The sequence below is a fragment of the Psychroserpens sp. genome, assembly GCF_047633235.1.
GTDB lineage: Bacteria > Bacteroidota > Bacteroidia > Flavobacteriales > Flavobacteriaceae > Psychroserpens.
The window spans coordinates 1-57,671 of sequence record NZ_JBLIET010000004.1 but is presented as its reverse complement, the minus strand read 5'-3'; the positions used below and the strand labels follow the sequence as shown (position 1 = coordinate 57,671).

44 protein-coding genes and 1 pseudogene (1 of these 45 running past the window's edge) are annotated in these 57,671 nt (G+C 34.5%); 29 read left to right on the top strand and 16 right to left on the bottom strand.

Translation table 11 applies throughout. The annotated features are described in order from the left end of the window. From ACJAZK_RS02125 to ACJAZK_RS02050, 16 genes are all read left to right on the top strand, one after another. On the top strand, positions 1-1,502 hold the 3' portion of the coding sequence (locus ACJAZK_RS02125; protein ID WP_415222377.1) for an MFS transporter. 139 nt of this gene lie to the left of the window's left edge; only the last 1,502 of its 1,641 coding nucleotides appear in the window; the start codon falls outside the window, past its left edge; its stop codon occupies positions 1,500-1,502. 18 nt (positions 1,503-1,520) lie between these two features. Further along, positions 1,521-2,405: a glycosyl hydrolase family 17 protein gene (locus ACJAZK_RS02120; protein ID WP_415222376.1), complete on the top strand. Its 885-nt coding sequence runs from the start codon at positions 1,521-1,523 to the stop codon at positions 2,403-2,405. Positions 2,406-2,795: 390 nt separating this feature from the next. Further along, entirely contained in the window at positions 2,796-5,108 is a 2,313-nt protein-coding gene (locus ACJAZK_RS02115) for a T9SS type A sorting domain-containing protein (RefSeq protein WP_415222375.1), read from the top strand. 137 nt (positions 5,109-5,245) lie between these two features. Beyond that, complete coding sequence (locus ACJAZK_RS02110; RefSeq protein WP_415222374.1) at positions 5,246-8,539, top strand: CRTAC1 family protein; 3,294 nt, start codon at positions 5,246-5,248, stop codon at positions 8,537-8,539. A 443-nt stretch (positions 8,540-8,982) separates the two neighbouring features. After that, positions 8,983-10,215, top strand: coding sequence for a T9SS type A sorting domain-containing protein (locus ACJAZK_RS02105; RefSeq protein WP_415222373.1), 1,233 nt, complete (start codon positions 8,983-8,985; stop codon positions 10,213-10,215). A gap of 92 nt (positions 10,216-10,307) precedes the next feature. Next, positions 10,308-11,588, top strand: a complete 1,281-nt coding sequence (locus ACJAZK_RS02100; protein WP_415222372.1) for a T9SS type A sorting domain-containing protein — start codon at positions 10,308-10,310, stop codon at positions 11,586-11,588. 194 nt (positions 11,589-11,782) lie between these two features. Further along, positions 11,783-13,828, top strand: coding sequence for a thioredoxin domain-containing protein (locus ACJAZK_RS02095; protein WP_415222371.1), 2,046 nt, complete (start codon positions 11,783-11,785; stop codon positions 13,826-13,828). A 78-nt stretch (positions 13,829-13,906) separates the two neighbouring features. Then, on the top strand, positions 13,907-14,914 hold the full coding sequence (locus tag ACJAZK_RS02090; RefSeq protein ID WP_415222370.1) for a LacI family DNA-binding transcriptional regulator: 1,008 nt from the start codon (positions 13,907-13,909) through the stop codon (positions 14,912-14,914). Between the two features lie 125 nt (positions 14,915-15,039). Then, positions 15,040-16,086 carry a ligase-associated DNA damage response exonuclease gene (locus tag ACJAZK_RS02085; protein ID WP_415222369.1) on the top strand — a complete coding sequence of 349 codons (1,047 nt, stop codon included), beginning with the start codon at positions 15,040-15,042 and terminating at the stop codon, positions 16,084-16,086. After that, positions 16,083-17,678: an ATP-dependent DNA ligase gene (locus ACJAZK_RS02080; protein ID WP_415222368.1), complete on the top strand. Its 1,596-nt coding sequence runs from the start codon at positions 16,083-16,085 to the stop codon at positions 17,676-17,678. Before ACJAZK_RS02085 ends, ACJAZK_RS02080 begins: the two co-directional genes overlap by 4 nt. Continuing rightward, positions 17,675-20,137, top strand: coding sequence for a ligase-associated DNA damage response DEXH box helicase (locus ACJAZK_RS02075; protein ID WP_415222367.1), 2,463 nt, complete (start codon positions 17,675-17,677; stop codon positions 20,135-20,137). The genes ACJAZK_RS02080 and ACJAZK_RS02075 overlap by 4 nt, the downstream gene beginning before the upstream one ends. Next, positions 20,134-20,781, top strand: a complete 648-nt coding sequence (gene pdeM / locus ACJAZK_RS02070) for a ligase-associated DNA damage response endonuclease PdeM (RefSeq protein WP_415222366.1) — start codon at positions 20,134-20,136, stop codon at positions 20,779-20,781. The genes ACJAZK_RS02075 and pdeM overlap by 4 nt, the downstream gene beginning before the upstream one ends. Positions 20,782-20,852: 71 nt before the next feature. Then, positions 20,853-21,650, top strand: coding sequence for a sulfite exporter TauE/SafE family protein (locus ACJAZK_RS02065; RefSeq protein ID WP_415222431.1), 798 nt, complete (start codon positions 20,853-20,855; stop codon positions 21,648-21,650). After that, positions 21,650-22,234 carry a methyltransferase domain-containing protein gene (locus ACJAZK_RS02060; RefSeq protein WP_415222365.1) on the top strand — a complete coding sequence of 195 codons (585 nt, stop codon included), beginning with the start codon at positions 21,650-21,652 and terminating at the stop codon, positions 22,232-22,234. The genes ACJAZK_RS02065 and ACJAZK_RS02060 overlap by 1 nt, the downstream gene beginning before the upstream one ends. Positions 22,235-22,318: 84 nt before the next feature. Further along, complete coding sequence (locus ACJAZK_RS02055; RefSeq protein ID WP_415222364.1) at positions 22,319-22,477, top strand: hypothetical protein; 159 nt, start codon at positions 22,319-22,321, stop codon at positions 22,475-22,477. Positions 22,478-22,618: 141 nt separating this feature from the next. Then, on the top strand, positions 22,619-22,954 hold the full coding sequence (locus ACJAZK_RS02050) for a DUF4870 domain-containing protein (protein WP_415222363.1): 336 nt from the start codon (positions 22,619-22,621) through the stop codon (positions 22,952-22,954). Positions 22,955-23,167: 213 nt separating this feature from the next. Here ACJAZK_RS02050 and dnaN read toward each other — a convergent pair whose 3' ends face one another. After that, the gene (dnaN, locus tag ACJAZK_RS02045) at positions 23,168-24,286 is read right to left on the bottom strand and encodes a DNA polymerase III subunit beta (protein ID WP_415222362.1); all 1,119 of its coding nucleotides are present in this window, start codon (positions 24,284-24,286) and stop codon (positions 23,168-23,170) included. 206 nt (positions 24,287-24,492) lie between these two features. On the opposite strand from dnaN, the gene ACJAZK_RS02040 reads away from it, so the two are divergent. Further along, positions 24,493-27,417 (top strand): S8 family serine peptidase, encoded by a 2,925-nt coding sequence (locus ACJAZK_RS02040; RefSeq protein WP_415222361.1) that lies wholly within the window; start codon positions 24,493-24,495, stop codon positions 27,415-27,417. A 55-nt stretch (positions 27,418-27,472) separates the two neighbouring features. Here ACJAZK_RS02040 and gldG read toward each other — a convergent pair whose 3' ends face one another. From gldG to ACJAZK_RS02015, 5 genes are all read right to left on the bottom strand, one after another. Further along, positions 27,473-29,146 (bottom strand): gliding motility-associated ABC transporter substrate-binding protein GldG, encoded by a 1,674-nt coding sequence (gene gldG / locus ACJAZK_RS02035; RefSeq protein ID WP_415222360.1) that lies wholly within the window; start codon positions 29,144-29,146, stop codon positions 27,473-27,475. After that, entirely contained in the window at positions 29,133-29,630 is a 498-nt protein-coding gene (locus ACJAZK_RS02030) for a hypothetical protein (protein WP_415222359.1), read from the bottom strand. Before ACJAZK_RS02030 ends, gldG begins: the two co-directional genes overlap by 14 nt. Continuing rightward, positions 29,627-30,355: a gliding motility-associated ABC transporter permease subunit GldF gene (gldF, locus tag ACJAZK_RS02025; RefSeq protein WP_415222358.1), complete on the bottom strand. Its 729-nt coding sequence runs from the start codon at positions 30,353-30,355 to the stop codon at positions 29,627-29,629. The genes ACJAZK_RS02030 and gldF overlap by 4 nt, the downstream gene beginning before the upstream one ends. Positions 30,356-30,413: 58 nt before the next feature. Beyond that, entirely contained in the window at positions 30,414-30,710 is a 297-nt protein-coding gene (locus ACJAZK_RS02020) for a putative quinol monooxygenase (protein ID WP_415222357.1), read from the bottom strand. Between the two features lie 77 nt (positions 30,711-30,787). After that, positions 30,788-31,624: an SAM hydrolase/SAM-dependent halogenase family protein gene (locus tag ACJAZK_RS02015; protein ID WP_415222356.1), complete on the bottom strand. Its 837-nt coding sequence runs from the start codon at positions 31,622-31,624 to the stop codon at positions 30,788-30,790. Between the two features lie 210 nt (positions 31,625-31,834). On the opposite strand from ACJAZK_RS02015, the gene ACJAZK_RS02010 reads away from it, so the two are divergent. Together ACJAZK_RS02010 and ACJAZK_RS02005 are read left to right on the top strand one after the other, a co-directional pair. Further along, positions 31,835-32,788, top strand: a complete 954-nt coding sequence (locus tag ACJAZK_RS02010) for a PhoH family protein (RefSeq protein WP_415222355.1) — start codon at positions 31,835-31,837, stop codon at positions 32,786-32,788. A gap of 129 nt (positions 32,789-32,917) precedes the next feature. Beyond that, the gene (locus ACJAZK_RS02005) at positions 32,918-33,868 is read left to right on the top strand and encodes a phosphoribosylaminoimidazolesuccinocarboxamide synthase (protein ID WP_415222354.1); all 951 of its coding nucleotides are present in this window, start codon (positions 32,918-32,920) and stop codon (positions 33,866-33,868) included. A 234-nt stretch (positions 33,869-34,102) separates the two neighbouring features. Here ACJAZK_RS02005 and ACJAZK_RS02000 read toward each other — a convergent pair whose 3' ends face one another. The 3 genes from ACJAZK_RS02000 to ACJAZK_RS01990 are packed head-to-tail and all read right to left on the bottom strand — an operon-like array spanning position 34,103 to position 36,367. Further along, a complete protein-coding gene (locus tag ACJAZK_RS02000) occupies positions 34,103-34,486 on the bottom strand; it encodes a DUF3037 domain-containing protein (RefSeq protein WP_415222353.1) in 384 nt (127 codons plus the stop codon). Continuing rightward, entirely contained in the window at positions 34,476-35,255 is a 780-nt protein-coding gene (locus ACJAZK_RS01995; protein WP_415222352.1) for a HipA family kinase, read from the bottom strand. The genes ACJAZK_RS02000 and ACJAZK_RS01995 overlap by 11 nt, the downstream gene beginning before the upstream one ends. Positions 35,256-35,278: 23 nt before the next feature. Continuing rightward, the gene (locus tag ACJAZK_RS01990) at positions 35,279-36,367 is read right to left on the bottom strand and encodes a heparan-alpha-glucosaminide N-acetyltransferase domain-containing protein (RefSeq protein ID WP_415222351.1); all 1,089 of its coding nucleotides are present in this window, start codon (positions 36,365-36,367) and stop codon (positions 35,279-35,281) included. 87 nt (positions 36,368-36,454) lie between these two features. Here ACJAZK_RS01990 and ACJAZK_RS01985 point away from each other — a divergent pair, with 87 nt between their 5' ends. Then, complete coding sequence (locus ACJAZK_RS01985) at positions 36,455-37,843, top strand: alanine/glycine:cation symporter family protein (protein ID WP_415222350.1); 1,389 nt, start codon at positions 36,455-36,457, stop codon at positions 37,841-37,843. Positions 37,844-37,901: 58 nt separating this feature from the next. Here the strand turns inward: ACJAZK_RS01985 and ACJAZK_RS01980 are convergent, their stop codons facing one another. Together ACJAZK_RS01980 and ACJAZK_RS01975 are read right to left on the bottom strand one after the other, a co-directional pair. Beyond that, on the bottom strand, positions 37,902-40,070 hold the full coding sequence (locus ACJAZK_RS01980) for a hypothetical protein (RefSeq protein ID WP_415222349.1): 2,169 nt from the start codon (positions 40,068-40,070) through the stop codon (positions 37,902-37,904). A 4-nt stretch (positions 40,071-40,074) separates the two neighbouring features. Then, positions 40,075-41,997: a transglutaminase-like domain-containing protein gene (locus ACJAZK_RS01975; RefSeq protein WP_415222348.1), complete on the bottom strand. Its 1,923-nt coding sequence runs from the start codon at positions 41,995-41,997 to the stop codon at positions 40,075-40,077. A 390-nt stretch (positions 41,998-42,387) separates the two neighbouring features. On the opposite strand from ACJAZK_RS01975, the gene ACJAZK_RS01970 reads away from it, so the two are divergent. The 4 genes from ACJAZK_RS01970 to ACJAZK_RS01955 all read left to right on the top strand — a co-directional run bounded on the left by ACJAZK_RS01970 (position 42,388) and on the right by ACJAZK_RS01955 (position 47,208). Continuing rightward, complete coding sequence (locus ACJAZK_RS01970) at positions 42,388-42,663, top strand: DUF4212 domain-containing protein (protein ID WP_415222347.1); 276 nt, start codon at positions 42,388-42,390, stop codon at positions 42,661-42,663. Between the two features lie 19 nt (positions 42,664-42,682). After that, positions 42,683-44,383, top strand: a complete 1,701-nt coding sequence (locus tag ACJAZK_RS01965) for a sodium:solute symporter family protein (RefSeq protein WP_415222430.1) — start codon at positions 42,683-42,685, stop codon at positions 44,381-44,383. 2 nt (positions 44,384-44,385) lie between these two features. Then, positions 44,386-46,293 (top strand): acetate--CoA ligase, encoded by a 1,908-nt coding sequence (gene acs / locus ACJAZK_RS01960; protein WP_415222346.1) that lies wholly within the window; start codon positions 44,386-44,388, stop codon positions 46,291-46,293. Between the two features lie 90 nt (positions 46,294-46,383). After that, positions 46,384-47,208, top strand: coding sequence for an alpha/beta hydrolase (locus ACJAZK_RS01955; RefSeq protein ID WP_415222345.1), 825 nt, complete (start codon positions 46,384-46,386; stop codon positions 47,206-47,208). Here ACJAZK_RS01955 and ACJAZK_RS01950 read toward each other — a convergent pair. Continuing rightward, positions 47,205-48,410: a multidrug effflux MFS transporter gene (locus tag ACJAZK_RS01950; protein ID WP_415222344.1), complete on the bottom strand. Its 1,206-nt coding sequence runs from the start codon at positions 48,408-48,410 to the stop codon at positions 47,205-47,207. The genes ACJAZK_RS01955 and ACJAZK_RS01950 overlap by 4 nt on opposite strands. 120 nt (positions 48,411-48,530) lie before the next feature. On the opposite strand from ACJAZK_RS01950, the gene ACJAZK_RS01945 reads away from it, so the two are divergent. From ACJAZK_RS01945 to ACJAZK_RS01925, 5 genes are all read left to right on the top strand, one after another. Next, positions 48,531-50,300 carry an ABC transporter ATP-binding protein gene (locus ACJAZK_RS01945; protein WP_415222343.1) on the top strand — a complete coding sequence of 590 codons (1,770 nt, stop codon included), beginning with the start codon at positions 48,531-48,533 and terminating at the stop codon, positions 50,298-50,300. A 30-nt stretch (positions 50,301-50,330) separates the two neighbouring features. Continuing rightward, positions 50,331-50,777: a DinB family protein gene (locus tag ACJAZK_RS01940; protein WP_415222342.1), complete on the top strand. Its 447-nt coding sequence runs from the start codon at positions 50,331-50,333 to the stop codon at positions 50,775-50,777. Positions 50,778-50,780: 3 nt separating this feature from the next. Then, entirely contained in the window at positions 50,781-51,311 is a 531-nt protein-coding gene (locus ACJAZK_RS01935; protein ID WP_415222341.1) for a GNAT family N-acetyltransferase, read from the top strand. 78 nt (positions 51,312-51,389) lie between these two features. Further along, the gene (locus tag ACJAZK_RS01930) at positions 51,390-52,478 is read left to right on the top strand and encodes an amidohydrolase family protein (RefSeq protein ID WP_415222340.1); all 1,089 of its coding nucleotides are present in this window, start codon (positions 51,390-51,392) and stop codon (positions 52,476-52,478) included. Between the two features lie 340 nt (positions 52,479-52,818). Then, positions 52,819-53,451 (top strand): MarC family NAAT transporter, encoded by a 633-nt coding sequence (locus ACJAZK_RS01925; protein WP_028873521.1) that lies wholly within the window; start codon positions 52,819-52,821, stop codon positions 53,449-53,451. A 38-nt stretch (positions 53,452-53,489) separates the two neighbouring features. Here ACJAZK_RS01925 and ACJAZK_RS01920 read toward each other — a convergent pair whose 3' ends face one another. The 4 genes and pseudogenes from ACJAZK_RS01920 to ACJAZK_RS01905 form a co-directional block, all read right to left on the bottom strand. Then, complete coding sequence (locus ACJAZK_RS01920; RefSeq protein WP_415222339.1) at positions 53,490-55,031, bottom strand: acyl-CoA carboxylase subunit beta; 1,542 nt, start codon at positions 55,029-55,031, stop codon at positions 53,490-53,492. A 240-nt stretch (positions 55,032-55,271) separates the two neighbouring features. Beyond that, entirely contained in the window at positions 55,272-56,717 is a 1,446-nt protein-coding gene (locus ACJAZK_RS01915) for an acetyl/propionyl/methylcrotonyl-CoA carboxylase subunit alpha (protein WP_415222338.1), read from the bottom strand. 94 nt (positions 56,718-56,811) lie between these two features. Beyond that, positions 56,812-57,300: an acetyl-CoA carboxylase biotin carboxyl carrier protein subunit gene (locus tag ACJAZK_RS01910; protein ID WP_415222337.1), complete on the bottom strand. Its 489-nt coding sequence runs from the start codon at positions 57,298-57,300 to the stop codon at positions 56,812-56,814. 185 nt (positions 57,301-57,485) lie between these two features. Further along, positions 57,486-57,671, bottom strand: a pseudogene (locus ACJAZK_RS01905) (hypothetical protein); the annotation flags it as partial.

Here is a 57,671-nt window from a genome sequence, read left to right as displayed (position 1 = left end):
TGGATCCCTGGTTAGCTGGTTTGTTAGGAGGATTACCCAGGATATTTGATGCTTTAACAGACCCTATAATGGGTTTTATTTCTGATAATACGAAATCAAAATGGGGAAGACGCCGACCATATATTTTTATAGGAGCTATTTTAAGTGGTATCTTATTTGCGCTTTTATTTCAATTAAGTGAAAATAATTCGGTGATGTTCAATTTTTGGTATTTCCTATTGATGTCCTTGTTATTCCTCGTAGGAAACACCATGTATGCTACACCATTGGTAGGTTTAGGATATGAAATGACATCAGATTATAACGAGCGTACACGTTTAATGGCATTTGCTAATATTATTGGACAAATTGCGTGGATGTTAGTCCCTTGGTTTTGGGTCGTTATCGCAGATCCCACAGTATTCTCTTTAAGTGAAGAAACCTTAAGAACCATTGGAGAAATGGGGCTTACAGGAGATGAATTGCAAAAATTAACAGATGAAAAAGTGCAAGCAACAGGAGTTCGCCAATTATCTGTAATGGTCGGATTAGCATGCGCTATACTTGGAGTTTTACCCGCCTTGTTCTGTAAGGGAATGGATGCTGGTAAAATGGAAAACAGAAAACAAATAAGTGTGAACACGTTGTCATCGAGTTTTAAAGAATTATTTCAAGGTATTAAGGAAGTTTCTAAAAACAAACCTTTCATGAAGTTGTGTGGAGCTACATTTCTTGTATTTAATGGCTTCCAAATGGTGGCTTCCTTCAGTTTTTTCATAATAGTATTTTATATTTATAATGGTGATTATGGTCAATCCGGTACTTGGCCAGCTTGGTTTGCCTCACTTACTGCAGTTGTTACTGCTTTTATGGTTATTCCAATCATTTCGCGTATTGCTAATAAATGGGGAAAGCGAAAAGCATTTATTATTTCAACAATCATTTCTATTTTCGGTTATATTTTTAAATGGTGGGGTTTTGATAATTCGTTAAATGCGCAATTTAATGAGACAAGTTTTGGTCAAGGATTAAATAGCGCTGTAGCCTCAATATTTGAGACTATTAATCCCTTTTTAGACAGCATTGGTATGTCGTGGTTTAGTATAGATACTAGTCAAGGTGGACCTTGGTTAATGTTTGTTCCTATACCGCTTATGGCTTTTGGTCTAGGAGGATTATTTACTTTAATGATGTCAATGACAGCAGACGTTTGTGATCTAGACGAATTAGATAATGGTATGCCTCGTAAAGAGGGCACTTTTGGTGCAATATACTGGTGGATGGTGAAATTAGGACAGGCCATTGCTTTAGTCCTTGGAGGAGCAATATTAACCTTAGTTGGTTTTGACGAAGGAGCAGTCTCCCAAACGGCTGAAACGATGTTTAAATTAAGGATAGCAGATATTGTGATTCCGGCATTTACCGCAGCTATTGCTATTTGGATTATGTGGAAATATGATTTAGATGAGAAAAAAGCTAAAGAAATTAAAGAAGAATTAGTTAAACGTCGAGGCGAATTATAATAATCAAAATAAAATATTATGTCAGTTAGAGCAGGAAAAATAATGGCATTAGCAGGAGTAGATCTCGCTAATAAATCGGATAAAGAATTACAAAAATTATTTAAACTAACCCTAGATCATGGTATGCATGGTTTGTGCTTTAGTCCATATGAAGAAGGACAATCTGCAGGAGATGAAATTTCCGAAGAACAAATCCGTAGACGTATGGAAATCATTAAACCCTATACAAAGTGGATACGAACGTTTTCATGTACAGATGGTAATGAAATTATTCCACGTATAGCTCATGAATACGGTATTAAAACATTAGTTGGTGCTTGGTTAGGTGATGATGATAAAATTAACAAGCGTGAAATTTCGGGTTTAATCAAATTAGCAAAAGAAGGTTTTGTAGATATAGCAGCAGTTGGTAATGAAGTTATGTACCGTGGTGATTTAACAGAAGATGAATTATTAGACTTCATGAATCAGGTAAAAGAAGCAATACCAGACGTGCCTATGGGTTACGTTGATGCCTATTATGAATTTACTGATAGACCAAGAATTACAGAGGCTTGTGATGTTATACTAGCTAATTGTTATCCGTTTTGGGAAGGTTGCCCATTAGAATATTCATTGTTATATATGAAAGAAATGTTTGGTCAGGCTACAGCAGCTGCAAATGGTAAGAAAGTGATTATAACAGAAACTGGTTGGCCAAATTTGGGGACTAATTTTGAAGGATCATTTCCAAGTTATGACAATGCCATGAAGTATTTTATTAATGCTCAAAAATGGTCAAATGAAGACGATATTGATATGTTTTATTTCTCTTCTTTTGATGAATCATGGAAAGTAGGAGATGAAGGTGATGTTGGAGCATATTGGGGACTCTGGGATAAAGAAGAAAAACTGAAATTTTAGATACTAAACTTTAATTTATATCATAATTGTTTAGTGTTGTCACTTTTTAAATTAAAATAGTTTGAGTTGTTGTGTTCTGCGGGGGTAGAAATAAGTTGTAGGGGGTCTGCTTTTATAACATAACCACTACATAGACACTACGATTAGACTACTTTAGGAAATATTTATTTTTAATCATTTTTTAAATACTACTGAATCCTTATTAATTACTGGAATAATTGAGAATAGGTATGTTGATTAAATAAAAGACTGAATTGTATAGTTTTTATATAGTGTCGTTTAGTATTATCTTAATGAATAGGTCTTAAATTTAATGATATGTCAATTACTAGATGTGATTTCTGTTAAAATCATTTTTTTTAAATTAAAAACTCATTAACTATAAAATCTATGAATAAAATTACCTTTTCATTATTTCTGTTTTTCTCGGCTGTTGGGTTTTCTCAAGCGCCCACTGCAGATGCACCAGCGCCACCAGCTAGAAATGCAGTAGATGTAATTTCAATTTTTAGTGGTGCATATAATAATATTCCAGGGGCTAATTACAATCCGAATTGGCAACAAAGTGGGTTTGGTAGCGCAAGCTCAGCATACGAACCAACAGGTTCTGGAGGTTCAGGGAATGTTGTATTAGCCTATCCTAACTTTAATTATCAAGGCGTCGAATTTAACGGAACGTATGACATATCTGCAATGGAATTTTTACATTTAGATATTTGGACTGTTGACGGTGTAGCCGCAAATATAGCTGTAATAAGTTCAGGTGCAGAGATGTCTAATGCAATTGCAAATGGAGATGGAGCATGGCAAAGTATAGATATTCCTATTGCAGGTATTACTGGAAATCCTTTGAGTGTTATTCAGTTTAAGTTCGCTGGAGGAAATGGATCTTCACAAGCTATTTATGTAGATAATTTATATTTTTGGAAAACTGCAGCTGCTCCAGGAACAGATGCAACGATCAGTAATTTACAGGTTGATGGAGTTGTCGTTGCTGGTTTTACGCCTAATTCTGAATCATATGCAATTGAATTGCTTGGAGGAACAACGGTCGTACCTCAAATAACTCTAGCGACAACCACAGATGCTTTAGCATCAAGAATAATAACTCAAGCATCAGGTATACCGGGAGAGGCAACTGTTTTAGTAACCGCTCAAAATGGTACAACGACTAAGACTTACACCGTATCTTTTTATATTGGAGCACCAAATACAGATGCGCCAACACCGCCAGCTAGAAACGCGGTAGATGTGATTTCAATTTTTAGTGGTGCATATAATAATATATCAGGTGCTAATTACAATCCAAATTGGCAACAAAGTGGCTTTGGTAGTGCAAGCTCAGTATACGAACCAACGGGGTCTGGAGGTTCAGGGGATGTTGTATTAGCCTATCCTAATTTTAATTATCAAGGTGTAGAATTTAATGGGACATATGATATATCTGCAATGGAATTTTTACATTTAGATATTTGGACTGTTGATGGCGTAGCGCCTAATATAGCAGTGATAAGTTCAGGTGCAGAAATCCCTAATGCAATTGTGAATGGAGATGGTGCGTGGCAAAGTATAGACATTCCTATGTCGGGTATAACTGGAAATCCTTTGAGTGTTATTCAGTTTAAGTTCGCTGGAGGAAATGGGTCTTCACAAGCTATTTATGTAGATAATTTATATTTTTGGAAAACGGCGGCTGCCCCAGGAACAGATGCAACTATTAGTGCTTTACAGGTTGACGGAGTTTCCGTTGCTGGTTTTACACCTAATTCTGAATCATATTCAGTTGAATTACTTGGAGGAACAACGGTTGTGCCTCAAATAACCTTAGCGACAACTGCAGATGGTTTAGCTTCAAGAGCAATAACTCAAGCAGCTGGTATACCCGGAGATGCGACAGTTTTGGTAACAGCACAAAATGGTACAACAACAAAGACCTATACCGTATCTTTTTATATTGGAGCACCAAATACAGATGCACCAACACCACCAGCTAGAAATGCGGTAGACGTGCTTTCAATTTTTAGTGGTGCATATAATAATATATCAGGCGCTAATTACAATCCAAATTGGCAACAAAGTGGCTTTGATAGTGCAAGCTCAGTATACGAACCAACGGGGTCTGGAGGTTCAGGGGATGTTGTATTAGCCTATCCTAATTTTAATTATCAAGGCATAGAATTTAATGGGACGTATGATATATCTGAAATGGAATTTTTACATTTAGATATTTGGACTGTTGATGGTGTAGCGCCAAATATAGCTGTAATAAGTTCAGGTGCAGAAACCCCTAATACAATTGCAAATGCGGATGGTGCATGGCAAAGTATAGACATTCCTATTGCAGGTATTACTGCAAATCTTTTGAATGTTATTCAGTTTAAGTTTGAAGGAGGTAACGGGACCTCGCAAGCTATTTATATAGATAATTTATATTTCTATAAAGGATTGGCCTTAGGAACAGACGACTTTGAAGTGACAGAGTTTAATGTTTATCCCAACCCAACTGATAATATTTGGAATATTAGAAGCAACCAAAATATAGATTCAATTCAAGTTTTTGATGTCTTAGGAAAACAAGTAATTACCCTTACTCCAAATTCGCATACAGCGTCTATTGATGCTTCTAGATTAATTGATGGTATATATTTTGCCAGATTAAGTTCTATTAAAGGATCAACATCAGTAAAACTGATAAAAAAATAATACGATAAGCAGCGCTTATAATTAATTATTGAGTAAGCCATATTGTATTTATCAATATGGCTTTTTAATTTTAAAACAACAGTTCAAATTTATATAATATTATATCTTTACTACAGTGAATTAATTTTAAATTAATTATGAAGAATACTAAGATTCAATTTTTAATAATGGTTACAATTTGTTTGTTATTACTTAACTGTAATCAAGAGCCAAAAAGAGACTTGTACCCAGAGGTGTTAGTTAGTGGTTTTGAGTTATTATCTGCTGAAAAAACGGGAATAGATTTCAATAATGCTATTAAAGAGTCTGAAACAGTAAATCACTTATACTATAACCAATTATATAGCGGAGCGGGTGTGGCAATTGGCGATATAAATAATGATGGTCTTCCTGATATATTTTTTTGTGGAAATCAAGTTAGTGATAGGTTATATCTAAACAAAGGAGATTTAAAGTTTGAAGATATTACTAAAAAATCTAAATCAGCAAGTCATTCTGGTTGGTCTTGGGGAGTGACTATGGCTGATGTTAATAATGATGGGTATTTAGATATTTATGTAAGTAGAAATGGGGAGTCTATGAATCCAGAAGATCGTAAAAACCAATTATACATAAATAACCAAGATCTTACTTTTACGGAATCTGCTATGCTTTATGGACTCGCTGACGCAGGGTTTTCGTCTCAAGCAGTATTTTTCGATATGGATAATGATGGTGATTTAGACATGTACCAGGTAAATCAACTTCCAGATTCAAGATTATTTAAACGTTATACAAACATTCCTAAAAATCGCGAGAAATTCTATACAGACAAATTGTATAGAAATGACAATGGAAAGTATAGAGATGTTTCTAAAGAAGTTGGTATCTCTAGAGATATGACTTACGGATTAAGTGTTAGTGCTTCAGATTTTAACAATGATGGTTGGACAGATTTATATATTGCTAATGATTATGACAAACCTGATGTCTTGTATTATAATAATGGAAATGGAACCTTTAAAAATGTAACTGATGATAGCCTTAAACACATGTCTCAATATAGTATGGGAACAGATACTGGTGATATAAATAATGATGGGTTTATAGATCTAATTACTTTGGATATGGCTTCTGATGACCACTACCGCTCTAAGACTAATATGGGATCCATGAGTATTGAAAAATTTCATGAGTTGGTCAATACGGGTAACCATTATCAATACATGTCAAACACTCTACAAATAAATAATGGAAGTGGTTTTTCAGATATTGCTAATGTTGCTGGAATAGCAAAAACAGATTGGAGTTGGGCTGGCTTATTAGTTGATTTAGATAATGATGGGTTTAAAGATATCATAATATCTAACGGAGTGAAAAAAGACGTTAGAAACAATGACTTCTTAACGGGTTTATACGAAAAACTAAAAACCGATTCTCAAGACTTTTTTAATATGTCTAAATCAGCGCCTTCCGTGCCGCTGTCTAATTATGCTTTTAAAAACACAGGTAATTTGAAATTTGAAAAAGCTGCCGAAAATTGGAACTTTGATACACCAAGTTTTTCTAGCGGAATGTCTTATGGCGATTTAGATAATGATGGTGATTTAGATATCGTTATAAATAATATGGAGGCATCAGCATTTGTTTATGAAAATAAAACAAATGGGAATTTTCTTAAGATTGAACTAGAGGGGTCAGACTTTAATACACTAGGTTATGGTGTAAAAGCCATTATTCATCACAACGGAAAGACACAAACTGGAGAGAACACTGTAACTCGTGGTTATTTATCATCTGTAGAGCCAGGGTTGTTCTTCGGGTTGGGAAAAGATATAGAAGTAACTAAAGTAGAAGTGATATGGCCAGATGGGAAAATCAACATATTTGAAAATGTAAGCGCTAATATAAAATTAACAGCAAATTATTCTAAAGCCAAAATTATTTCAAAAACACAAAATAATAAGGAAACAATATTTAATCAAACTAAAGCATCAGACTTAGGGATCACTTTTGTTCATCAAGAAAATGATTTCAACGAATATGAGGAGGAAGTGTTGTTGCCACATAATATTTCACAAAATGGACCTTTCACCTCCGTAGCGGATGTTAACAACGATGGTTTAGATGATTTCTTTATTGGAGGAGCAGCTGGTCAAGAAGGGGTTCTTTATATACAAAAGCCAAACAAGAGTTTTGTAGAAAATGCATCTCAACCTTGGGAACTAGATAAAAAATCTGAAGATCTTGGAGCCTTATTTTTAGATGTTGATGCTGACGATGATATGGATTTATACATAACTAGTGGTGGAAGTGAATACGCTCAAGGAAGCCCTATGTTAAAAGACAGGTTATATATAAATAACGGTTTGGGGGAGTTTACTAAAAACGATAAAGCACTTCCTAATATTTATGAAAGTACTGAGTGTGTTAAGTCTTCTGATATTGACAATGACGGCGATTTAGATTTGTTTATTGGTACAAGAATTAAATCAGGACAATATGGATTTCCTGCCACTAGTTATATTCTAATCAATGATAAAGGAATCTATACTAAGGCTTCTGAGAGAGTAGCTGTAGATTTGACTAATATTGGTATGGTAACAGATGCTGTTTTTACAGACATCGATACCGATGGTGATGATGATTTAATGATTGTTGGTGAATGGATGGAGATAAAAGTATTAGAAAATAACAATGGCATATTTATAAATAATTCAGAAAAATTTGGTTTAAATAATACAAGAGGCTTATGGTGGTCTATTAGCGCTAACGATATAGATAATGACGGCGACGATGATTATATAATTGGAAATCTAGGACTGAATAATAAATTCAAAGCAACAATAGAACACCCGTTTAAAGTTTTCGTAAATGACTTTGACAATAACGGTACTAATGATGTAGTGCTTGCTAAATTTTATAAGGATGCTTATGTTCCTTTAAGAGGAAGAGAATGTACCAGTCAACAAATGCCATACGTGGCAGAAAAGTTTAAAGATTATCACAGCTTTGCCTCTTCTAAATTAATAGATATTCTACCTGAAGATAAAGTGGCAGAAGGCCTTGTTTACGAAATAACTAATTTTGAAAGTATTATTTTAATTAATGAAGCAGGCAAGCTTGTTAGAAAATCATTACCCATACAAGCTCAAATTACTCCTATTAAATCATCAATAGTGATGGACTTTAATAAAGATGGTCATAAAGATATTTTAACGGTCGGAAATCACTTCGGAGTAGAAGTTGAAACAACTCGTTATGATGCCGGAATTGGTAATATTCTATTGGGTGATGGTCGTAATAATTTTACAAATTTAGCGCCTTTAAATAGCGGTTTATACGTTCCTTTTGACAGCAGGGATGCTAAGATTATAAAGCAAAGTAATAGAAGTTTATTAATTATTAGTAACAATAATGCGCCAGTCTCTGTTTTTAGTTTTAATAATTAATAGCTTCTAGTTATTGCTTTGTCCGATTTTTAATAACAATATTCAAAAACTTTCGTCTTTAGATAGGTAATCTTCATAAATTAATACTTAAATCTAATTTTATGCATAAAATTAGGGCTACAACTAATTGTTTCAAGCGCTACAACTATTGAAGCTACCACAACATAACCCATACAAAGCTTAACTCCCCAATGGTGTAGTAGTCTTTTGTTAACTTCTAAAAGTCTTTTAAAAGCTTGTTCTAGTTGGTCTAATTAACAAACTCACAATAAAAACTAAGTTTTATTGTGATGTATGCTTTTTGTAGTGCATAATATATAGGATTCCGTAATAAACCATCATAAATTTAAAAGAATTAAAGTTAGTGGTCCTACTGTTATTTAGTAAACACAGTTTAGGATATTAATTTTAATAAAATTAATTAATTAAAAATATAATTTATTATGAAAAAAATTACTCTAATGTTAGCCCTTTTAGTAGCCTCTTTTGGTTACTCTCAAGGAGCATTGCCTTATGATTTTGGGACAGTGGCAACGCCTACAACTCATGGCCTAATTGCCGATGGGATTGGAAATACTGTAGGAAATGATGTAGATCCAGATGATGCCAACAATTCTGTTCTAACGACAACTGGTAGTGGAGAGAACTGGGATAATGCCCAAGTTACCTTTACAACTCCTATTGATTTATCTGACAATGATAATAATGTTATTAAATTTAAATTTAAAGCGACAACTGGTACTGGCGTTGGAACACATGCTCTGAAATTTGAAGGAGGACCTGCACCAGATCCACAAATTACTTTTAACAGCACAGATAATGCGTGGACTACGTTTGAATTAGACTTTCCAGGGGGTTTAGGTACGTACACTAAAATGGTGATTTTTACTGATTTTGGTGATGGAAATACCGGTGTTGGTACTTATTTAATTGATGATATTGAAATGACAGGGGCTCCTTGTTTATCTCCGGTATTATCACCTGCGGAAATCGATTTTAGTGATCCTGAAGATAGTCAATTTATTGGTGGTGATGGTGCCGTTGTTACGTATACTGCTGAAGAAGAAATGCAAGTTCAAGGGGTAGGAGCAAATTGGGACAATGCTCAAATTTCATTTTGTAACCCAACAGATCTCTCAGATAACGATAACAATTCTTTAAGATTTAGAATGAGATCAACTACAGCTGCTGCTGGTGAAGCACATAACCATGGTGTGAGTTTTCAGCCTGTTGCAGGAGCTTCTGAGTTAAACTTTACTACAACTGGACAAGATTGGATCGATGTAGAATTAGATTTTCCTGCTGGCCTTTCTTCTTATCCTACAATGGTGATCTTTGTAGATAATCCAACTTTTGGAGTGGGTGGAACTAATACAGATACTGGAACGTATTTAATTGACGATATTACACTTGGTGCAACTGTTTTAGGAGTAGATGATTTTGTAGTATCAGAATTTATTGTATTTCCTAACCCAAGTAATACGATCTGGAATGTGAAAAGCACGAAAAACATTAATACTTTACAAGTATTTGATGTTTTAGGAAAACAAGTACTTTCATTAAGTCCAAATTCGGATACGGCATTAATTGATGCTTCTGGATTAAGAAACGGGATATATTTTGCTAGATTTAATTCTGCGGAAGGTACTAAAACTGTAAAGTTATTAAAAAATTAACTCTACAAGGTAACACGTTATAATTAGCGATAATAATTTGATAAAGCCACATTGTATTTTGTCAATGTGGCTTTTGTTATAAAAATGATACTATGAAAAACAATTTAATTTTATATTTAAGTACTGTAATATTCTTATTAATCGGTCTCAATATAAATGCTCAAGGAACGTGTATAACAACTTCTAATACTGCAGCTCAAGGGTCTTTATCTGTGGGGATTAAAACAACTTATGAAACCTTGGCTAATGGAACTGATGTGACCATTACATTTGAGCTATTGGATGTTGATAAAACTGTCGATATAGCTTATTTATGGAATCCAGATCCAAATTTTTCAGAAACTCAAATGACTAATGTTGGTGTAAATACATTTGCGATTACATTAAATAGTCAAACGGGAATAATCACCAAAGCTTGTAAAATGGTAATAAATGGTGGAGGCCAAATAGTGTCTAATTATATTGATTATGAAGTGAATACAGATTGTTCGGCAACAAACGATGTAATCGCTCCAGATACCTTTATTGCTTCTGTAGGTGCTAGTACAGCCTTTTCTGTAGAATTGCTTTTAAATGCTAACGATGCTTCTGGTACTATCTTGTATAGAGTCACATACAATGCCATTGAAAAAGCGATTTCTGCACCAGCCGGAACACAAAAATCATTTTTAATTACGGGATTAGATCCTTTAACGGATTATAACTTTAATGTTACAGCTAGTGATTTGGCAGGTAATCAAGCAGCTAATAATCCTATTCCTCTGTCCGCATCAACACTAGAAGATACAAGTACAGACTGTGAAGGGACGTCAGCTGATACTCAGCAGGGAACTTCTTTTTCTATTGGCTATAATTATTCTTTTGTTACACAAGGAAATGATGTCGAATTTACATTTGAATTATTGGATACTGATAAAGTAGGTGTAGTTGCCTATCTATGGAGAGCTCCACCTGATTTTTTGGAAACTCAAATGGATAATGTGCCAGGTACTTCGATTTTTACTAAAATAGTAACTAATCAATCTATGGGTGAAACGGTGAGTTACGCATGCAAGTTTGCTTATCAAGGAGGCCTTTCAATAACAAAATATTTTTCATACGAAGTTGGGAGTGATTGCTTATTAAGTATTGATGATTTTGAAACAAATGCGTTCAAAGTTTTCCCTAACCCTACCAATGGTAACTGGAATATTTCTAGTAGTTTAATTATTAATACCGTGGTGGTTTATGATGTATTAGGTAAGAGAGTGATGTCTTTAACTCCTAATGCAAATGAAATTGTAATTGATACATCGTCGTTAAAATCTGGAATGTATTTTGCAAGAGTTGAAAATATTAATGGAATTAAGACTGTTAAACTCATCAAAGAATAAATAGATTTTAATATCTATAAAATATTAAAGCGTGTTTATTTTTTATAGACGCGCTTTCTTTATATATCTAATTTAGATAGCTAACTTTACAATACAAATTATAACGTAAAATTAATATGTTGAAAAAATTAATCTTTATGGTGTTTTTAACTGGTTTGATACTTTGTTGTTCCCAAAAGAATAACAATGTTGTTGTGACTAAAGAAAAGATTGAGGAGGCCAATGACTTAATACATGAAACGAGTCCATACTTACTGCAACATGCCTATAATCCAGTGGATTGGAAGGCATGGAATAAAGAATCATTAAAATTAGCAGAAGATCAAAATAAACTCATTGTTATTTCCGTAGGGTATTCTGCCTGCCATTGGTGCCATGTTATGGAGGAAGAGAGTTTTGAAAATGACTCTGTGGCTAAACTTATGAATGATAATTTTATCAGTATTAAAGTTGATCGAGAAGAACGACCTGATGTGGATCAAATTTATATGAATGCTGTTCAACTTATGACAGGAAGTGGTGGTTGGCCATTAAACTGTATAACACTGCCAGACGGAAGACCTGTTTTTGGAGGCACCTATTTTACAAAAGTACAATGGACTAAAATATTAGAAGACATATCCACTTTATACAAAAATGATCCTGATAAGGTTATTGGATATGCCGAAAGACTAACAGAAGGTGTACAAAATTCTGGTTTAATTACCATTAACAAAGAAGATCTCCAGTTCAATTCAGAGGCTCTAGAAACAATGGTGAACCTTTGGGAATCATCATTAGATTTTCAGCGAGGTGGACAAAAAAGGGCGCCTAAGTTTCCAATGCCTAATAATTTAAATTTCTTGTTGCGTTACAGTTTTCAATATGAAAATAAAAATCTCCAAGAATATGTATTGACAAGCTTAGATAAAATGGCTAATGGAGGTATCTATGATCAAATAGGAGGAGGTTTTTCAAGATACTCTGTTGATGACAGATGGCATGTTCCCCATTTTGAGAAAATGCTTTACGATAATGCACAACTAGTAAGTCTTTATGCTAATGCGTACCAACTAACTCAAAAAGAATCCTATAAAATAGTGGTAATTGAAACGTTAGACTTTATTGATAGAGAATTAACTCAAGAAGATGGTGCGTTTTATTCTTCTTTAGATGCCGATAGTAAAACAAAAAGTGGCGAATTAGAAGAAGGAGTATTTTATGTTTGGACCAAAGAAGAATTGCAAACAGTGCTTAAATCTGATTTCGAAATATTTAAAGCCTATTACAATGTTAATACTACTGGCAAATGGGAGAAGAACCATTACATTTTATATAAAACGAAAACAAACAGTGAGTTCTTGACAGCTTATAATATTTCCGAAGAAGATTTAAATAAAAAGATACTAGATTGGAAAACAAAACTTTTTAAAGTGAGAAGCCATAGAAATAGACCTAGAACTGATGATAAGGTATTAACCTCATGGAACGCTCTAATGCTAAAATCATATGTAGATGCGTATCGCGTTTTAGGTGATAAAACGTATTTAGATAAGGCCATAAAAAATGCCAAGTTTATAAAAGAAAATCAAATTAATAAAGACGGTTCTTTGTTTCATAATTATAAAAATGGAAAAAGTACTATCGAGGGTTTTTCTGAAGATTATGCGCATACTATTTCAGCATATATAGAATTATATCAAGTAACACTTAATGAAGAGTGGTTGCTCACTGCCAATGCTCTTATGAAATATAACATAGCTCATTTTGTAGATAATAAAAGTGGCATGTTTTATTTCACATCAGATACTGAGACAAATTTAATAACAAGAAAGATTGAAGTTATAGATAATGTCATTCCATCTTCAAATTCTGTTTTAGCAGATAATTTGTTTAAACTAAGCCATTATTATTCAGATAATGAATACAGAGATATGGCTAAACAAATGTTAAGCAATATGAATAATCAATTTAAAAAATCACCATCAGGATATTCAAATTGGCTCTCACTGTATTTAAACTATTCTAATCCGTACTATGAGGTTGCGATCTCTGGAACTAATGCATTAAATAAATTAGATGAAATTAATCAATATTACTTACCAAATATTCTAATTGCTGGATCAACCAGTGATAGTGATTTGCCTATTATGGAAAGTCGATTTATTGAAGACGACACCTACATATATGTTTGTGTTAATGGTGCTTGTAGATTACCCGTTGAAAACACAAAAGAAGCTGTAGAGCAATTATTAAAGTAATAATTTATTTATTTCTTTAAATAGAACTGCAAATCAGTTAAAATAAAATAGTATTAAGAACAAGTTTAATTTTAAAACATGGTCACACTAAAACATCTTGCAGAACAACTAAACGTTTCGATATCTACGGTTTCTAAAGCACTACATGATAGTGATGAGATTAGTCCAGACACCATTGAACGCGTCAAAGCATTAGCTAAGTTTTTAAACTATAAGCCAAATCGATTAGCGGTGAGTTTAAAAAACAGTAAGACCAATACTATAGGTGTTATTGTACCCAATATTTTAAATCATTTCTTTGCTAAAGCACTTTTTGCGATAGAGCAAGAAGCTACAAAACAGGGGTATAATATTATTACTTGTCTTTCTAATGAGTTGCAGTCTAAAGAGATAAATAGTCTTCAGCTATTATCTAATGGTAGTGTTGATGGATTTATAATGTCTATGGCGCAAGAAACTCAGGTTGCAAATAAAGTAGACCATATCAACGCTATTTTAAGCCAAAATATCCCAATTGTTTTGTTTGACAGAGTTTCAGAAGATATAGATTGTGATAAAGTTATAATCGATGATTTTGGTGCCGCTTACGAAGCGACGAAACATCTCCTTTCCGAAGGTAGAAAACACATCGTTCTTGTGAGTGATATTGACGAATTAAGTGTTGGTAAATTAAGAACCAGTGGGTATTTAGAGGCATTAAGCGAAGCTTCTAATTACACGAGTGAGCCCGTTGTTGTGACCACTAAAAAAGGCAAGAGTATTGAGGAGGTTATTGAACAGTTATTTATTGATAATAGTCATATTGATGCGATCATATCCATTGACAATACAACTGGTGTCATAGCGCTTCAAAAAGCTTTAAATCTTAACTTTAGTATTCCTAAGGAGTTATCAATAATTGGATTCTCAGATGAAAATGTACTACAGTTTACGAATCCAAAACTATCAACTGTTTCTCAGCACACGCTTGATATAGGGAAAGCTTCTGTGAAAATGTTAATCAATAATCTAAACGATAAGACATCTGTAAATAGAACAACTAAAACTATAAAAACAAAACTTGTGTTACGAGGTACAACCCTATAATTTTTCTTCGGAAATTTTAATACTCCTATAAATTCATATACGTTATGTAAAATTTTCAATTCAAAACAAATTTCTGTTTTAAAAGGTTTCAGAATGAGTTATCTTTATAAAAAATGCAATCACTTTTGAAATTAATTAAATTTACCAATAAAGGCATTTATTGTATCCCAGGTAAGTTCTATCTGGATCCTTGGTTTCCTGTAGACTATGCTATTATTTCTCATGGTCATGCAGATCACGCCAAATGGGGAATGAAACACTATTTGTGTCACGATGAATCTAAGGCAATTCTACAACATCGCATAGGTCCAGATATTTCTATTGAAAGTTTACCTTATAACAAAGAAGTTATCGTAAACGGAGTTAAAGTGAGCTTCTTTCCTGCAGGCCATATTATAGGTTCTGCTCAAATTAGATTAGAATATAAAGGTTTTGTTGTTGTCTTCTCTGGAGATTATAAAGTGAAAAATGATAATTTGACGACACCTTTTGAACCGGTTAAATGTCATGAATTTATTACAGAAAGCACCTTTGGACTTCCCGTTTACAACTGGTTAAAAGAAGACGAACTCCAACGTCAAATGCACAATTGGGTACTTAATAATCAATCTAAAAATCGTACCAGTGTGTTTATTGGTTATTCTTTAGGTAAGGCACAACGTATTATGAAACTCATGGAGGGACTCGATGATCTATATGTCCATACTGCAATCCATAATTGTAATGAAGCGATCAAAACGTCTGGTGTGCTATTACCTGATACCAAACTATGGACAACAGATTCAGATAAAAAAGACATTCAGAATAAAATTGTCATCGTTCCACCAGCATTATTGGGATCTAATATGATCAAACGAATTCCAAATGCAGCAACAGCAATTTGCTCAGGCTGGATGCAAATTCGTGGTAAGCGCAGATGGCAATCTGTAGATGCAGGGTTTCCTGTAAGTGATCATGCAGATTGGGACGGATTATTAACTGCCGTAAAAGCTACTGAAGCAGAAAAAGTGTATGTGACGCACGGTTCTCAAGCAACATTCTCAAAATATCTAAACGATATTGGAATCCCTTCAGAAGAAGTGTTAACGGAATATGGTTATAACGAAGATGAAAGCAGCGAAGAAAGCAGTAGAGACAGTACCGAAGATTCTAAAACTGTACAGGCCTCATGATTAATTTCTCTAAACTCATAAGTGCTGTTGAAATCACGAACAAAACCAATGACAAAATTGCTGCATTTGTAGACTATTTTACGCATGCCCCAGATAAAGATAAGTTATGGCTCATCGCCATTTTTACGGGGAAGCGTCCAAAGCGTCCCATACCATCTGGTGTCATGAGGAATTGGTGTATGGACATCACCAATATTCCTGAGTGGTTATTTCTAGAAAGCTACAGTGCCGTTGGTGATTTGGGAGAAACTATGGCATTACTATTACCTGAGCCTACCCATCAAATTGAAAAGTCGTTTAGCGAGTGGATGCAAGACATTGTAGAACTCAAAGCAAAAACTGATGAGGAGAAAGAAGCCTATGTTCGCCATGCTTGGTCTGGACTAAAAGCACAAGAGCGTTTTATTTTTAATAAACTGATTGGCGGTAGTTTTAGAGTAGGGGTTTCTAAAAAAACCTTGGTGAATGCTTTGGCTAAATACTCTGGTATTGAAGCCAATCAATTGATGCATAGTATTATTGGTAATTGGGATCTCAACGCGATTACTTTTGATGCCTTGTTACAAGGCGAGCATATCAATTACGACAATTCTAAACCCTATCCATTTTGTTTGGCGTATGCCTTAGAAAAAGAATTGGATGCGTTAGGCCCTATTAAGGATTGGCAAGTAGAGTATAAGTGGGATGGTATTCGCGGGCAAATCGTAAAACGGAACAACGAAGTGTTCTTATGGTCAAGAGGTGAGGAGCTCGTTACAGAGCAATTCCCAGAATTGGTGGAGGCGATTCACAAATTAGAGGGTGACTTTGTAATTGATGGCGAAATTTTGGCCCTAAAAGATAATGGAATTCTATTATTCAATGATTTACAAAAACGTCTTAATAGAAAAAATGTGACTAAAAAATTATTACAAGATGTTCCTATTGGTTTTTATGCCTATGATATGATGGAGTGGGATCATCAAGATATAAGAGCGCAACCATTACACTTTAGGAGAGAGAAATTAGAACAGTTATTTAATACCGAAGCTACCGATAATAAAACAGTGTTTATTTCAGAAGTAATTACTACGGAAAACTGGCAAGACCTAATCCCAATTAGAGCAGGCGCGAGAGCAAAGGATAGTGAAGGGTTAATGCTTAAACAGAAAGCATCGCCATATCATACAGGTCGAAAAAAAGGCGATTGGTGGAAATGGAAAGTCGATCCTTTAACCATCGACGCAGTTATGATTTACGCTCAAAAAGGAAGCGGGCGACGAAGTTCACATTATACAGATTATACCTTTGCAGTTAAAAAAGATGATGGTTTAGTGACGGTGGCAAAAGCGTACTCGGGTTTAACCAATGAAGAAATCAAGGAGGTTAGCCGGTTTGTAAAGAATAATTCTATAGAGAAATTTGGTCCTGTACGTACTGTAAAACCTGAACTCGTATTTGAGATCGCTTTTGAAGGTATTGCTTTAAGTAATCGTCATAAGTCTGGCGTAGCGCTACGATTTCCTAGAATATCTAGATGGCGTAAGGATAAACCCGTTGAGGAAATTGACACCATAGAAAATGTAAAACAATTGATTCATTCTCCAAATTGAGTAAAACACTACAACAATCACAAGGATATAAAATTATTAATGATTGGATGGCATCCAAAGGGCATGTGCCATTCAAATTTCAAGAGCAAACTTGGGCTAAATATCATAACGGTTACAGCGGTATGGTGGTGGCGCCAACAGGGTTTGGTAAAACATTCTCAGTGTTTCTCGCAGTTGTTATTGACTATTTAAATTATCCTGAGAAGTATAAAAAAGGATTGAAATTACTCTGGGTGAGCCCCTTACGTTCTCTAGCAAAAGATTTGGCAAAAGCCATGAGCATAGCGGTAGAGGAGATTGGTTTGGATTGGGAAGTTGCAGTGCGCAATGGAGATACACCAACAAATGTACGTCGTAAACAAGAGCGATTAATGCCAGATGTTTTAATCGTCACACCAGAAACCATACATCTTTTATTTTCTCAAAAGAACAATTCACGATGGTTTAAGCATGTGAACTGTATTACTGTAGATGAGTGGCATGAGCTTCTAGGAAATAAACGAGGGATTTTAGTGGAGCTGGCAATGGCGCGGTTACTTAAAATTTCCGTAGGAATAAAAATATGGGGAATCACCGCGACCATTGGTAATCTGGAAGAAGCTGGACAGGTCTTGATACCGTATTCAGATTTAAAAACGGTAATGATTACTGCCAAAGAGAAAAAGAAGATTAAGGTGGTTACGGTGTTGCCAGATGAAGTGGAAGTTTTGCCCTGGGCAGGACATCTTGGTAAAAGCATGGCCTCTAAGATTATCCCAATTATTCACGACAATAACACGACTTTAATTTTCACCAATACTCGCGGACAATCAGAACTCTGGTATCAAATTTTACTGGAAGCAGATCCAGATTTAGCTGGTTTACTCGCTATACATCATGGTTCTATTGATAAAAAACTGCGAAATTGGATTGAGGATAACATTTCCGAAGGACACTTAAAAGCAGTGGTGTGTACCTCATCTTTAGATTTAGGTGTTGATTTTAAGCCCGTAGATTGCGTAATTCAAATTGGATCTGCCAAAGGTATTGCACGGTTTATGCAGCGTGCTGGACGAAGTGGTCATTCACCTTATGAGGTGTCTAAAATTTATATTATTCCCACACACTCCTTAGAAATTATTGAAGCTGCAGCACTTAGAGAAGCAGTTGCCGAGCGTCGCGTTGAAGCTCGTGAACCTATGGTTTTGACCTATGATGTGATGGTTCAGTTTATGGTCACTTTAGCCGTTGGTGAAGGTTTTAAAGCCCAGGAGGTATATGCGTTATTAGTGAGTACACATGCCTTTTCAATGCTAACTGAGGAGGAATTTGCTTGGGCGATTCAGTTTATAACACAAGGTGGTAATACATTACAGTCTTATGAAGAGTTTCATAAAGTAGCCAAAGATGAGGATGAGATCTACAGAGCAAAAAGCAGACGAATAAGCATGTTGCATCGCATGAATATGGGTGCCATTGTTAGCGAGGCCATGTTGCGTGTGAAGTTTTTGTCTGGTGGTTATGTTGGTATGATTGAAGAATATTTTGTCACGAAACTAAAACCAAATGATAGTTTTGTGCTCGCAGGTCGTGTTTTAGAACTCACACATATTAAAGATATGACTGCTTATGTGAGAATAAGCAAAGCTAAAAAAGCAATCACACCAAGTTGGTTAGGAGGTCGATTGCCACTCACATCGTATATGAGTCATTTTCTAAGGAAGAAATTGAGTGATTCTTTAAATCCTGGTATTAGAGAGCGCGAACTTAAATTTTTACATCCTTTAATTGCACGTCAAAGTGAGTTTTCTCATATTCCAAAAGAAGATGAATTTCTAGTCGAGAAGATACATACCAAAGAGGGTTTTCATGTATTTATGTATCCTTTTGAAGGGCGATTGGTGCATGAAGTAATTTCGGCTTTGATTGCCTATCGTATTAGTAGAATCACACCATTGACCTTTACCATGGCTATGAATGATTACGGGTTTGAATTATTAAGCGATCAAGACATCCCAATCCATGAGGGTAATATTGCTGAGATTTTAAGTGCAAAAAACTTAATGGATGATGTGATAGCTAGTATTAATGCTGCGGAAATGGCATCGCGGAAATTCCGTGATATTGCTGTAATTTCAGGATTAGTTGTGCAATCCATGCCAGGGCGTAACCAGAATAATAAAAGCTTACAATCGTCATCGGGTTTGATATTTCGCGTTTTAGAAGATAATGAGCCTAATAATTTACTGTTGCGCCAAGCGTATACTGAGGTTTTTAATCAACAGCTAGAAGAGGTTCGTTTAAAGGCAGCATTTAAACGTATTAGTAACAGTAAACTAATAATCAAAGAATCCAATACGTTTACACCTTTGAGTTTTCCAATAAAGGTTGACAGTTTACGTCAATCCATATCAAGTGAAAAGTTAGACAAGCGCATTGAACGCATTCAAAAAGAAGTCTTTAAAAAGAATAAAAAATGATCTACGCTGAAAAGCAAGTCACGATTAGGGGCGAACATTTAATTTTAAATAATTTGAGAGCTCTGTTTTGGCAATGTGAAAGAGCGCTTATTGCTTCAGATTTACATGTAGGGAAGTCGGCACATTTTAGAAAACATGGAATTCCTATTTCGGTGAATGTACAACACAATGATTTGGATCGTCTGTCTTTTTTAGTGTCTCATTATCAAGCTAAAAAGTTGATTGTGGTCGGTGATTTGTTTCACGCGGAAGTCAATACAGATATGAACCTTTTTAAAACATGGAGAGCTGAACATCCAGATTTAGAAATCATACTCATTAAAGGAAATCACGATAGATTAAAGGATGTCGTTTACGATAGTTTTGATATCAATTGTTGTCAGCAAGAATTGAACTTACATCCATTTAAATTCATTCATGAACCTGAATTAGTCGATAATGAGTTTACGATTTCTGGACATATCCATCCAGGTGTTTTAATAAAGACAAAAGGCAAGCAGCGCATTAAGTTGCCCTGTTTTCAAGTTTCAAATTCTCAACTTATTCTGCCAGCTTTTAGTGAATTTACGGGATTGGCAACTTCAAAGAATCAAAAGTTTAATACCTATCATGCGTTTACAGAAACTTCATTTTTTGAATTTTAGATAAGGCTCTATTGCTATTCGTTTTTAATTTACAACATCTTTTTATTTAATAAATGCTTAGTTTTGTAGTCATGGATATCACACAAATTTTAGGATATTTTGGGGCCTTATTGGTTGGTCTTGTTTTGGGGTTAATTGGAGGTGGTGGTTCCATACTATCTGTTCCCCTTTTTGTCTATTTATTGGCTGTTAATCCAGTAACAGCTACTGCTTACTCACTATTTATGGTAGGCGTATCTTCTGCATTTGGGGCCATTCAAAATATTAAAAAAGGCTTAGTCGATTTTAAAACTGCCACCGTTTTTGCTATTCCTGCATTTATTGCGGTGTATATTACAAGAAAATATATAGTGCCTGCAATTCCTTTGGAGATTTTCACCTTCGGAAATTTTACATTAACAAAAGACGTCGCCATAATGGTCTTATTTGCCATTGTTATGCTGTTGGCTTCTATCTCGATGATTAGAGGTCAAAAGGATGTTGGCGAAACTTCCGAAGTTATAACATTTAATTATCCGCTTATTTTAATTGAAGGTTTCGTAGTTGGTATTTTAACAGGATTAGTAGGCGCGGGAGGCGGATTCTTAATTATTCCTGCTTTAGTGTTATTGGCTAAGTTACCGATGAAAAAAGCAGTGGCAACATCGCTCTTAATTATTGCAGTGAAGTCGCTGATTGGTTTTATTGGAGATGTAGAAAACTTAGATATTGATTGGACGTTTCTTTTGACTTTTACAGGTGTCTCAGTGATCGGGATTTTTATTGGCAGCTACCTTTCTAATTTTATTGATGGAAAAAAACTAAAAAAAGGCTTTGGCTATTTCGTTTTAATAATGGGTATTTACATCCTATTTAAAGAATTACTGTAATGGAATCACTTGACGAAACCTATTGGGATAATAGATATAAGCAACATACTGATGCTTGGGATCTAGGTGAAGTATCACCTCCAATTAAAGCGTATTTTAATCAAATAGTCGATAAGTCACTTCGTATCTTAATCCCGGGAGCTGGAAACTCCTATGAAGCAGAGTATCTTTTTAATAATGGATTTCGTAATGTGTTTGTTGTTGACTTGTCTATAACTGCGTTGCAGAATATAAAATCTAGAGTGCCAAGTTTTCCAGATTCTCAACTCATACATTCTAATTTTTTTGAACTCGAAATGACCTTTGATATCATCGTTGAGCAAACATTTTTCTGTGCTTTGAATCCTAGTTTACGACCTGATTATGTACGAAAAATGTATCAACTTCTAGTTGATGACGGTGCACTTGTAGGTCTATTGTTTAAACTTCCAATAGATAAGGTTGGACCACCATTTGGAGGTCATAAAGCGTTGTATGTTCGTTTTTTTGATTCACTTTTTAACATTCAAATTATGGAAGACTGCTATAACTCTATAGCTTACAGATTGGGTAACGAGCTCTTTTTTAAGGTTGTAAAAAAGTAAATTCTAAAATCTTTATTTTCATGATTTATATCATATTTTCCATAAATATAGAATTGTAATTTTATTGTGTAAAATTAAATTATTATGATTCAAAATATAGCGTTATACAATTCTAATGTGACCATAATCATGGTCATCATTTTTATTTTAGTGTGTTTAGTTTTAGTAGGTTTCTTAGTTAAGTCTATGTCTGGTGGTGACACAACTAACAGTGATAGCCATACAGATATTAATGAGGAATAAGTGTGTCCTATATGATCTATAAAGTAGACTCGGTATCAAATTCTTATGACTTACTATTTTAAATAATAATACTAAAAGTATGTAACATTTCAATACTATTTGCGTCCTATAGGTGTTCAATCAAATCAAAATCAAAACATCATGAGACAAGACAATCAACTTTTAGTATTAACCCATTTAAGTCAACTATTGACTTTTATTACAGGATTCGGAGGACTTATAGTGCCTTTAGTAATATGGGCAACTCAAAAGGAAACTGTCTATAACATGGATGAGCAGGGGAAAAAAATTGTGAATTTTCAATTAAGTATGTTAGTCTATAGTATCATTTGTATTCCTTTTGTCTTTGTCATTGTTGGCATTTTTGGATTAATAGGACTATGCTTATTATCTTTTATATTCCCAATAATGAATGCCATAAAAGTAAGTCATGGAGAATCACCAAAATATCCTTTATCTCTTAATTTTATTAGTTAGTTATTTTTAAATGGAGATAAGATGGAAACGCGCACTTTTTAAGTGCGCGTTTTTTAATTGTAGCCAAGGCCAATCACGAAATTTCGTAATTAATTTTAGGTCATAACATGTATTTGAAATAGAAAACGCAACTCATTGAGTTGCGTTTTTATAGTTTATATCGATAGGAAGTTAACTTTTCGATTAAGAGATTTCCCCATTCACACGTATTTTTTAGTTATTTAACATCACTGGCATTACCAACATCGTTACATGTTCTCCGTTGTCTAAACCGTCAATTGGGGTTAAGATTCCAGCTCTATTTGGTAAGCTCATTTCTAATTGAACATTATCTGCATTGAGGTTGTTCAACATTTCTGTTAAGAAACGAGAGTTAAATCCAATCTGCATATCATCACCTTGATAATCACAAGTTAAACGTTCTTCTGCTTTATTTGAGTAATCAATATCTTCCGCAGAAATATTTAATTCAGCTCCAGCAATTTTTAAACGTATTTGGTGTGTGGTCTTATTAGAGAAGATACTCACACGACGAACAGAATTTAAAAATTGTGTTCTGTCAATTGTTAATTTATTTGGATTCTCCTTAGGAATAACCGCTTCATAATTAGGATATTTCCCATCAATCAAACGACACACTAAGATGGTGTTTTCAAATGTGAATTTAGCGTTAGAATCATTGTATTCAATAGTGACAGCATCATCAGTAGCAGCAAGGATTCCTTTTAAAAGATTTAAAGGTTTCTTAGGCATTATAAATTCAGCAACCTGATCTGCTTTAACATCTTCACGAGTATACTTTACTAGTTTGTGAGCGTCTGTAGCTACAAAGGTTAATCCTTCCGTAGAAAATTGAAAAAACACACCACTCATTACAGGACGTAAATCATCGTTACCCGCAGCAAAAATTGTTTTACTAATGGCAGTGGCTAATATTTCTCCAGAAATAGTTGTTGTACTTGGGTTATCTAATTCAACAGACTTTGGAAACTCATTTCCATCTGCATAGGCAAGTGCATATTTACCGTGGTTTGAGCTTATCTCAACAGTGTTGTTCTCTTCAACAACAAATGTCAATGGTTGCTCAGGAAATGTCTTTAATGTATCTAAAAGCAAACGAGCTGGCAATGCAATATTGCCATCTTCATCACTTTCTACATCTAGCGTTGATGACATGGTTGTCTCTAAATCACTCGAAGAAACAGTCAATTTTGAATCTTTTAACTCGAATAAAAAATTATCTAAAATAGGTAAGGTATTAGAACTATTAATAACACCTCCTAATACTTGTAGTTGTTTGAGTAAATAGGTACTTGATACTATAAATTTCATAAATGATTTATATATAAGATTGAACAACAAATATATTTTATTAAACTGATAATCTAGGCCCTAATTTATACAATTTTATTAACAGTTTTATAATTATAAAAATAATCAGGATTCATTTTTGGTTTTCTAAGCTTGATTATTTTTAATATAATTTTATAAGAAAAATCAATCAAAATGAATTATTTTTATAAAAAAAAGAAAAATTTATGAAAAAAAGTTCATGTTATGTACGTTTTGTACTCCCCTTGTGCCTTGTCATTACAGGCTGTTTGCATGCTCAAACTCAAAAACAAAGAGCTGAGATCGCTAGGTCATATAACCAAGAGTTATTAAGAGAAATGACTCTAGACTACTCAAATACATTTAAAGAAGATTTTGAGGCCGCAAAGCTTTATGCTACTGCTAATAATATCCCTCTAATTATCGAAAAAGAAAATGGAGGTATCGCAGTTTTACACAAGGTTTTAGATGATGGAACACTGCTTTACAGGTCTACATCAAATGAAGGCGCTGGAGTTACAGTAAGAACAAACAGACTATATCCTGGCCCAACAGGAACTCTAGACCTTGAATTGGAAGGAGAAGGGATAATCATGGGGATATGGGATGGTGGCTTGGTTTTACCGACGCATGAATTATTTGAAAATAGATCAGTACAGATTGATGGTGCAACGCAAACTAGCAATCATGCCACTCACGTATCAGGAACCATGATTGGATCAGGAACTCCTCAAAATGGAAGTGCTAAAGGTATGGCTCCAAGAGCAACATTGGCTGCAAGCGATTTTAATAACGACTTAGGTGAAATGGCACCTCAAGCGGCATCAGGTTTATTATTATCTAATCATTCATATGGATTCCCACCTGACAATTCTTCAATTTGGTTCATAGGAAATTACAATAATGGTGCTGCTGCTCTTGATAATTTATTGTATAACACACCGTATTACACACCGGTTTATGCCGCTGGTAACAGCAGAAACAATGGTGTAAATGTACTTGATGGTGGTTATGATCTTTTGACAGATGCAGGCGTTTCAAAAAATAATATTGTGGTCGCGGCAGTAAACGGAGTTCCTAATTATTCAGGACCAAATAGTGTTGTGATGTCCGGTTTTAGTTCTTGGGGACCAACAGATGACGGTAGAATAAAACCAGATATATCTGCTAAAGGTGTAAATACATTTTCATCTTTAGCCAGTAATAATACGGCTTATGCTAACTTTAGTGGGACGTCAATGGCGGCTCCAAGTGTAACAGGTTCTTTGGCATTGTTGCAAGAGTTACATAGTGATATGCTTGGTAATTTTATGAAATCAGCAACTTTAAAAGGTTTAATAATTCATACGGCATTAGAAGCAGGTTCTAGCCCAGGTCCAGATTTTAGATTTGGTTGGGGTTTGCTAGATACAGAAGCTTCTGCTAAAGTATTATTGGATGAGGGCTTTAAGTCGCTCGTTGACGAAAATTCATTAGGAAATTCAGAAGTATTCACTCAAACAGTAACATCAAATGGGATTGATCCTTTATTTGTGACAATTTCATGGACAGATTTGCCAGGAAATATTCAATCTGCGATACCAGATGATTCAACACCTCGTCTCGTTAATGATTTAGATTTAGTTTTAGAAGATGATAATGGAAATCTATTTTATCCTTGGAGGTTTACTGCAGGATTGGCTTCAAATCCCCCTTCAAAAGGTGTAAATAATGTTGATAATGTTGAAAAAGTAGAAATAGATGCACCTTCCGGTAATTATACTATAAAAGTGACTCATAAAGGAATACTAGTAACCGGTTTGCAAGACTTCTCACTTATAGCTACTGGGATTTCAGAATCTGATTTCACATATACAGCAGATAATATATTAAAGACATTTTGTTCTAATGAAGTTGCTGAATATGAATTTAATTATGAATCTAGTCCTAATTTTAATGGACCAACAACCTTATCTGTAACCGGTTTACCATCTGGTGCAATAGCTACGTTTACACCAGCAGTAATTACTACTGACGAAGATTTTATTTTACAAATTTCAGGTTTAGACGCTTTAAACACAGGATTATATCCATTCACTGTAACAGGATCAAGTACTACACTTACAAAAAACATTGATATGGAACTCGAGGTAGAAAGTGCACTTACTTTGAATCCTACAACAATTAATTACCCAAATGATGGAGAAATTGATGTGTTTATTTTCCCAACATTAACTTGGAATGCCGACCCAAATGCCTCTCTATATACAGTTGAAGTGTCTTCGAACGTCAGCTTTTTTACAAATATATTTGAGGTTTCAACAGTCGATAATAGTATCAGTATTCCTGGTTTAGATAGTAATTCACTGTATTACTGGAGGGTAAAAGCGTTTACTGATTGTGTAGAGGGTGCTTTTGTAAATGCTTCTTTTACAACAGAAGCCACAACATGCTCAGCTTTAGCAACTGCCAGTGATACGCCTATTTCTATTGATGTAGTTCCTAATGAAATAGAATCTATCATTACGATAGCTACAAATGAGAGTGTCGTCATAGGCGATATAAATGTAAGTATAGATTTATCCCACACTTGGTTAGCTGATTTAACCATTAGTTTAATAAGTCCATCAGGTACTGAAGTTGTTTTAATGGATGGTGCTTGTGGAGAGTCTAATGATGTCAATGTGATTTTTGATGATAGTGGGTCAACCTTTGCCTGTGCGACGACAAGTCCCGCTGTAAGTGGAACGAAGAGAGCTCTAAATTTGTTATCGCCTTTTATTGCTGAAAATTCAGCTGGCGATTGGATTTTAAAAATTGTCGATGGATTTAATCAGGATGGAGGAGCACTAAATAACTTCTCTATAGAGTTTTGCGCTACTGCTGGCACATTAAGTGTTGCTCAAAATGAATTAGATAGTTTTGAACTATTCCCTAATCCAGCAAATGCCTATTTTGAGTTTTCATTATTAAATCAATACGATTCATTAAATCTTACTATTTATGATCTTAACGGAAGAGTTTTATTAACTGAATCATTCAATAGTGAGCAAAGAAAAATAGTTAATATTGAAAACTTAACTACTGGGATTTATTTTGTAGAAATCAATAACGGAAATCAAAGAGGTATTAAAAAACTTATAATAAAATAGAGTTTAAAGTATGTCATGTAAAATAAAAAAAGACCACAGTAGATGTGGTCTTTTTTTATTTCGTGTACTTTTTTCTTCGGAAATAGTTAAATATAAAACCAAAAACGCCTAACAATATTAACGGTAAAGCAATATTTATAAATTGCCATTTTGTCTTTTGTTCTTCAATTTTTCCGGAATCTAAGAACGCTAGTTTCACTTCTTTGGTACGAAGATTTATAAGTCCGTCGTCATTTAAAAGGTAGTTCACTGCGTTTTCAAGAAACTCTTTATTTCCAAATTTGCGTTTCGTTAAAAACTCAAAGCCTAATTCTTGCGGTTGGTTCCTAACCACTTCATTTTTGATCACATCACCATCTGCGATAATAATCATTTTTGTGACTTTACTTATCGTTTTATCTTCGGAAATTTTAAAAGGCTTCACACGTTTATCATATACTGAAGTAAATTTGCCCTCGAGTAAAACCGCTAATGTTTGATTGGAATCTTTATAATCTTCGGGATTAGGTTTTTGTGTGACCACATCTAAATTTATTTCTCTAGGAACACCTTGAAGTTTTGATAGTTTTGAACTGCGCAATAAAATCGTTTTATTAACACCATTTTTCAAGGTGTCTATTTGACTAGCAAAGTCAAATTTTACAGGATCTAAATTTGTTGTAATTGGATGATTTGGGTTACTAGCGGCCAAAGGCGAGTAAGGCCATTGCAACGGTTGAAATTGAGAATCACTACCTTCTCCAATCGCTAACGTGATAGGAGCAGAGTACAAATCATTGACTATTACAGGATTGATACGAACTCCATATTTAAAGAAAAAATCATTGAGATTGAGCTCTTTCATAATGGCTACACCACGTCCAGACTCGTTGAGCAAACTATCTCGATCCATTACAATACTTTCGGTTAGCCAAAGACTTTTTCCGCCGTTCATTGTATATTGGTCAAGCACATATTTTTCTTCTTCGGAAAATGACTCACTAGGTTTTGCAGAAAGGATTAAATCATAATTAGAAATATCACTCAATGTTTTTTGTGGATTACTGGCTACACTGTCTAAAGTAAAAGGTGCGAGAAAATAATGTTCGCTCATTTTTTTAAGAAAATCGGCAACATAAATGTCCTGTAATTGTCCGTTTCCTCTTAAAACTGCAATCTTTTTTTGTTTTGGAGTAACGAGCTTCTTAAATGCTTCGGCAAAAACATATTCTAAGTTTTGAATAGAACCATTGACGAGTTCTTGATCTGTAGCGCCTATTTTATTTTTTATCAAAGGAACAATAACCGTTTGTTCATTATAACTAGCCAAAGCCCATGGGATGATGACCTCTTGAGAGGTTTTGCCACTCTCCTTAATATTTATTTGAAAGGGTTGTAAACCTCTTTGGGCTAACTGCTGTATATTTTGATTCCTTGTGTTCTCATCTGCCAACGGATTGATAAACTCAAACTTGACATTACTATTATATACGGCGAATTCTTCGAGTAGTTGTTGTGTTTCATCACGTAGACGTCTGAACTCTGAAGGAAAGTCACCTTCCAAAAATACATCAATTATTAATGGAAAATCCACATCCTTAACCGTTTTTAAGGCTTCATTAGATAAGGTATAACGTTGGTCTTGTGTCAAATCAAAACGTTTATATAAATAGCTTGAAATGACATTAACAACGACAAGCGCAGCTAAAGTAATGACAATAACAATGATATTTTTCTTACTCTTTAGCATCCAATTTTTGTTCTTCTTTATATAATCTTAAATCGATAACTTTATTATTCTTAAAGGATAGTTCTACACATCCTTTTTCGGTATTAAAAGCACCTGGCTCCAAGCCTAATCCGTAATTCCATTTATTGTTGTTGTAATCTTTTTTAGAGTCGTCCCAAGACAGCCATTCATATTTACCTAAAAGGGACTCTATAGCTGTTTTTGATTGGCCAACTAAAATTTCCGAAGTCATCATATCATCAGATAATTCATAGCGCAGTGATGGTTTATCTTGCCATAATACTGAAGAAAAATATTTTTCGTGATGATAGTTGCTAAAAATATTAATCATGGGGTAAACGGCATAAAAATAGACCAAAGGCGTTAGTACTACACTTACTAAAAACGTTAACCATAGACGCTTGTCTATCGTTTTTACAAATAGAAAAACTAAAACAAATGTGATGAGCATTGTAATGACTAATGGAATGGTAATAATCATCATTGATTAGCGCGTTTAATATTTAATTTGGTCAATATAAGAAACAGTGCCGTAACACTCAAAAAGTAAATAATATCTCTGGTATCTAAAACACCACGACTCATACTTTTAAAATGTGATTCCATTCCTAATTTTTCTATGTAAAGCGCATCACCAAATAGATTGTAATTTGATAAACCTTCAAAACCAAAATAGAAAAAGAAACACAGAAAAATAGCGATAATAAATGCGACAATTTGATTATCGGTTAGGCTAGAGGTGAAAATACCAATTGCCGTATACGCTGCTATGAGAAATAAAAGTCCAAAGTAAGAACCCATAATATTTCCCATATCGAGGTTGCCTTCTGGATTCCCTAATTTTGAAATGGTAAACACATATAATAAGGTTGGAATTAGGGCGATTACAATCAAAACAAAAGCCCCTAAGTATTTGCCTAGAATGATATTAAAATGACTAATTGGTTTTGTGAGTAATAATTCTAAAGTACCTTGTTTTTTTTCATCTGCAAAACTTCGCATGGTGACTGCTGGTACTAAAAAAATAAGAATCCAAGGCGCTAATAAAAAGAAGGTTGATAAATCGGCGAAGCCGTTATCAAGAACATTGAAATTACCTTTAAATAACCAAAGAAATAGACCATTGAGTAATAAAAATACAGCAATCACTAAATATCCAATTGGTGATGCAAAGAAGGTGTTTATCTCTTTTTTTAAGATTGCTAGCATTGAGTTTGTCTGTTTATTTTATTGCCACGAATACACGAATATATAATTTTTTTACTGCTTACTTTAACGAATCCAACTTATCCACGCTCCAAGCTTCAGGTTTTGCATTAAACATGGGTTTAGTTTTAGCCCAGATACCTTTAAATAGTGTGGAGTGTCTATACTTCTCTAAATCAGCTTCTGCTCGCCAATAACTATACGTGAAAAAGATATTAGTATTGTGTTTGTCGCGATAGAGTTCTAAAAACTCACAACCGTCAAAGGCTCGAATATTACTTTTTTGAGATTCAAAGTTATTAAGAAACGCTTCAATTCTTGAAGGGTCAAAACTCATTTTTACGATTCGTACAAACATTTTTTTAGTATTCAGTATTTATTTGTTGGCTTTAGTGGCTCAGTCTTCTGTATGGCGTCTTCGGTTCTTTTTCTGCACTAAGTTTTATAAAAATTAACGGTCACAGTATCCATGACCTTCAATCCCATTAGGGAAGACGCGCTTCCAACAGTAGCGTTATCACTTTTATAAACCGCTATTTCCAAATAACCAGCCGAATTAAAAACGACTAATCGTTTGCCTTCATCATAGCGTTTTTCTTCTGGGATTTCAAAATTTATAGCATCACTATATTTTTCGAATATTTTTTTAAACTTATAGCTTCGCGCAGAAATTTGGTAATTACGCATTTTCTGTACATCTTCAAAAAATTTACGCTTAATGTTAGTAATCACATTTCCGTAGTTATCTATATAAATGACGCTACCAATAATCTGACTTCTTTCTTCACTAACAAACGGAATCAAATTCTTTATTGGTTTTATAGTTTCAATAATTTTACCAATAACTTCTAAAGTGCCACCTCGAGCAATATGGCAAGCTACATTTACAAATACATCCAATACAGGAAAACTGCTTGCTACACGATCATGAATATTAATTTCTACAATTTTTTGTGGCGCAATTTCTGAGCAAATCATACTCATAATCCCATTGTTAGCACAAATGAAATAATGGTCGTCTAATTTTACAGCGATGTGCTTGTTTTCTGGATTGAGCTCAGAATCAATTCCAATCATATGAATAGTCCCCTTTGGGAAACTACTGTATGCATTTTGTATGATGTAAGCTGCTTCTGGCACATTGAATGGGGCCACAGAATGGGAGATATCAACAATTCTTACATCAGGCAATTCGCTGTAAATAGCACCTTTTATAGCGCCAGCAAAGTGGTCTTTTTCTCCAAAATCGGTTGTTAATGTGATGATTGCCATTCGCTAAGCAAAAGAATTTATAGTTTATTATAGCTCATTTTTTAATCTCATATAAAACTGTTAAAAACTAATCATATTTTAACCTTAAGGAAACCTAAAGAATTAAATAGTTTAATTATTTTTGGTAGTATAGATGTTGAAATGAGTCTTATCTAGTCTCGTTACAAAACTAATAAAACAAAACAGATTAATTTATAATTCCATTCGCTTTTGAACGAACTTATTTTAGAACTAGAAGAAATCACTCCTAAAGAATTTTTTGGAGCTCAAAATGCTCATATCAAACTACTTAAAAAACACTTTCCTAAACTTAAAATTGTTGCCAGAGGTAGCACAATTAAGGCTTATGGTGAGGAGGATGTACTCGAAGAGTTTGATCGTCGCATGACTATGTTGATGCAACACTTTGGGACCTATAATAAAATAGATGAAAATGTTATAGAACGCGTTTTGACCAGCCATAGTAGTGATGACTATAAGACATCAGAAAAAAGTGGAGAAGCTATTATTCACGGTGTTAATGGTAAAATTATTAAAGCGATTACCGTGAACCAACGTAAATTGGTGGAGAGTATGCGTACTAACGATATGGTATTTGCTATTGGTCCTGCAGGAACAGGAAAAACTTATACAGGAGTTGCTTTAGCGGTAAAAGCATTGAAAGCAAAAGAAGTGAAGCGTATCATTTTAACGCGTCCTGCGGTTGAGGCTGGTGAGAATTTAGGATTTCTTCCAGGTGATTTAAAAGAAAAACTAGACCCATACATGCAACCTTTATATGATGCCCTTCGCGATATGATTCCTGCGGAACGTTTAGCAAGTTATATAGAAAACGGAACCATCCAGATTGCACCTTTAGCTTTTATGCGTGGTCGAACTTTAGATAATGCCTTTGTGATTTTAGATGAAGGTCAAAATACAACACATGCTCAAATGAAAATGTTTTTAACGCGTATGGGGAAAAGTGCTAAGTTCTTATTAACTGGAGATCCTGGACAGGTCGATTTACCGCGTCGATCAATTTCTGGATTAAAGGAAGCCCTTCTCGTATTAAAAAATGTAGAAGGTATTGGTATGGTTTACCTTGATGATAAAGATGTGATTCGTCATAGATTGGTGAAAAAAGTGTTAGAAGCGTATAGGAGTATTGAGAATAGGGAATAACCAATTCTTGCGAAATCAAAGATTCACGAATTCAATGCAATAAGAATGAATGAGTTATGTAGGAATCTTTTAACTATTAAAAGATGATCTCATCGTTTCACTCCTTGTAATGACAGTTTAAAGATAAAAATGAGCAATACAATAATAGAATCAAATTTCAATTTCCCAAACCAAAAAAGTGTTTATCAAGGGAAAGTAAGGGCTGTTTATAATATTAATGACAAAGAGTTGGTCATGATTGCGACAGATCGCTTATCCGCTTTTGATGTCGTGATGCCAAAAGGAATTCCTTATAAAGGTCAAATCCTAAATCAGATTGCAACGAGCATGATGAAAGCCACCCAAGATTTAGTTCCTAATTGGTTAACAGCAATTCCAGATCCTAATGTGGCTGTAGGTCATATATGTGAACCTTTTAAAGTGGAAATGGTGATTCGTGGCTATATGTCTGGTCATGCAGCTCGTGAATATAAAGCGGGTAGACGTATACTTTGTGGTGTCCCAATGCCAGAAGGATTAAAAGAGAATGATAAATTTCCTGAACCCCTAATTACGCCTGCTACTAAAGCAGAAATGGGAGATCATGATGAAGATATTTCTAGAGAGGATATTATTAAAAAACATATCGTTTCCGAAGAAGATTATATTGTTTTAGAAGATTACACGCGTAAACTCTTTCAACGTGGAACAGAAATCGCCGCTTCTAGAGGATTGATTTTGGTGGATACAAAGTATGAATTCGGAAAAACAAGGGATGGGAAAATCGTCTTAATTGATGAAATCCACACCCCAGATTCTTCGCGTTATTTTTATACAGAAGGTTACCAGGAGCGTCAAAATAATAACGAAGCTCAAAAACAATTATCTAAAGAGTTTGTGCGGCAATGGCTAATCGCCAACAACTTTCAAGGTCTCGACGGGCAAACAGTCCCAGAAATGAGTGATGCATATATCAAAACGGTGAGTGATCGTTATATTGAACTCTACGAGAATATTATGGGAGAAGCTTTTGTAAAGGCTGATGTCTCTGATATACAGAGTAGGATAGAGGGAAATGTTTTGGAGTATTTAAAAAAATAACTAAGACAGCATAGAATAGTTTTGGCTACAATGAAAAAACTTTACATATTACTCTCGATTTTGTAACTAGGAATTTTGGTATTTGTCCTATTCAAGATAACGTTTTGCGAGCCTTTATAGATCAACTGTGGGGATTGGTTTCAGAGGTTTTCTAAATACTACTCAATCTTTAAGCTGCCATCTAAGAGAGACAAATCTACGCTAAGTCATATTTTAGTGATTATTAAATAAGAGTTATAACACATAAGTATTGAAGATGTTTTCTAATGACTTTTCTGGATCATCGCATAAACCAGGGTGTGTCTTTGAACTTTGAATAATTGTACTTCTAGACGCTGCAAGCCATCTAAATCTATCAGATAGTTCAAACTCACCTATAGTTCCTCCATTTGGATGACCGTCACAAATTAACTCCCAAGCTTTTAGATACGCGTTAAGAAGGTCTATGTCTAATTCATTAGAAAAAGCATTTAGTTTTACGGGATCAATCTCATATTTGATGCCAATAAATTTTTTTCGTTTTGAAAACAGAAGCACACCAACATTAAAGAATTCCTCACGTTCTACCTTGGGAACAACTCTAATAATCGCATATTCAAAAGTGAATTTATCTTGCATCTTCAGCTTCTTTAACTAAGGTATCAATATTATTTAGTTTTGCATTTAGATAGGCTGCGTAGGCAGCTCTTATCTCATTTGGTGAAAGCGGATTATATTCTTCTAACAACCAATCTTCCGGTATTTTAGATATGATATCTTCAATGATAACTTGACTAAGTAAATCTGTGATTTCTTGTGAAGCTTCTTTTAAGTGCGATGCGCTTTTTAAGAGTACGTGATCTTTAATAAGCGGAAATGATCTGGTGAGATGGTTTTCCCATGTGTCCCAATTATGATGAAAATAGAAACTAGCACCATTATCAATAATCCACAATTCTTTATTCCAGTGTAATAGATTCGTGTTTTTTGCAGTTCTATCAATATTACTAATAATGCTGTCTAATAAAACTACTTTTGATGCTGTCAAAGGATCTACAGTATAGGCCAATGGGTCAAAAGTTATAGCATTTGATAAAAAATGTAATCCTAAGTTGAGACCAACACTAAACTTAAGTAAATCTTGAATTTCCTCATCAGGTTCAGTCTTACTGAAAGAATCATCTAAATTCATAAATACTAATTCAGGAATTTTTAACCCTAAAGCTCGTGCTAATTCTCCTCCAAGAAGTTCGGCAATGAGTGCTTTTTTTCCTTGACCAGCGCCTCTAAATTTTAAAACATAAAGAAATCCGTCATCAGCTTTAACGATGGCAGGAAGAGAACCTCCTTCTCGCAGTGGGTTTATATACTGCACAACATTTACTGTTCTAATTTCAATTGTCTTCATAATCACTAAAATAGTAAAAAGTTCTAATCTTTATGTCTCCCTATCATTTTTCTAACACCTTTATAAATAAAAGCATTGGTCTTCACATAGTAGAATGAAATAAAACAAACAACTACTATAAACACGAGAGCTCCAACGATAGCTTCTGTCGGGTTTAAAGCTTTAAAATAAAAACGGTTGAGTCCAAGTCCTGTAAAAGTTCCAAAGATAATTATAAAATGAATCACATAGATGGATAGTGTTTTCTGCCCGATTTTTCCAATAAGTGACCCTTTTAAAAAAGGTTCTGCTGCATAGAATACTCCAAGTAATAATAGCACATCTCCGAAGCGCGTAAACAAATAGTTATAATAAGCAGAGGATTTAAATAATTTAATATCTGTCCAATAATAAAGTTTCATTAAAAGGAGAGACGAATACTCTATGAGTAAGCTTCCGAAGATGAAAAAACTTAAAACCGTTACCAAACGAAACCTGTTTCTATGCACATGAGAGAAAAAGATTGTGGCTAGAAACCCACCAAAAGCAGTAAATCCAAACCAAGGTAAAATTGTAAAAATAGAACCGTTTGATGTCGTCATATAATTGGCTAAAACTATAGGGATATGACTCAAATCTAAACTGCGATATAAAGGTTCTGTTAAAAAAGAAAAGCAACCTAACATGAATAATAAAAAGGATAAGAGTTTCACATGTTTTCGAAATAAGACATAGCATCCAATAAGAATTATAAGTGATAATCCAATACATTGCAAGACGTCAATAACGAGTATGTAGTTACTAAAATCACCAGTGAGCCAACCAAATATATCTACGCGAAGGGCATAGCCAATACCAATTAAAAGTAACCCTCGATAGATCCCCTTTTTGATTCTTGGTTTGTCGTCACCTTTATCTTTGGCTTTTAAAAGAAGGTACAAAAATACCAAGCCCGAAATCGTGAAAAATGTAGGTGCAGTAATGCCTCTAAAATAGGACCAAATTTGATATGCAATATTAGATTCATCTCTGTAAATAGGGTCGAGAAGTGTATCTATAAAATGACCTTGAAGCATCATTAAGATTGCAAAAGCGCGCACTGCGTCAATAAAAAAGAGTCGGTTGGTTTTCAAAAATGCTTACATTAAGAAGATAAAGATACTTTTAATTTTTATGTTCACTAAGTTTAATATCTTAGAAGGATAATTCACGAGGTATTTATGGGCCATTTAAACGAATTTACTAGTCAATTTTCGTCACTAGCTTGGGGAATTCCGCTAATAGTCTTACTTATTGGTGGCGGGCTATACTTACTTATCGTCTCAAGGTTTTTGCCATTTCGGTTTTTTGGTCATGCCATAAAAGTACTTCGAGGTAAATATGACGATTCTAGTGATCCTGGAGAAATTAGTCATTTTAAAGCCTTAACAACTGCGCTATCCTCAACTATTGGTATGGGGAATATAGCGGGTGTTGCTTTGGCAATTTCGATTGGGGGACCTGGTGCCATGTTCTGGATGTGGATTTCTGCTATTGTAGGAATGAGTACCAAGTTTTTCACATCTACATTGGCAATTATGTATAGAGGTAAGGATAGTAATGGCGACTTACAAGGCGGACCCATGTATTTTATTACAGAAGGTTTAGGGGAAAACTGGAAATTTCTAGCGGTTATGTTTTCTTTCTTCGGAATGTTAGGCGCATTGCCAGTGGTTAACGTCAATCAATTAAAACAAGCTATTAATGACATTATATTAATTCCGAATGGAGTAGAAGTTAACCTATATACAAACCTAGTCATTGCCGCTGTTTTAGTTTTTTTTACCAGTATTGTGATTCTTGGTGGTTTAAAACGGATAAGTAATATTGCTTCTAAAATGGTGCCTTCAATGGTTATATTATATTTCATTTTAGTCTTAATCATACTTGTAATTAACGCTACTGAAGTTCCCAAATATTTCCTCATGATTTTTACAGATGCTTTTGAAGCAGGTAGTTTAAAAGAGGACGATTATAAGGATGTAATAGGAGGTGTTCTTGGTGCGCTTGTATTATTAGGAATAAAGCGTGGTGCGTTTTCAAACGAAGCTGGAATTGGCACTGCTCCAATGGCTCATGGAGCTGCAAAAACCAATGAACCTGTGCGCGAAGGTCTTGTCGCTATGTTAGGTCCTGTAATTGACACGTTGATTGTTTGCACACTGACCGCTTTAGCAATTTTGGTGACAGGTGTTTGGGAAACGACTTCAAATAACGGAGTCACGTTGACAGCCTCTGCGTTTCAAGACGCGATGCCTGGTTATGGACAATATCTTTTAATGATTTGTATATTTATTTTTAGTATGTCATCACTATTTTCATATGCTTACTACGGCACAAAATGCACATCATTTCTCTTTGGAGCAGATAAAAAACACTACTATAAATACCTATATATCTTGAGCATCATATTAGCAGCAACATCACCGTTTGAAGCAATGATAAATTTTATTGACGGTATTTTTGCATTGATGGCAATCCCAACGATGTTAGCAACCATTATTATGGCGCCAAGAGTAGTTAAAGAAATTAAGGGATATAGAGCACGACTAAAGTCCTTGAACGAATAAAAAAAAACGCGTTTTCAATAGTGAAAACGCGTTTGCTTATTTTGGATAGAGTTCTATTCTAACTTTTTTTTAATAAAATCTTTTCGTTTGTAAATTGGTTGGCTTCATCTAAAAATAGAATCATTTTGTTCCAGTTACTATTTGGCTCATAATAGTTTTTGTACTGCTTAGATGTTTTAATAATAAGCTGATTTCCTTCTAGTTTAGCAGTACTAATAAAGGCACCTGTTTCGTTATCAACAGATTTATTAAGTTTATCTAATCCAGCAACCGTATAACCATCTGGAATGTTTAAAGTAATCTGGTAATTAAAACTTCTAGGGTAAGCCATATAGATGTTTGCAGTTCTATTGCGCTCATTATCGCTTAAATCAATTTGACCACCAATGAGCTTTCCAATTTCAATTATATAATTAGGTCCTGCTTTTTTGATCAAAGCATTTTTAGCTTTAAAACTTTCAGTAAACGTAAAATAAGAATCTAAACTAAAGCGACCATTGGCATCAATAGAGTAGCTGTAATCTTCTATGTCATCACAAGAATATTCTTCTTTTGCACTGTCTTCAAAACGTTCCTTTTGCTTTGTTTTCAATTTTTCATTAAGCGCTTTTAATTCTTTTGCATATTTGATTTTATCTTTTTTTCGGCGTACAAGTTCAATCCAAGACTCAGTGTCATACTTTTTATAATCTTCATTCACATAATCGCTATACAGTAAACGATCGTATTGTTGATCTGATTTTTCATGACCTTTAAAACTATTAATAGAGGTTAAGGTGATTTCAGAAAAATCGTCATTCAAAGAAACGGTCATGTCTTTTTTAGTTTCGTTTTGTGCATATATGGACGTTGGTAATTTTCCTTTTTTTACTTGATCAATCCTATTTCTACTTGCAGATAACAAATAGACGTCTGTATTTTCTAACAACGGCGGAAATTCATTTATAGTCGTGTGAGGTCCAAAATAAGAGGCATATAGAGGAGTCTCAGTATTTACTTTAACAAGAACATTAATATTTTTCTCAATAAGTAAATCCTCTAAAGGGCCATCATAACGCTTCTGTCCAACAACTATTTCGTAATCAATTTTTTGACGTTTTAAAAATTCTGTAAAGTGTCTGATAAACTGTCTTTCATTTTGAATAAATACAATATTACTGCCATAAACCATAAATGGATAGGATGTAATTTTTGCTTCTTTAATGAAAAACCCCTCTACGAAACGAGTTAAATAGTAATGCCTCATATAGTAAAAGGCAGCAGTTACTTTGTGGGCATCATTATCAAACGTTTTCTTTCTAAAGAAATCTTTAACGTCGCCTATGTCGCCATCTGGTTTGAAACGATGATCATAAAGATCAAGAACCTCCTCTTTAGTCACATTCGTTTTTATGATGTCTTCATCTTCTGGTAAAAAGGCTAATGCGCGATCTTCAAATTTACCAGAGCGAGCAAAATATACTTGAAATTTGTAAGATGGTGATTCTACTAATGGATAAAACCATCGCGTAAATTCACTTTTTGCTATGTTGTTTTCAGTGAGTTCATAGCGTCTAATGTTTCTCTTTTCCGAAGTGATTTGTTTTAAATCTGGAGCACCATTGTAAGAATCAAAGTTGATAAAGAAATCATTTTCGGTTTCAAAATAAAGTTTCAAATCCATGATTGGATATTCTTCTCCCAAACTTGTTTCTACAGGATCAAACCCAAAAGCATAGGTAGATTTAAAAGGTTCTACTTTATAATAGTAATAATCAATAATATCTCCAACTTCTAAATTAGAGATGGCTAATTTAGTTTCGCCATCAACCTCTATAGCGTCTTTTTCTACATCAATTTCTGCTTCAGTACCATCTGGTTTAATAACTTTAACACCTACAAATGTATTTCCTTTTCTTTTCCAAGAAAATTGACCTTTAGAGGATTTAAAACGTTTGGTAAATGTAAATTCTGAAAATTCTTCAACAGCAGCATTATCTAATAGCTTTATTCGTTTCCTAATAGAGTTCGTGTAGGTGACACTTTTCCCAAAACTATGAAAATCATAATTCAGATTTTTATAAATAATGACAGCAGATTCATTAGTCCATTTTTCTGGGATATCATTGGCATTTTTATAAGTGTCTTTTGCTCCCCAAAAAAAGTCTTTTGCATCTAACTCTTCTTTAGATTGTGAAAAACTAGAAATAGAAAAGGCGAGAAATAGGAGTAGAAAGAGTTTAGGCATGATATTAGTCTTTAGTTAAGATAATTTGTTCGTTATAAACAGCGTTAAGTTTAGTGATAAATTCATTCCACTCTTCAAAATCATTAATTTCTACTTTGGCGTATTTGATTTTAAAAAATTTCTTGTAAATAAGCGTATTGTTTTCTTTCGTAAAATTGACTTGCATATCGAAATTAGTACTAGATACATTGATGTTTTCTGGTAAATGGGTAATTGTATACCCTGTCGGAATTGTCAATCGCGTTATAGATTCTAAGTCTTTTTTAGTATCAAAAATGAAGTCTGTATGTCGTTTTTCCATAGTATAACCAGATAATTCTTTATCAAAATCGAGGTCTATATAAATTTGACCATCAAATGAAGAGATTGCATTTTTAATAGCTACATTGTAAGAAATGTTGATGTTATTGTCGCGATTTAATAGATCTGATGTTATAATATTAGATACTTTAATATTTCTATTTCCTTTATTGAGATAATACTCTAAGAACTCATCTTTCTTGTCGTTTTTGAGACTATTAAAATAGTAAAGTAATTGTGCTCTGCTTTCACCACTAAAAGCCTTATTTACGCTTCCAATAATTTCATTATCAGTTAATTCAAAGTTGTAAGCAAACTTTTCTTTGTTAAAATCTGCGGCAGTTGTTGGTACATATTCTAAAATAAATTCTTTTCCATTTTCAATAAGTACTTGCTTTCCTTGGATGCGATCTGCATATTCACCAAATGAATTAAACTTTTCAGTACCATCTAAAAAGATGATTTTATCATCCTTAAATAAAGTACATATCATATGATTGTCTACAGATAGGCTAGGCGTAGAGTAATCATAAGCAATATGCTTTGTGCCTATCCAAGTTAAACGGGCATCAAATCCTGCTTCAAGAAGCATCTGCTTAGTTAGGTTTGCCATGCCTTTGCAATCCCCATAACGTTTGTTAAAAACATTGGCAGCTTCATCAGGTTTGAAACCTGCGATGCCATCTTCAAAGGCAATATATCTAATATTATCCTGTACCCAATAATAAATATTTTTGATTTTTTCGTTATCAGAACTTGCGTTTTCTGTTAATTCAATAACTTTAGATGTAATATCTGTGTTGTCATTATCAAGACTATTAACTAAAGATTTGTACCAATTATATAAATCCTGAGTCGAGTCAAATAAATTAACAGTCTCCTCACCATTTTTAAATGTTTTCGCTAAAATAAGAACGTGAGGATAAATATAGGATGGTCCTGGAGCATTACTATCATCATACATCGCCGATACATTTTTGAGTGTATAGGTATGTATTTTGGCATTACCTTTTGAGTTACTAGTCACTTTCTTCTCAATAGCATGACCTTCAAAATTAAGTTCTTTGAGTTCGAGGTTTAACCAGTTAGGGATCTCAACTTTTATCGTTTTTTTTACTGTTGGATATTCATTATTAAAGTACAGTTTAGTAAAATATTTAACATCCTTATAATGTTTTTCTATATGCGTTAAGTAGCGGTATCCTCTCAGAGGGAAATCCATAACAGCATACTGTACACGACTGTCATTGTGAAACAAGTCATTACTTTTATAAGCCTCATCTTTTACATAAAAATTAGCTTCTTTTTCATTTCTATACATGATTTTAAACTCCTCAATGGAAGATTCACCATCATAAAAGCAATATTTTTGAATGTCTGCTCGCGAATCAATATTAATCATGTTGTCTTTTGCCGAATGTACAACAGTTACTTTTTCATCACGCTTATTGAGATCAAAAGTCACGTAGTCTACGCTAGAAATCAGTGCGATGTCGTCATCAGGAAACTGTTCTTTTAATACGTTAGCCTTTGCTTTGTCTTCAACTGTAGGTTCAATACGTTTTTGTGAAAAAACAACAGTTGTTACTAGTATCATCACAGTGATACTTAGAATTTTTTTAATCATAAATAGTAGTTAAGAGTGCTAAGATATCATTTCAATATAAAACTTGAAACATATAGGACGCCTTTTTCTTCGGAAATATCTCACAATTATAAAAAACAGTTAAACAGTATTTTTAAGATGGCTGGGATTTATAAATATAGATCAAAAGATGTCTAATTGTCATCAGAAGAGATCACTAGCCAAAACAGGACGCTGTTATAGATCAGTTTTTTTTATTCCGAAGGCCACGTAATTAAAAATACATGTTAAATATGAGGACTTTAAATGTTGCTGTAAATTTTTATAGTTTAGTAATAATATCTAAAATGTGACTCTACAATACTCAAATTTGAACCAGAAATTTTAAAATAATTAAATGTTATATTTAACCTTTAAAGTTAAATAAAACAAATGGCGAAGCAACCGGAGGACATTAAAAAAGAGAAGGCTAAAGCCTATTGGAAAGAAAACATTAAATATCTCAGTATTCTTTTAGTCATATGGGCTTTAGTCTCCTATGGTGCAGGGATATTATTTAAAGATGAGCTCAATACTTTTAGATTAGGCGGCTTTAAATTAGGATTCTGGTTTGCCCAACAAGGCGCAATGTATGTCTTTGTGATACTCATCTTCATCTATGTAAGAATCATGAATACCCTAGATAAAAAATATGGTTATGATGAATAGTTTGTCGGTAATACTAGCTATGGATGTACAAAACTGGACATACCTTTTAGTGGGCGTTACATTTGCTATTTACATCGCCATAGCGATTTGGTCAAGAGCAAGTTCGACAAAAGAATTCTATATAGCAGGAGGTGGAGTGTCTCCGTGGGCAAACGGGATGGCAACAGCTGCAGACTGGATGAGTGCTGCGTCATTTATTTCAATGGCTGGTATCATATCGTTTTCAGGTTATGATGGTGCCGTATATCTCATGGGTTGGACTGGAGGCTATGTGCTTTTAGCTTTATTATTAGCACCATATCTTAGAAAGTTTGGAAAATTTACGGTTCCAGATTTTATTGGAGATCGCTATTATTCTAATTCTGCTCGAATTGTAGCAGTGTTTTGTGCTTTATTGGTGTCTTTTACATATGTCGCTGGACAAATGCGTGGTGTCGGTATTGTGTTTTCAAGATTCCTAGAAGTTAATATTACCACAGGTGTCATTATTGGTATGCTTATCGTATTATTTTATGCGGTTTTAGGAGGAATGAAAGGTATAACATATACTCAAGTTGCTCAGTATTGTGTACTTATTTTTGCATTTATGGTACCTGCCATTTTTATATCAATTCAAATGACAGGAAATCCAATTCCACAATTAGGATTTGGGAGTGAAATAAATGATGGTTCAGGCGTTTTTCTATTGGACAAACTAGATGGATTGAGTACAGAACTTGGGTTTTCAGCATATACAGAAGGCACTAAGTCGACTATTGATGTCTTCGCAATTACTTTAGCATTGATGGTTGGTACCGCAGGATTACCTCATGTTATTGTGCGATTTTTTACAGTTAAAAGAGTCAAAGATGCTCGTAAATCGGCAGGAATCGCATTGTTCTTAATTGTGATTTTATACAGTACAGCTCCTGCAGTATCTGTGTTTGCGAGAACAAATATGATTGAAACGTTGTCTAATAAACCTTATGCTGAAGTTCCTCAGTGGTTTAAAAAGTGGGAAACTACGGGATTAATCACGTTTACTGATAAAAATAATGACGGTTTAATTCAATATCTAGCAGATAAAGAAAAAAATGAGTTAATCGTAGATAGAGATATCATGGTTTTAGCTAATCCCGAAATTGCCAAACTACCAAATTGGGTAATCGCTCTGGTTGCAGCTGGCGGATTGGCGGCGGCATTGTCTACAGCAGCAGGTTTGCTCTTAGTAATTTCCGCTTCAGTTTCTCATGATTTAATCAAAAAAGTAATTAACCCAAAAATTTCAGAAAAATCAGAATTAAGAGCTGCACGGTTGTCTGCTGTAGCAGCAGTTTGTGTTGCTGGATATTTCGGTATCAATCCGCCAGGGTTTGTAGCAGCTGTCGTTGCACTTGCTTTTGGTCTGGCAGCAGCATCATTTTTTCCCGCCATTATTTTAGGTATTTTTTATAAACGGATGAATAAAGAAGGCGCTATATCAGGAATGGTTGTAGGTATTTTTGCAATGCTTTTATATATGATGAAATATAAATTAGGTTGGTTTGATGCTGTTCTACCCAGTGAAAATGAATGGTGGTTCGGAATTTCGCCAGAAGGTTTTGGAAGTATCGCAATGTTAATTAATTTTATGGTGGCAATAGTTGTAATGAAATTTACAAAACCACCTCCTAAAGAGGTTCAAGACATTGTAGAAAATATAAGAATTCCGTCAGGAGCAGAAGATGCTACAAATCATTAATTATGAGTAATTATCACATAAAACATTTAGAGGAGTATTATCAAGTCTATAGAAAATCTGTTAGAAACCCAGAAAGTTTCTGGGAAGAAATAGCCGAAGAACATTTTCTGTGGCGAAAAAAATGGGATATTGTTTTAGAATGGGATTTCAAAAAACCAGAAGTAAAATGGTTTCAAGGTGCACAACTTAATATTACAGAAAACTGCATAGATAGACACTTAGCTACAAGAGGAGATAAAACCGCTATTCTTTTTGAACCTAACAACCCAGACGACGATGCAGAGCATATTACCTATAATCAATTATATCATCGCGTCAATCAATTTGCCAATGTTTTAAAAGCGCAAGGTGTAAAAAAAGGAGATCGTGTCTGTATTTATGTGCCTATGATCCCAGAATTAGCAATTGCAACTTTAGCATGTGCTAGAATTGGAGCTATACACTCTGTAGTTTTTGCAGGTTTTTCTGCAACAGCATTAGCAACTAGAATTAACGATAGTGATTGTAAATTAGTCATTACAAGTGATGGTTCGTATCGAGGTGCAAAAACCATCGATTTAAAGGGTATTGTAGACGAAGCACTAGAAAGTTGTGATGGCGTAGAATCGGTTTTAGTCGCCAAGCGAATTAACTCAGATATTACTATGAAAGAAGGTCGCGATAAATGGTTACAGCCATTACTAGATGAAGCTTCTAATCAATGCAAAGCAGAAGTTATGAATGCTGAAGATCCTTTATTTATTCTATATACGTCTGGTTCTACAGGAAAGCCAAAAGGAATGGTTCATACCACAGCTGGTTATATGGTGTACACAGCATATACGTTTAAAAATGCATTTCAGTACAGGGAAAATGATGTGTATTGGTGTACCGCAGATATTGGTTGGATTACGGGACATAGTTATATTGTTTATGGGCCATTGTGCAATGGAGCAACAACGGTGATGTTTGAAGGTGTACCAAGCTATCCAGATTATAGTCGTTTTTGGGACATTGTAGAAAAATACAAAGTTAGTCAGTTTTACACAGCTCCTACCGCTATTAGAGCCTTAGCAAAACAAGGAGTAGAATTTGTAGAGAAACACGATTTATCTTCTCTTAAAGTTTTAGGTAGTGTAGGTGAGCCAATTAATGAAGAAGCTTGGCATTGGTATAACGACAATATAGGAAAAGGTAAAAGTCCAATTATAGATTCTTGGTGGCAAACAGAAACGGGTGGAATTATGATAACACCAATTCCGTATGTGACACCAACTAAACCGACCTATGCAACCTTGCCATTTATTGGCATTCAACCCTGTATAATGGATGAGGATGGTCAAGAATTAGAAGGCAATCAAGTAGAAGGGCGTTTATGTATAAAATTTCCTTGGCCAAGTATTGCCCGCACTATTTGGGGAAATCACCAGCGTTATAAAGACACGTATTTTTCGACCTATGAAAACAAGTATTTCACAGGTGATGGAGCACTAAGAGACGAGGTCGGTTATTATAGAATAACAGGTAGAGTAGATGATGTTATTATTGTTTCTGGTCATAATCTAGGAACAGCACCAATTGAAGATGCGATTAATGAACATCCTGCAGTTGCTGAGAGTGCTATTGTTGGTTTTCCGCATGATATCAAAGGAAGCGCATTGTATGGTTATGTCACTTTAAAAGATTCAGGAGAAGGTAGAAACCACGACAATCTTCGCATAGAAATTAATCAATTGATTTCCGATCGTATTGGGCCAATTGCAAAACTAAATAAAATTCAATTTACAGAAGGTTTGCCAAAAACACGTAGTGGGAAAATCATGCGACGCATTCTTAGAAAAATTGCCGAAAAAGATACCAGTAATTTAGGTGATATAAGTACGTTGTTAAATCCAGAATGTGTGCAGGATATTATGGATAATGGCTTATAAATTAATTGAGATAAGATGAATTTTGACTGTATTACAGGTTAAATTAGCATTGTAATAATTTAATGCAGTACCAACGGTTTAAAGACAAACATGATAAAGAAAAACATACTTCCATTTATACTATTCATTATTTTTTCAAGTTGTGCTTCCAAGAAGTTTAAGGATATTACATACTTAGAAAAAGAGAACATTGAAGAAACTCTTAAACTTAATATTTTTCAACCTAGAGACAAAACTGCAGGAAAATTACCAGTGGTGCTATTTGTGCATGGTGGCTATTGGACAGAAGGAGACAAAAATATTTATGGTTTTTTAGGACGTAATTTTTCTAAGAATGGTGTGGTTACGGTGATCCCATCTTATACATTAAGTCCAAAGGCTAATTACGACACTATGGCCTTCGAAATTGCTAAAGCATTGGAGTGGACCGCAAACAATATTAAAGACTACAATGGTGACCCAGAACAAATTTATTTAATGGGTCATTCCGCAGGAGGCCATCTTATTGCGCTAATTAGTACCAATCCGAAATACTTGGAAAACACCAAAGTGATTAAAGGTGTTATTTTAAATGATGCAGCAGGATTAGATATGTATACCTATCTGCAAAATAATCCGCCAACGATGGCATACAATTATAAAACAACATGGACTACAGATCCCAAAGAATGGAAAAATGCATCTCCACTTTATTTTGTAGATGAAAAGTCACCTCGGTTTCTTATTTATGTAGGTGAAAGGACGTATTCGTCAATCATAAGACAGAATTCAGTTTTTGTGGAAAAACTTAATAAATTTCAGCCTGAAGTAAACCTTATTTTTTTAGATAAAAAACACGTGCCAATGATGAGTCATTATCTCTTTCCTTGGACAAAACGTTATGATGAGATTTTGGAATTTATTAATAAAAGTTAAATTTTAATCAATCCACGCCTTCTCTTCAACCAAACAAACACTAGTAAAGACAATACTCCAAAAATAGAAAACCCAATAAATAACGGGAGTACAGAGGTCTTTACGAAACTACCTACATAGTTAGCAATTGGAACTGCCATGACTGTGGATACGAATCCGTTGATTGCGGCACCAATGCCTGCAATATGTCCAAGAGGCTCCATTGCTAACGATCTCAAATTTCCGAAGAGAAAACCAACAGCAAAAAATTGCATTAAAAAGAAAGCGACCAATACATAGACACTTGGGTTTACACCTGTATGGAATAAAGCTACATATAATAAAGACACGGCAGCGTAGGCTACAGTGGCATAAAAAGCAATATTAAAAGAGCCAAACCGTATAACCAACCTACTATTGGTAAACGTCGCAAATCCTACGGAAAACGCGGTACTTCCAAAAAGATAAGGAAAAAGCTCTCCTAATTGATACTGATCTTGATAAATTTGTTGTGATGTACTCAAATACACCATAAAAGAACCCGTAATAAAACCAGAGACTAAGGTAAATGCCATCGCGTCTTTATGTTTTAAAAACTCTTTGCTTCCCGTAATGAATATAGCCGGTGAAAATTTAATTCGGTTTTTGGGTGCTAAGGTTTCGGGTTGTCGCTTCCAGAACCATAATACGATGAGTAATCCTATGATGAGGTTGGCATTAAAAATAGCTTTCCAATCAAAAAAATCAAGTAGTAATTGTCCAAAAGTTGGTGCTACAATAGGCACCAAAATAAAGAACATCACAATAATAGAGAGAATCTTCGCCATAAAATCACCACTATAAGTATCACGAGTCATCGCTATAGCAATAGTTCTTGGGGAGGAAAGACCAATACCTTGAAGGATGCGACCAAAGATCATGACTTCTAAGCTATCTGTATTCACACAAATAATACTCGCGATAACAAATACAGCAAATCCAAAATAGACCATTGGTTTTCTTCCAAAACTATCAGATAGTGGCCCAAATATGAGTTGCCCAAAACCTAAGCCTAAAAAAATCATGGTAATCATCAACTGATTGTCCTTGACATCAACCACACCAAGCGCACTGCCAATTTCTGGTAAGGCAGGTAATAAGGCATCAATTGACAAAGCTACAATAGACATCAAAGATGCCATAAGTGCTATAAATTCAATCTTATAGGTGGGTTTTTGTTGCATCGTGCAAAAGTACGAGAAAAGAAAGAGTATTTGCGGGGATAATTTGAATTAGCAAAACATTAAGGTATCAAAAGATTTGATACGAATTACAACCGTATCTTTGCACTACGAAATTCAATTATGAGACATCTACAAACACCAGAATCTAAAGATAAAAGCAAACCCAAAGTCACCTTAAAACAAGCTTTTAAGACTATTATTTGGCCACGAAGAAATTTAGTTTTCCTAGGATTAATACTTATCATTATTAGAAGTTTATCAGGACTCGTATTGCCTTGGCAAAGTAAAGTATTGCTTGATGATGTCGTACCAAATGGCAATACAAGTGATATTTGGATGCTTATCACTATTGTTATGATTGCCATTGCAATACAAGCAGTGACGTCTTTTCTACTCACAAAAATTTTGAGTGTACAAGCACAGTATTTAATTAGTGAGTTGCGTGCACAGGTTCAAAAAAAAGTATTATCGCTACCAATTAGTTTTTTTGATAATACAAAATCGGGTGCTCTTGTTTCACGAATTATGAACGACGTAGAGGGGGTTCGAAATCTAATTGGTACTGGATTGGTGCAATTGGTTGGTGGAAGTTTTACAGCAATCGTATCCTTAGTGATTTTAATAAAACTAAACGCTTGGATGACCTTATTTGTGTTTGTTCCTATATCTATTTTCGGAATAATAGCCTTAAAAGCTTTTAAATACATCCGTCCAATTTTTAGAACTAGAGGAAAAATTAATGCTGAGGTTACTGGTCGATTAACCGAAACTTTAGCAGGTGTTCGTGTTATAAAAGCTTTTAATGCAGAAGATCAGGAAAATAAAATATTTGAAAAAGGTGTGGATAGACTATTTCAAAATGTAAAAAAGAGCTTGACTGCAACGGCATTAATGACCAGTTCTTCCGCTTTTTTAATTGGAGTAGCTACAACCGGAATTATGGGAATTGGAGGATATTATATGATGCTAGGAGAGATGACAACTGGTGAGTTTTTATTTTTCACCCTAATATTAGGTTTCATGATCGCACCCATTGTACAAATGAGTAATATAGGTAGTCAGTTGACTGAAGCTCTAGCTGGTTTAGATCGCACAGAGGAACTTATGAATTTAGCTGCGGAAGACGACGATACCAATAGAACCATAGAACTAGAAAATTTCAAAGGTGAGATAGAATTCAATGATGTCTCTTTTGCTTATGAAGTAGGGAAGCCTGTATTGCACAATATTAATTTTAAAGCAGAAACAGGCTCTGTGATCGCGTTGGTTGGAAGTTCCGGTTCTGGAAAATCAACTATCGCAGGATTATCCGCCACGTTTTTGAATCCGAAATCCGGAAAAATAACGATTGATGGTGAGGATATTTCACAAGTTAAATTAAAAAGTTTTAGGAGACATTTAGGCGTCGTTCTTCAAGATGAGTTTTTATTTGAAGGTACCATTAGGGAGAATATTATGTTCCCTAGACCAAATGCTACAGAAGCACAATTACAAGCCGCAGTAAAAGCAGCATACGTTAACGAATTTACAGATCGTTTTGATGAAGGTTTAGATACCTTAATAGGTGAAAGAGGTGTTAAGTTATCGGGAGGTCAACGACAGCGAATCGCCATTGCAAGGGCTGTTTTAGCAGATCCTAAGATTATTATTTTAGATGAGGCAACGTCTAATTTAGATACTGAGAGTGAGGCTTTAATCCAAAAATCATTAGCACAATTAACTAAAGATAGAACAACGATTGTGATAGCTCACCGCTTGAGTACGATTAGAAAAGCAGATCAAATTTTAGTGATAGAAAACGGTAAAATTGCTGAGCGTGGTAATCATGACGAACTCATTGCTTCGCAAGGGCGTTACTTTGATTTATATACGTATCAAGCTAAGATTTAGTATGTTTATGGTGCATTAGGAATTGAACTTATGATTACAGAGACTTTAATAAAACTCTTCAGGAGAGATTTAAATGTATTAAAACAGGAAATTAACGCCTATAACATCGAAGAAAACCTTTGGGTTTCAAACGAAACGATATCTAATTCTGCAGGAAACTTAGCGTTGCACCTTATTGGGAATCTTAATCATTTTATTGGAGCCACTTTAGGTGACTCTGCTTATGTAAGACAGCGTGACTTAGAGTTCTCACTCAAAGATGTGACAAAAGAAGAAATGATTATTCAAATCGATGATACTATACGTGTTGTTGAATCTGTGCTTAACCACTTAACCGACGCTGATTTACAAAAAGAATACAAACGTCGTGCCTTTGAAGATGTAATGACTACCGAATATTTCTTAGTTCATCTAAGCATGCACCTAGCATATCATTTGGGGCAAATAAATTATCACAGGCGTTTATTAGATATATAGCACATGATGACTTTTGATCATTTTAGAATTAATCTATTACAACCCAACGAAGGAGAAGCATTTTTTAACTTGATCGATAGTAATAGAGTGCGATTGGAAGACTTCTTTGCAGGAACAGTTTCTAAGACATTGACACTTGAGGATGCGATGAATTATTGTGTTGAAATTGAGCAGCGCATAAAAGGCAAGAGTTATTTACCCTATATGATTACGAATTCAACTACAAATGCGTTTGTTGGATTGGTTGATGTTAAGAATATAGATTGGAATGTGCCAAAAGCAGAACTCGGTTCATTCATTGATACAACCTATGAAGGACAAGGTATTTCAAGTAAAGCGACTCGTCTTGTAGTTGATCATATCGTTGGAAAATATCAATTTATAAAACTACTATGCAGCGCTAACAGCAGAAATAGAGGAAGTATGGCAGTCATTCTTAAAAACGGATTTGAACTCGAAGGAACCATTCGTAATGACTACAGAACAACCAAAGGTGAAATCGTAGATTTAAACTATTATGGACGTGTGTTTTAATTGGTTAGATGTTAAACACTTGCTAAATCTATACTGCTATTACATGCGATGTGTAACTTTAAACCATAAAACAGCACCATGAAAATAAAACTTTATAGTCTATCAATACTATTACTTAGCGCGTCTTTCATATCATTTTCTCAAGAGTTATCTTTTGAAGAATACAACCCAAAATCAACATTAGTTGTTCCGGGAAGAATAATTAAAAGCGCAAAATTCCCCTTCATTGATGTGCATGGTCACCAATACCAAATGCCAACTCAAAATTTAGGGCCTGTAATCGCGGCAATGGATACCTTAAATATGGGAATTATGGTCAATCTCAGCGGAAGAACGGGAGATGACCTTATAAAATCGGTTGCTAATATTGATAAGAATTATCCAAATCGTTTTGTGGTTTTTTGTAATATCAATTTTGAAGGCGCGGGCGCAGAAGGATGGATAGACGAAAAGGTAGCGCAATTAAAAGAGGATGTAGAGCATGGAGCGCGCGGTCTCAAAGTATATAAAAGTCTTGGTTTACGTAATAATGATTTAGACGGTAAGCGTTTAGCGATAGATGATGCGCGTTTGAATCCCATTTGGAAAACCTGTGGAGATTTAGGAATCCCTGTGTTGATTCATGCTGCAGATCCTAAATCATTTTGGGATGAGTTTGATGGTGATAATGAACGATGGTTAGAATTAAAAACACATCCGCGTCGTAAACGTGAGGCTAATAATCCTGCACCTTGGGGGCAAATTATACAAGAGCAGCATAATATGTTTAAAGCGCATCCAAATACAACGTTTATCAATGCACACATGGGATGGTTTGCTAATAACCTCGGTAAATTAGGAGCGTTGTTAGATGACATGCCAAACATGAATGTTGGTATAGGTGCTATTATTGCTGAGTTGGGAAGACAGCCACGCTTTGCAAAAGCCTTTTTTATTAAGTATCAAGATCGTATTCTCTTCGGAAAGGATAGTTGGAAACCAAATGAATTTCCAACCTATTTCAGGGTTTTAGAAAGCGCTGATGAATACTTTCCTTATCACAAAAAATATCATGCCTATTGGCCAATGTACGGTTTAGACTTACCAGACGAGGTACTTAAAAAAGTGTACTATAAAAATGCTTTACGAATCGTTCCTGGTTTGAATAAGAGTCTATTTGATAATTGATTTTAAAGGTGTTTACCCCTAAGCTTAGGTGACTCAACTTCTTTGTGGTTTAACATTGCAAGCGCTTTGATTAACTTTCCTCTTGTGTTCTTCAAAAGAATAGCCTCAGTTTAAGACCTCTTTTTTTAAAATCATAAGGATTAGCAATTTTGTTTTCTTTGATAGAATTATAAATAGTTCTTAATCTATTTAAGGACTCACTTAGCATGTCACCTAAGGCAAATTAAGGATCATAAACGAACGTTTAATTTAGAATAAAAATTTTACAATTTATTAACTGTTCCATAAGATTATATTAAAGCGTATAACTAAAAATAAAGGTCTCTTTACTTAAAAAAAAATGGAGTTATTTTTAGTCGCTTTTGGAGCCTTATTTTCAATTATGAATCCTTTGGGAACAGTCCCTGTTTTTGTTGGATTAACAGAAGAGCATAGTAAAAAGGAACGTGCAATCACTGCTTTTTGGACAGCCATTGACGTGCTTATAATCTTACTCTTATCTTTTTTTGCAGGACATTATATTCTATCCTTTTTTGGGATTAGCTTAAATGCCTTAAAAATTGCAGGAGGTTTAATAATCGCTTCTTCAGGTTTTGCTTTGTTAACTGGTAAATTTAAGGAGCACAAAGGGATGAAGCGGCAGAAAGTACAGGAAGATATTCATTCTCGAGAGGCTATTTCACTAACACCTTTAGCCATACCTATGTTAGCTGGTCCTGGAACCATTTCTTTGCTCATTACCTATAATCAAGAATATCAACGTACTATAGATGTTTTAATAATTGTTGGTGCCTTGGTGTTAGCAGCACTATCCATTTATTTAGTGTTAAAAGGAGCACATTTTATTGTGAAGTTTTTGGGAGCGTCTGGTATCAACGCACTGTCTAGAATTATCGGGTTTATTGTTATCGCTATTGGTGTTGAATATATTATTGCTTCTGTGGTTGATATAGTCTCTCACATTAAATTTTAAAACATAAAAAATCACTTAACTTTGAGTGGTTTTTTGTTTTATAAAGGAATATTTCCATGCTTTCGTTTAGGTCTGTCCACGTCTTTATTTTGTAGCATAGCAAATGCCTTAATCAACTTTCGCCGTGTGTCCTTAGGCAGGATGACTTCGTCAATAAATCCGCGTTCAGCAGCGCTATAAGGGTTGGCGAAAAGTTCAGCATATTCTGCTTCTTTTTCTTTCCACTTCGCTTCTTTGTCTTCAGAAGCATTGATGTCCTTTTTAAAAATGATCTCTGCAGCACCTTTTGCGCCCATAACAGCAATTTCTGCACTTGGCCAAGCAAAATTCATATCACTACCAATATGTTTTGAGTTCATGACATCGTAAGCGCCTCCATAGGCTTTTCTAGTAATAACTGTGATTCTTGGCACTGTAGCTTCACTAAAGGCGTACAGCAATTTTGCGCCATGAACAATAATTCCATTCCACTCTTGGTCGGTTCCAGGTAAAAATCCTGGCACATCTTCTAAGGTCAACAACGGAATATTAAAACAGTCACAAAAACGAACAAAACGTGCTGCCTTTCTAGAACTATTCACATCTAAAACACCAGCTAAAAACAGGGGTTGATTGGCAATAATTCCAATACTTCGTCCTCCTAGTCGTGCAAAACCTACAAGTATATTCTCAGCATGATTTTTATGAATTTCATAAAATGAATCTTCATCAATAATACCAGTGATTACCTCATGCATATCATAAGGTTTGTTGGCGTTATCTGGTATAATTGTAGATAAATTTTCTCTGACTTCATCTTGCAGTTCAAATGGGAGTAGCGCAGGAGTTTCAGTATTATTTTGTGGCAGATAGCTCAATAGCGATTTTAGATCTTCCAAACATTCTATGTCATTTGGAGATGTTTTATGAGCCACCCCAGATTTTGTAGAATGTGTGCTTGCTCCTCCAAGTTCTTCTGAAGTCACCGTTTCATTGGTTACTGTTTTTACGACATTTGGTCCAGTGACAAACATATAGCTCGTGTCTTCCACCATTAATGTGAAATCTGTCATTGCAGGAGAGTACACGGCACCACCAGCACAAGGTCCCATGATTGCAGATAATTGAGGTATCACACCAGAGGCCTGTACATTGCGATAAAAAATATCAGCATAACCTCCAAGAGAACGCACACCTTCCTGTATACGGGCACCTCCAGAATCATTAAGCCCTATTATTGGAGCACCCACTTTAACTGCTAAATCCATAACCTTGCAAATTTTTTCGGCGTGCGTTTCAGATAATGAACCACCAAAAACAGTGAAATCTTGAGCAAAAATATAGATTAGTCTTCCGTTAATAGTGCCATAACCTGTAACCACACCATCCCCATAGAATTTTTGCTTTTCCATGCCAAAATCTTTTGTCCTGTGCATTACTAAGGCACCAATTTCTTCAAAGGATTGGTCATCTAAAAGATACATGACGCGCTCTCTAGCGGTCAATTTCTTTTTTTCATGCTGCTTATCAATTCTAGTTTGGCCACCTCCTAAATGGGCTAATCTTAATTTTCCGGTGAGGTCTTTTATTTTATCGTCCATTGGTATGGTGTATTGTTTTGTTGCTTTTTGTTGAGTTGTTTTTACTCAAACATGATACTCATTTTATACATACTGCTGGTTATAAAAACCCTTCTTATGTCACTTTGTGAAATCTGTCTTCCAATTGCGAAAAGGGAAGAGCTTTACTATTGATAAATTTTAATTTCAACTTTTTTCAAATGCTCTTAAATTCTGTGCTTTCTTCGTGAATCTCTGCGTGATAGTTTTTCAACTTCAAGTTCAACTTCTTTCTGGAATTTTCAATTGTTTCTGTTCCTCGATATAGTGCTTAACTGCAATTAAAGCAGCGATTCTAGCTTCAGTTTTTTGTTGCTCTAATAATTGTTCTGGCCCATAATATTTTTTCACAAAATTGGTGTCAAAATTACCACTTCGGAAAGCGTCATGTTGACAAACAAAGGTTCCAAATGGTAAGGTGGTTTGAATACCTTCTATATGATAATCGCTAATGGCGCTTATCATTAACGAAATGGCCTCGTCACGCGTATTTCCGTAGGTAATCAACTTAGAGATCATAGGGTCATAATAAATAGGAATTTCCATGCCTTCTTCAAATCCGTTATCAACTCGAATCCCTTTGCCTTCCGGCATTTTGTAGGTGTCTAAAGTTCCAACACTAGGTAGAAAGTCATTAAGCGGGTCTTCAGCATATACACGCAATTCTAGAGCGTGACCATGAATTTTCAAGTCCTCTTGTTTAATCGGAAGCACTTCTCCACGAGCGACTTGAATTTGGAGTTCTACTAAATCTGTATTAGTTATAATTTCGGAAACAGGATGTTCTACCTGTAACCGTGTATTCATTTCTAAGAAATAGAAATTGAGGTGCTCATCTAGTAAAAATTCTACAGTACCAGCACCAACATAATCACAGGCTTTCGCCACTCTTACTGCTGCGTCACCCATTTGTTGACGCAATTCTGGAGTAAGCACACTAGATGGTGCTTCTTCAACGACTTTTTGATGACGACGTTGAATACTGCATTCGCGTTCAAATAAATGAATCACATTGCCATGTGAATCTGCCATCACTTGAATTTCAATATGTCTAGGTGATGCGACATATTTTTCTATAAATACCGAGCCATCACCAAAAGAATTGATCGCTTCACTAATAGCGCGATCCATTTGAGATTCAAACTCAGCTTCATTTTCTACAATACGCATTCCTTTTCCACCACCGCCAGCAGACGCTTTTATAAGAATAGGAAATCCGATTTTTGCAGCTATTTTTTTGGCTTCAGGAATATCTGTAATGGCTTCGTCTGTTCCTGGAACCATTGGTATATCGTACGCTTTGACAGCGTCTTTAGCAGCTAGTTTGCTCCCCATGATACGAATGGCGTGAGATTTTGGACCAACAAAAATGATGTCGTTTTTTTCGCAAGCCTCTGCGAAATCTCCATTTTCACTAAGAAACCCATAACCAGGATGAATAGCATCCACGTTTAATTCTTTTGCGACTTTAATGATTTTGTCACCTAACAAGTAGGATTGGTTAGAGGGAGCTTCCCCAATAAGAACGGCTTCATCAGCAAATTTAACGTGAGGTGATTGTCTGTCTATTGTGGAGTAAACAGCAACGGTTTTGATTCCCATTTTCTTTGCGGTTTTCATCACACGTATGGCGATTTCTCCTCTGTTTGCTACTAGTATTTTTTTCATTCAAAAAATGTGTTTTTTCATTTCCGTGAAAACGGAAACCTTAATCTTTTGTACCGACAAGCTTTATGAAGCTTTACAAGATATTAATAAGTGATTATGTATCAAATTCAATCAGCAATTTATTTTTATCTACAGCGTCTCCTTTTGCTACAGAAATAGATTTAATAACACCTGCTCTTGGAGACGTTAATACATTTTCCATTTTCATAGCTTCCAAGATTAAAAGCGTATCGTTCTCTTCAACTTTTTGGCCAATTTTTACACTAATTTCAAGAATTAATCCAGGCATTGGTGCTTTGATATCATTAACTGTTTTTGAGCTTCCTAGTTCAAATCCCATTTCTTTTATTAATGAGTCTAACTCATTAAAAATGTGTATATTATAATTAGTATTATTAACTTTTACTTGAATTAATTTTTTATTGAAATTTGAAGTGGATATTTCAGCTTTAAAAGAGGTGTTATCATATAAAACATGATACGCATTTTCTGAAACTTTGATGCTGTTGAGTTGGGAACTTTCTGTTTCTGAAATATCAAAATTTAATGACGAATTGACATTTACTTTAAAGGATTGACTCATTAAAATAGGTTTTAATTTGATGTAAAGATAACGAAATATAACGTTTTCGTAAACGTGAATTTTTAATAAAAGAACTAAAAATATTTATAGATATTATAAGTTGTTTTGAGGATTAAAGCCCAAATCACATAGGTGTTTTTTATCACTTTACGTGCCATTTTTATTCCAACAATTACTAAAAAAAGTTAAGTTATTTCTTTTAAAATAGCTTCGATCACATCTTCATAATAAGCTTTGTTGGACTGCACAAAATGATTGTTTATACCAATGTTATCAAGAATTTCATGAAACTCAAACATAGAGACATATTTTAAATCTTCTACTTCTTCTATTTGCGCATCAAAATCTTCTAACCATAAATCAGTCTTAAC

Coding starts and splice junctions, on each gene's coding strand:
- ACJAZK_RS01935 (WP_415222341.1), top strand. CDS start 50,781: ATGATGACTTTTGATCATTTTAGAATTAATCTATTACAACCCAACGAA.
- ACJAZK_RS02000 (WP_415222353.1), bottom strand. CDS start 34,486: ATGCAAGATAAATTCACTTTTGAATATGCGATTATTAGAGTTGTTCCC.
- ACJAZK_RS01980 (WP_415222349.1), bottom strand. CDS start 40,070: ATGCCTAAACTCTTTCTACTCCTATTTCTCGCCTTTTCTATTTCTAGT.
- ACJAZK_RS01995 (WP_415222352.1), bottom strand. CDS start 35,255: ATGAAGACAATTGAAATTAGAACAGTAAATGTTGTGCAGTATATAAAC.
- ACJAZK_RS01920 (WP_415222339.1), bottom strand. CDS start 55,031: ATGGACGATAAAATAAAAGACCTCACCGGAAAATTAAGATTAGCCCAT.
- ACJAZK_RS02090 (WP_415222370.1), top strand. CDS start 13,907: ATGGTCACACTAAAACATCTTGCAGAACAACTAAACGTTTCGATATCT.
- ACJAZK_RS01950 (WP_415222344.1), bottom strand. CDS start 48,410: ATGCAACAAAAACCCACCTATAAGATTGAATTTATAGCACTTATGGCA.
- ACJAZK_RS01910 (WP_415222337.1), bottom strand. CDS start 57,300: ATGAGTCAATCCTTTAAAGTAAATGTCAATTCGTCATTAAATTTTGAT.
- ACJAZK_RS02105 (WP_415222373.1), top strand. CDS start 8,983: ATGAAAAAAATTACTCTAATGTTAGCCCTTTTAGTAGCCTCTTTTGGT.
- ACJAZK_RS02055 (WP_415222364.1), top strand. CDS start 22,319: ATGATTCAAAATATAGCGTTATACAATTCTAATGTGACCATAATCATG.
- ACJAZK_RS02120 (WP_415222376.1), top strand. CDS start 1,521: ATGTCAGTTAGAGCAGGAAAAATAATGGCATTAGCAGGAGTAGATCTC.
- ACJAZK_RS02065 (WP_415222431.1), top strand. CDS start 20,853: ATGGATATCACACAAATTTTAGGATATTTTGGGGCCTTATTGGTTGGT.
- acs (WP_415222346.1), top strand. CDS start 44,386: ATGAGTAATTATCACATAAAACATTTAGAGGAGTATTATCAAGTCTAT.
- ACJAZK_RS01955 (WP_415222345.1), top strand. CDS start 46,384: ATGATAAAGAAAAACATACTTCCATTTATACTATTCATTATTTTTTCA.
- ACJAZK_RS01945 (WP_415222343.1), top strand. CDS start 48,531: ATGAGACATCTACAAACACCAGAATCTAAAGATAAAAGCAAACCCAAA.
- gldG (WP_415222360.1), bottom strand. CDS start 29,146: ATGCTAAAGAGTAAGAAAAATATCATTGTTATTGTCATTACTTTAGCT.
- ACJAZK_RS02005 (WP_415222354.1), top strand. CDS start 32,918: ATGAGCAATACAATAATAGAATCAAATTTCAATTTCCCAAACCAAAAA.
- ACJAZK_RS01930 (WP_415222340.1), top strand. CDS start 51,390: ATGAAAATAAAACTTTATAGTCTATCAATACTATTACTTAGCGCGTCT.
- ACJAZK_RS01975 (WP_415222348.1), bottom strand. CDS start 41,997: ATGATTAAAAAAATTCTAAGTATCACTGTGATGATACTAGTAACAACT.
- ACJAZK_RS01915 (WP_415222338.1), bottom strand. CDS start 56,717: ATGAAAAAAATACTAGTAGCAAACAGAGGAGAAATCGCCATACGTGTG.
- dnaN (WP_415222362.1), bottom strand. CDS start 24,286: ATGAAATTTATAGTATCAAGTACCTATTTACTCAAACAACTACAAGTA.
- ACJAZK_RS02080 (WP_415222368.1), top strand. CDS start 16,083: ATGATTAATTTCTCTAAACTCATAAGTGCTGTTGAAATCACGAACAAA.
- ACJAZK_RS01925 (WP_028873521.1), top strand. CDS start 52,819: ATGGAGTTATTTTTAGTCGCTTTTGGAGCCTTATTTTCAATTATGAAT.
- ACJAZK_RS02020 (WP_415222357.1), bottom strand. CDS start 30,710: ATGTTTGTACGAATCGTAAAAATGAGTTTTGACCCTTCAAGAATTGAA.
- ACJAZK_RS02100 (WP_415222372.1), top strand. CDS start 10,308: ATGAAAAACAATTTAATTTTATATTTAAGTACTGTAATATTCTTATTA.
- ACJAZK_RS02030 (WP_415222359.1), bottom strand. CDS start 29,630: ATGATGATTATTACCATTCCATTAGTCATTACAATGCTCATCACATTT.
- ACJAZK_RS02060 (WP_415222365.1), top strand. CDS start 21,650: ATGGAATCACTTGACGAAACCTATTGGGATAATAGATATAAGCAACAT.
- ACJAZK_RS01970 (WP_415222347.1), top strand. CDS start 42,388: ATGGCGAAGCAACCGGAGGACATTAAAAAAGAGAAGGCTAAAGCCTAT.
- ACJAZK_RS02015 (WP_415222356.1), bottom strand. CDS start 31,624: ATGGCAATCATCACATTAACAACCGATTTTGGAGAAAAAGACCACTTT.
- ACJAZK_RS01965 (WP_415222430.1), top strand. CDS start 42,683: ATGGATGTACAAAACTGGACATACCTTTTAGTGGGCGTTACATTTGCT.
- ACJAZK_RS02110 (WP_415222374.1), top strand. CDS start 5,246: ATGAAGAATACTAAGATTCAATTTTTAATAATGGTTACAATTTGTTTG.
- ACJAZK_RS02040 (WP_415222361.1), top strand. CDS start 24,493: ATGAAAAAAAGTTCATGTTATGTACGTTTTGTACTCCCCTTGTGCCTT.
- pdeM (WP_415222366.1), top strand. CDS start 20,134: ATGATCTACGCTGAAAAGCAAGTCACGATTAGGGGCGAACATTTAATT.
- gldF (WP_415222358.1), bottom strand. CDS start 30,355: ATGCTAGCAATCTTAAAAAAAGAGATAAACACCTTCTTTGCATCACCA.
- ACJAZK_RS01940 (WP_415222342.1), top strand. CDS start 50,331: ATGATTACAGAGACTTTAATAAAACTCTTCAGGAGAGATTTAAATGTA.
- ACJAZK_RS02050 (WP_415222363.1), top strand. CDS start 22,619: ATGAGACAAGACAATCAACTTTTAGTATTAACCCATTTAAGTCAACTA.
- ACJAZK_RS02115 (WP_415222375.1), top strand. CDS start 2,796: ATGAATAAAATTACCTTTTCATTATTTCTGTTTTTCTCGGCTGTTGGG.
- ACJAZK_RS01985 (WP_415222350.1), top strand. CDS start 36,455: ATGGGCCATTTAAACGAATTTACTAGTCAATTTTCGTCACTAGCTTGG.